Annotated in this window: 58 protein-coding genes and 1 pseudogene (2 of these 59 cut by a window edge); 15 read left to right on the top strand and 44 right to left on the bottom strand. The window is 49.2% G+C overall.

What is annotated here, in order from left to right:
- The 7 genes from JRJ22_RS10305 to JRJ22_RS10275 all read right to left on the bottom strand — a co-directional run.
- A protein-coding gene (locus JRJ22_RS10305) for a sensor domain-containing diguanylate cyclase (protein ID WP_206104363.1) crosses the window boundary here: on the bottom strand, positions 1-1,525 show its 5' portion. Its footprint begins 68 nt before the window's first position; the window shows 1,525 of its 1,593 coding nt (coding positions 1-1,525); the start codon lies at positions 1,523-1,525; the stop codon falls past the left edge of the window.
- Between the two features lie 186 nt (positions 1,526-1,711).
- Positions 1,712-2,260 (bottom strand): YfiT family bacillithiol transferase, encoded by a 549-nt coding sequence (locus JRJ22_RS10300; RefSeq protein WP_232381097.1) that lies wholly within the window; start codon positions 2,258-2,260, stop codon positions 1,712-1,714.
- 42 nt (positions 2,261-2,302) lie between these two features.
- Positions 2,303-2,977, bottom strand: a complete 675-nt coding sequence (locus JRJ22_RS10295) for an HAD family hydrolase (RefSeq protein ID WP_206104362.1) — start codon at positions 2,975-2,977, stop codon at positions 2,303-2,305.
- Complete coding sequence (locus JRJ22_RS10290) at positions 2,964-4,610, bottom strand: glycoside hydrolase family 9 protein (RefSeq protein ID WP_206104361.1); 1,647 nt, start codon at positions 4,608-4,610, stop codon at positions 2,964-2,966. Before JRJ22_RS10290 ends, JRJ22_RS10295 begins: the two co-directional genes overlap by 14 nt.
- Positions 4,603-5,469 carry an HAD-IIB family hydrolase gene (locus JRJ22_RS10285; protein ID WP_206104360.1) on the bottom strand — a complete coding sequence of 289 codons (867 nt, stop codon included), beginning with the start codon at positions 5,467-5,469 and terminating at the stop codon, positions 4,603-4,605. Before JRJ22_RS10285 ends, JRJ22_RS10290 begins: the two co-directional genes overlap by 8 nt.
- 61 nt (positions 5,470-5,530) lie before the next feature.
- Complete coding sequence (locus JRJ22_RS10280; RefSeq protein WP_206104359.1) at positions 5,531-6,268, bottom strand: GTP pyrophosphokinase; 738 nt, start codon at positions 6,266-6,268, stop codon at positions 5,531-5,533.
- Positions 6,269-6,441: 173 nt separating this feature from the next.
- Complete coding sequence (locus JRJ22_RS10275) at positions 6,442-7,470, bottom strand: HD-GYP domain-containing protein (protein WP_206104358.1); 1,029 nt, start codon at positions 7,468-7,470, stop codon at positions 6,442-6,444.
- Positions 7,471-7,934: 464 nt separating this feature from the next.
- On the opposite strand from JRJ22_RS10275, the gene JRJ22_RS10270 reads away from it, so the two are divergent.
- On the top strand, positions 7,935-8,240 hold the full coding sequence (locus JRJ22_RS10270) for a Dabb family protein (RefSeq protein WP_206104357.1): 306 nt from the start codon (positions 7,935-7,937) through the stop codon (positions 8,238-8,240).
- A 7-nt stretch (positions 8,241-8,247) separates the two neighbouring features.
- Here the strand turns inward: JRJ22_RS10270 and lepB are convergent, their stop codons facing one another.
- The 3 genes from lepB to JRJ22_RS10255 all read right to left on the bottom strand — a co-directional run bounded on the left by lepB (position 8,248) and on the right by JRJ22_RS10255 (position 10,150).
- Positions 8,248-8,745, bottom strand: a complete 498-nt coding sequence (gene lepB, locus JRJ22_RS10265) for a signal peptidase I (RefSeq protein ID WP_206104356.1) — start codon at positions 8,743-8,745, stop codon at positions 8,248-8,250.
- Positions 8,746-8,767: 22 nt separating this feature from the next.
- Positions 8,768-9,169 carry a DUF4265 domain-containing protein gene (locus JRJ22_RS10260; RefSeq protein WP_206104355.1) on the bottom strand — a complete coding sequence of 134 codons (402 nt, stop codon included), beginning with the start codon at positions 9,167-9,169 and terminating at the stop codon, positions 8,768-8,770.
- 114 nt (positions 9,170-9,283) lie between these two features.
- On the bottom strand, positions 9,284-10,150 hold the full coding sequence (locus JRJ22_RS10255) for an SDR family oxidoreductase (RefSeq protein ID WP_206104354.1): 867 nt from the start codon (positions 10,148-10,150) through the stop codon (positions 9,284-9,286).
- 295 nt (positions 10,151-10,445) lie between these two features.
- On the opposite strand from JRJ22_RS10255, the gene JRJ22_RS10250 reads away from it, so the two are divergent.
- Positions 10,446-11,228: a hypothetical protein gene (locus tag JRJ22_RS10250; protein WP_206104353.1), complete on the top strand. Its 783-nt coding sequence runs from the start codon at positions 10,446-10,448 to the stop codon at positions 11,226-11,228.
- A 52-nt stretch (positions 11,229-11,280) separates the two neighbouring features.
- Here the strand turns inward: JRJ22_RS10250 and JRJ22_RS10245 are convergent, their stop codons facing one another.
- From JRJ22_RS10245 to JRJ22_RS10215, 7 genes and pseudogenes are all read right to left on the bottom strand, one after another.
- Positions 11,281-12,075, bottom strand: coding sequence for a lipid II flippase Amj family protein (locus JRJ22_RS10245; RefSeq protein ID WP_206105078.1), 795 nt, complete (start codon positions 12,073-12,075; stop codon positions 11,281-11,283).
- Positions 12,076-12,362: 287 nt separating this feature from the next.
- On the bottom strand, positions 12,363-12,836 hold the full coding sequence (locus JRJ22_RS10240) for an NUDIX domain-containing protein (protein WP_206104352.1): 474 nt from the start codon (positions 12,834-12,836) through the stop codon (positions 12,363-12,365).
- 52 nt (positions 12,837-12,888) lie between these two features.
- Positions 12,889-13,257 (bottom strand): DUF4362 domain-containing protein, encoded by a 369-nt coding sequence (locus JRJ22_RS10235; protein ID WP_206104351.1) that lies wholly within the window; start codon positions 13,255-13,257, stop codon positions 12,889-12,891.
- Between the two features lie 239 nt (positions 13,258-13,496).
- A complete protein-coding gene (locus tag JRJ22_RS10230) occupies positions 13,497-14,054 on the bottom strand; it encodes a putative ABC transporter permease (RefSeq protein WP_206104350.1) in 558 nt (185 codons plus the stop codon).
- A gap of 190 nt (positions 14,055-14,244) precedes the next feature.
- On the bottom strand, positions 14,245-14,430 hold the full coding sequence (locus JRJ22_RS10225; protein ID WP_206104349.1) for a hypothetical protein: 186 nt from the start codon (positions 14,428-14,430) through the stop codon (positions 14,245-14,247).
- Between the two features lie 188 nt (positions 14,431-14,618).
- On the bottom strand, positions 14,619-14,792 hold the full coding sequence (locus JRJ22_RS10220) for a hypothetical protein (protein ID WP_167347609.1): 174 nt from the start codon (positions 14,790-14,792) through the stop codon (positions 14,619-14,621).
- A gap of 108 nt (positions 14,793-14,900) precedes the next feature.
- Positions 14,901-15,803 (bottom strand): annotated as a pseudogene (locus JRJ22_RS10215) (ArsR/SmtB family transcription factor).
- 150 nt (positions 15,804-15,953) lie between these two features.
- Between JRJ22_RS10215 and arfA the strand changes: the two are divergent.
- Positions 15,954-17,462 (top strand): arabinosylfuranosidase ArfA, encoded by a 1,509-nt coding sequence (gene arfA, locus JRJ22_RS10210; protein WP_269751879.1) that lies wholly within the window; start codon positions 15,954-15,956, stop codon positions 17,460-17,462.
- A gap of 22 nt (positions 17,463-17,484) precedes the next feature.
- On the opposite strand, the gene JRJ22_RS10205 is transcribed toward arfA, so the two are convergent.
- The 3 genes from JRJ22_RS10205 to JRJ22_RS10195 all read right to left on the bottom strand — a co-directional run bounded on the left by JRJ22_RS10205 (position 17,485) and on the right by JRJ22_RS10195 (position 19,496).
- Positions 17,485-18,174 carry an LrgB family protein gene (locus JRJ22_RS10205; RefSeq protein ID WP_206104347.1) on the bottom strand — a complete coding sequence of 230 codons (690 nt, stop codon included), beginning with the start codon at positions 18,172-18,174 and terminating at the stop codon, positions 17,485-17,487.
- Positions 18,171-18,587, bottom strand: a complete 417-nt coding sequence (locus JRJ22_RS10200) for a CidA/LrgA family protein (RefSeq protein ID WP_206104346.1) — start codon at positions 18,585-18,587, stop codon at positions 18,171-18,173. Before JRJ22_RS10200 ends, JRJ22_RS10205 begins: the two co-directional genes overlap by 4 nt.
- Before the next feature lie 216 nt (positions 18,588-18,803).
- On the bottom strand, positions 18,804-19,496 hold the full coding sequence (locus tag JRJ22_RS10195; protein ID WP_206104345.1) for an NAD(P)H-dependent oxidoreductase: 693 nt from the start codon (positions 19,494-19,496) through the stop codon (positions 18,804-18,806).
- A gap of 146 nt (positions 19,497-19,642) precedes the next feature.
- Here JRJ22_RS10195 and JRJ22_RS10190 point away from each other — a divergent pair, with 146 nt between their 5' ends.
- Positions 19,643-20,035 carry a winged helix-turn-helix transcriptional regulator gene (locus JRJ22_RS10190; protein ID WP_206104344.1) on the top strand — a complete coding sequence of 131 codons (393 nt, stop codon included), beginning with the start codon at positions 19,643-19,645 and terminating at the stop codon, positions 20,033-20,035.
- A 26-nt stretch (positions 20,036-20,061) separates the two neighbouring features.
- Here JRJ22_RS10190 and JRJ22_RS10185 read toward each other — a convergent pair whose 3' ends face one another.
- The gene (locus JRJ22_RS10185) at positions 20,062-20,439 is read right to left on the bottom strand and encodes a YkvA family protein (protein WP_206104343.1); all 378 of its coding nucleotides are present in this window, start codon (positions 20,437-20,439) and stop codon (positions 20,062-20,064) included.
- A gap of 123 nt (positions 20,440-20,562) precedes the next feature.
- On the opposite strand from JRJ22_RS10185, the gene JRJ22_RS10180 reads away from it, so the two are divergent.
- Both JRJ22_RS10180 and JRJ22_RS10175 read left to right on the top strand, forming a co-directional pair.
- Positions 20,563-21,402: a sugar phosphate isomerase/epimerase family protein gene (locus JRJ22_RS10180; protein ID WP_206104342.1), complete on the top strand. Its 840-nt coding sequence runs from the start codon at positions 20,563-20,565 to the stop codon at positions 21,400-21,402.
- Between the two features lie 211 nt (positions 21,403-21,613).
- On the top strand, positions 21,614-22,723 hold the full coding sequence (locus JRJ22_RS10175; protein ID WP_206104341.1) for a glycosyltransferase family 4 protein: 1,110 nt from the start codon (positions 21,614-21,616) through the stop codon (positions 22,721-22,723).
- A gap of 92 nt (positions 22,724-22,815) precedes the next feature.
- Here JRJ22_RS10175 and JRJ22_RS10170 read toward each other — a convergent pair whose 3' ends face one another.
- The 4 genes from JRJ22_RS10170 to JRJ22_RS10155 all read right to left on the bottom strand — a co-directional run bounded on the left by JRJ22_RS10170 (position 22,816) and on the right by JRJ22_RS10155 (position 25,366).
- Positions 22,816-24,048 (bottom strand): sialidase family protein, encoded by a 1,233-nt coding sequence (locus tag JRJ22_RS10170; protein WP_206104340.1) that lies wholly within the window; start codon positions 24,046-24,048, stop codon positions 22,816-22,818.
- A gap of 18 nt (positions 24,049-24,066) precedes the next feature.
- Complete coding sequence (locus JRJ22_RS10165; RefSeq protein ID WP_206104339.1) at positions 24,067-24,438, bottom strand: hypothetical protein; 372 nt, start codon at positions 24,436-24,438, stop codon at positions 24,067-24,069.
- A 117-nt stretch (positions 24,439-24,555) separates the two neighbouring features.
- Positions 24,556-24,957, bottom strand: a complete 402-nt coding sequence (locus tag JRJ22_RS10160) for a hypothetical protein (RefSeq protein WP_206104338.1) — start codon at positions 24,955-24,957, stop codon at positions 24,556-24,558.
- Between the two features lie 4 nt (positions 24,958-24,961).
- Positions 24,962-25,366: a hypothetical protein gene (locus JRJ22_RS10155; protein ID WP_206104337.1), complete on the bottom strand. Its 405-nt coding sequence runs from the start codon at positions 25,364-25,366 to the stop codon at positions 24,962-24,964.
- Between the two features lie 172 nt (positions 25,367-25,538).
- Here JRJ22_RS10155 and JRJ22_RS10150 point away from each other — a divergent pair, with 172 nt between their 5' ends.
- From JRJ22_RS10150 to thiD, 3 genes are all read left to right on the top strand, one after another.
- Positions 25,539-26,312 (top strand): SGNH/GDSL hydrolase family protein, encoded by a 774-nt coding sequence (locus JRJ22_RS10150; protein ID WP_206104336.1) that lies wholly within the window; start codon positions 25,539-25,541, stop codon positions 26,310-26,312.
- Positions 26,313-26,644: 332 nt separating this feature from the next.
- Complete coding sequence (locus JRJ22_RS10145) at positions 26,645-28,204, top strand: IS1182 family transposase (RefSeq protein WP_206104335.1); 1,560 nt, start codon at positions 26,645-26,647, stop codon at positions 28,202-28,204.
- Positions 28,205-28,533: 329 nt separating this feature from the next.
- The gene (thiD, locus tag JRJ22_RS10140; RefSeq protein WP_206104334.1) at positions 28,534-29,346 is read left to right on the top strand and encodes a bifunctional hydroxymethylpyrimidine kinase/phosphomethylpyrimidine kinase; all 813 of its coding nucleotides are present in this window, start codon (positions 28,534-28,536) and stop codon (positions 29,344-29,346) included.
- A 105-nt stretch (positions 29,347-29,451) separates the two neighbouring features.
- Here the strand turns inward: thiD and JRJ22_RS10135 are convergent, their stop codons facing one another.
- Together JRJ22_RS10135 and JRJ22_RS10130 are read right to left on the bottom strand one after the other, a co-directional pair.
- Positions 29,452-30,360 carry a hypothetical protein gene (locus JRJ22_RS10135; RefSeq protein WP_206104333.1) on the bottom strand — a complete coding sequence of 303 codons (909 nt, stop codon included), beginning with the start codon at positions 30,358-30,360 and terminating at the stop codon, positions 29,452-29,454.
- Between the two features lie 128 nt (positions 30,361-30,488).
- Complete coding sequence (locus JRJ22_RS10130) at positions 30,489-30,989, bottom strand: GNAT family N-acetyltransferase (RefSeq protein ID WP_206104332.1); 501 nt, start codon at positions 30,987-30,989, stop codon at positions 30,489-30,491.
- A gap of 214 nt (positions 30,990-31,203) precedes the next feature.
- On the opposite strand from JRJ22_RS10130, the gene JRJ22_RS10125 reads away from it, so the two are divergent.
- The 3 genes from JRJ22_RS10125 to JRJ22_RS10115 all read left to right on the top strand — a co-directional run bounded on the left by JRJ22_RS10125 (position 31,204) and on the right by JRJ22_RS10115 (position 33,615).
- The gene (locus JRJ22_RS10125) at positions 31,204-31,437 is read left to right on the top strand and encodes a ferredoxin (RefSeq protein ID WP_206104331.1); all 234 of its coding nucleotides are present in this window, start codon (positions 31,204-31,206) and stop codon (positions 31,435-31,437) included.
- Positions 31,438-31,628: 191 nt separating this feature from the next.
- Entirely contained in the window at positions 31,629-32,717 is a 1,089-nt protein-coding gene (locus JRJ22_RS10120) for a low temperature requirement protein A (RefSeq protein ID WP_206105077.1), read from the top strand.
- Positions 32,718-32,835: 118 nt separating this feature from the next.
- Positions 32,836-33,615 carry a helix-turn-helix transcriptional regulator gene (locus tag JRJ22_RS10115; RefSeq protein WP_206104330.1) on the top strand — a complete coding sequence of 260 codons (780 nt, stop codon included), beginning with the start codon at positions 32,836-32,838 and terminating at the stop codon, positions 33,613-33,615.
- Between the two features lie 52 nt (positions 33,616-33,667).
- On the opposite strand, the gene JRJ22_RS10110 is transcribed toward JRJ22_RS10115, so the two are convergent.
- The gene (locus JRJ22_RS10110; protein ID WP_232381096.1) at positions 33,668-36,511 is read right to left on the bottom strand and encodes a glycosyl hydrolase 115 family protein; all 2,844 of its coding nucleotides are present in this window, start codon (positions 36,509-36,511) and stop codon (positions 33,668-33,670) included.
- Between the two features lie 281 nt (positions 36,512-36,792).
- On the opposite strand from JRJ22_RS10110, the gene JRJ22_RS10105 reads away from it, so the two are divergent.
- Positions 36,793-38,529 carry an SGNH/GDSL hydrolase family protein gene (locus tag JRJ22_RS10105; RefSeq protein WP_206104328.1) on the top strand — a complete coding sequence of 579 codons (1,737 nt, stop codon included), beginning with the start codon at positions 36,793-36,795 and terminating at the stop codon, positions 38,527-38,529.
- Between the two features lie 375 nt (positions 38,530-38,904).
- Here the strand turns inward: JRJ22_RS10105 and JRJ22_RS10100 are convergent, their stop codons facing one another.
- The gene (locus JRJ22_RS10100; protein ID WP_206104327.1) at positions 38,905-39,492 is read right to left on the bottom strand and encodes a TetR/AcrR family transcriptional regulator; all 588 of its coding nucleotides are present in this window, start codon (positions 39,490-39,492) and stop codon (positions 38,905-38,907) included.
- A 120-nt stretch (positions 39,493-39,612) separates the two neighbouring features.
- On the opposite strand from JRJ22_RS10100, the gene JRJ22_RS10095 reads away from it, so the two are divergent.
- Positions 39,613-40,170, top strand: coding sequence for a hypothetical protein (locus JRJ22_RS10095; RefSeq protein ID WP_206104326.1), 558 nt, complete (start codon positions 39,613-39,615; stop codon positions 40,168-40,170).
- Positions 40,171-40,260: 90 nt separating this feature from the next.
- Positions 40,261-41,118 carry a sugar phosphate isomerase/epimerase family protein gene (locus JRJ22_RS10090; RefSeq protein WP_206104325.1) on the top strand — a complete coding sequence of 286 codons (858 nt, stop codon included), beginning with the start codon at positions 40,261-40,263 and terminating at the stop codon, positions 41,116-41,118.
- 126 nt (positions 41,119-41,244) lie between these two features.
- On the opposite strand, the gene mnhG is transcribed toward JRJ22_RS10090, so the two are convergent.
- From mnhG to JRJ22_RS10015, 15 genes are all read right to left on the bottom strand, one after another.
- Entirely contained in the window at positions 41,245-41,607 is a 363-nt protein-coding gene (mnhG, locus tag JRJ22_RS10085; RefSeq protein WP_206104324.1) for a monovalent cation/H(+) antiporter subunit G, read from the bottom strand.
- The gene (locus JRJ22_RS10080) at positions 41,597-41,890 is read right to left on the bottom strand and encodes a Na(+)/H(+) antiporter subunit F1 (protein ID WP_206104323.1); all 294 of its coding nucleotides are present in this window, start codon (positions 41,888-41,890) and stop codon (positions 41,597-41,599) included. The genes mnhG and JRJ22_RS10080 overlap by 11 nt, the downstream gene beginning before the upstream one ends.
- Entirely contained in the window at positions 41,890-42,366 is a 477-nt protein-coding gene (locus JRJ22_RS10075) for a Na+/H+ antiporter subunit E (RefSeq protein WP_206104322.1), read from the bottom strand. Before JRJ22_RS10075 ends, JRJ22_RS10080 begins: the two co-directional genes overlap by 1 nt.
- A gap of 5 nt (positions 42,367-42,371) precedes the next feature.
- Positions 42,372-43,853: a Na+/H+ antiporter subunit D gene (locus JRJ22_RS10070; protein ID WP_206104321.1), complete on the bottom strand. Its 1,482-nt coding sequence runs from the start codon at positions 43,851-43,853 to the stop codon at positions 42,372-42,374.
- Complete coding sequence (locus JRJ22_RS10065) at positions 43,850-44,182, bottom strand: Na(+)/H(+) antiporter subunit C (protein ID WP_206104320.1); 333 nt, start codon at positions 44,180-44,182, stop codon at positions 43,850-43,852. Before JRJ22_RS10065 ends, JRJ22_RS10070 begins: the two co-directional genes overlap by 4 nt.
- Positions 44,170-47,034, bottom strand: a complete 2,865-nt coding sequence (locus tag JRJ22_RS10060) for a Na+/H+ antiporter subunit A (RefSeq protein WP_206104319.1) — start codon at positions 47,032-47,034, stop codon at positions 44,170-44,172. Before JRJ22_RS10060 ends, JRJ22_RS10065 begins: the two co-directional genes overlap by 13 nt.
- 44 nt (positions 47,035-47,078) lie before the next feature.
- Entirely contained in the window at positions 47,079-47,711 is a 633-nt protein-coding gene (locus tag JRJ22_RS10055; protein ID WP_206104318.1) for a universal stress protein, read from the bottom strand.
- A gap of 203 nt (positions 47,712-47,914) precedes the next feature.
- A complete protein-coding gene (locus JRJ22_RS10050) occupies positions 47,915-48,247 on the bottom strand; it encodes a rhodanese-like domain-containing protein (RefSeq protein ID WP_206104317.1) in 333 nt (110 codons plus the stop codon).
- Between the two features lie 260 nt (positions 48,248-48,507).
- Positions 48,508-48,777 carry a metal-sensitive transcriptional regulator gene (locus JRJ22_RS10045; protein WP_206104316.1) on the bottom strand — a complete coding sequence of 90 codons (270 nt, stop codon included), beginning with the start codon at positions 48,775-48,777 and terminating at the stop codon, positions 48,508-48,510.
- Between the two features lie 71 nt (positions 48,778-48,848).
- Positions 48,849-50,120, bottom strand: a complete 1,272-nt coding sequence (locus JRJ22_RS10040; protein WP_206104315.1) for an MFS transporter — start codon at positions 50,118-50,120, stop codon at positions 48,849-48,851.
- Between the two features lie 120 nt (positions 50,121-50,240).
- The gene (locus JRJ22_RS10035) at positions 50,241-51,338 is read right to left on the bottom strand and encodes a GerAB/ArcD/ProY family transporter (RefSeq protein ID WP_206104314.1); all 1,098 of its coding nucleotides are present in this window, start codon (positions 51,336-51,338) and stop codon (positions 50,241-50,243) included.
- Positions 51,339-52,598: a Ger(x)C family spore germination protein gene (locus JRJ22_RS10030; RefSeq protein ID WP_206104313.1), complete on the bottom strand. Its 1,260-nt coding sequence runs from the start codon at positions 52,596-52,598 to the stop codon at positions 51,339-51,341.
- Between the two features lie 24 nt (positions 52,599-52,622).
- Complete coding sequence (locus JRJ22_RS10025; protein ID WP_206104312.1) at positions 52,623-54,143, bottom strand: spore germination protein; 1,521 nt, start codon at positions 54,141-54,143, stop codon at positions 52,623-52,625.
- A gap of 223 nt (positions 54,144-54,366) precedes the next feature.
- A complete protein-coding gene (locus tag JRJ22_RS10020; protein ID WP_206104311.1) occupies positions 54,367-56,646 on the bottom strand; it encodes a GH32 C-terminal domain-containing protein in 2,280 nt (759 codons plus the stop codon).
- Positions 56,643-56,988 carry the 3' end of a PfkB family carbohydrate kinase gene (locus JRJ22_RS10015; protein WP_206104310.1) on the bottom strand. 2,105 nt of this gene lie beyond the right edge of the window, so the window shows 346 of its 2,451 coding nt (coding positions 2,106-2,451); its start codon lies beyond the right edge, outside the window; its stop codon occupies positions 56,643-56,645. Before JRJ22_RS10015 ends, JRJ22_RS10020 begins: the two co-directional genes overlap by 4 nt.

Below are 56,988 nucleotides of genomic sequence, written 5' to 3'. Positions count from 1 at the left end.
GTCCAAGCAATTCTTCCCGGGTACGCCCGTGTGTGGGATAATGGGCAATTCCCTGCGAGGAAGTCACTTTGATCGGTAAGGGAACTTCACTTTTTTCCAGTGCTTTACGGATTCTTTCGGCCACTGTATAAGCATGATCGGGCTTCGTCCGAGGAAGCAGCAGAACAAATTCTTCACCACCGTAACGGGCGCAGATATCGCCGGGACGGATACTTGCAGTAAGGATTTCCGCAACGCTTTTAAGCACCTCATCACCAGCCAAATGACCGTAAGTGTCATTGACGAATTTGAACTTGTCCACATCCAGAACGATTACGGAAAAAGGTACCCGGGCCGCTATCCACTGATTGATGCTGATATCCAGCGCTCTGCGGTTAGTAAGACCGGTCAGAAGATCGGTCATCGCATCCTGGGTCAGCTGATCGGTCTGCTTCTGGATGTCCGTCCAGGCCATTACCACTGCTTTGGTGAGCAGATCAACTTCCCTGTTCCAATGAGGTTTGAGCTCCGGCAGCTCGACATTTTCTTTGCCGATTCTGTTCACCAGGTCGGCCAGGACAACGAACGGCTTGGCTAAGCGGTGTGCAAGGATAAACACACTGAGCAGCAAAATAACGAATGGAATGATCGTGTAAGCCAGAATTTTGCGTAAGTGAGCCAGCAATTGTTCCTGAATGACATGAACTGGCGATACAACAACGACTCCCCAATTATTAGCGGGAACCGCAGAATAGCCGGCAAGCATGGATACCCCTTTGGTATTCAGTGCTTGCATCTTCCCGCTCTCCCCCCTCTTTAATCTCTGGACGACCTCGTTACTGCTAATATCCTTATTTATTCTTTCTGCGTCCGGATGAAACAGCACGTGCCCTTCAGCGCTGACAATATAGTAATACGAACCGGATTCATCAATATTATTGTTCCCGAATATCATATTCAGAATATTGTAATCCCGGAGATAGACCGTACCTGCCAGTTGTCCAAGATAATGTCTGTCTTTGTTATACAGCGGTTCGCTCATGAACAAGATCATCCTGCCTGTAGTGGACGAAGTATACGGTGAGGACAGATAGGAGTTCTTCAGCCGGAGAGCTTCCAGAACCTGAGGCGATTGAATTCTTTTCCCCATCATCCCGAGCGTTTTCGGTGAATTATTCAGTACCGATCCGTTTTCGTTAAACAGAATAATTGAATTAAAGTAATTGCTGCTGTGGCGCATTAAATCTAGATAAGCATCTATATTTTCAGGCCGCGATGCCTCCATACTGGCGATTTGATCCGCACTGAAAAGCAGGCTGCTGCGCATCGAACGGAACAATGAATCTACCGTTTTACTCATTCTTTCCGCATTGGCATAATTCAAATTAAGCGTTGTCTCTATTAGTGATTTCTTCTTAGATTGGTATGACCCAATGAGCAGAATCGTAGTTGTCAATAGAAACACCATTGTCACCAGCGCCATCAGCAGCAAAGTGAGGCTGAGTTTCATTCTTGATTTGGTTTCTGCTCTATGTGGTGTAGGCATTCCCCGACCTCCTTATGTACCTGTGCCCATTTGGTATAATTATATACGATAAAGAAAGAGAATCTACATACAGATTTCATTTCCATTTTTTGCATGATGGAGCAGATTTGGGCACGATTTATATATCTGCAAAAGAAAAAAAGCAAGCGGCAGGAGTGCCTCCTGCTCCGCTTGCTCTTGTTTATATTACCATCCGCTCCGCTTGATGAGCGAGGTGATCTGCGCAATGTGATGGCTGTTGTGCCAGATATATCTCTGTAATGCTGTATCCAGGCTCATCGTCCCAAGGCCTGCACTCACAAAAATCCGGTCAAAATCAGCATCACTCAGTGAACTCAGCAAGTTCATGAACCGCGGGTTCAGATACTCCAGCAGCCGGAGTGAAGACTCTACCGGCTCTTCCAGATAATCGCTCTGTTCCGCCCACAGGTCCTGCCGGTAGGTTGGAATCTGCGGTGCATCTTCCGTAAGCCCCCGCTTAAAGCGGAGATAGGCGAACATATTCGTGTCAGCAAGATGATGAACAACCTGTGCAACACTCCAGCCGCCAGGCCGGTAAGGGGTACTTAACTGCTCTAATGTGAGCGGGCCCACGGCCTCACTTAAGCCAGCCGGGAGTCGGCCAATCTTTAGAATATCCTGATTCCGTTCGTCCGCCTTCCGGTTTTCCTTGGCCGCAAACCTTCCAATGGGGTAACATAGGTGCTCCATGTCATCCTCAGTATAACTGCTCATCTACTTTGCCCTCCTTTTAATGGAGCCATCAGCTTAGCCGCCTTATAGAAGCTCAAATAACTCATCCAGGGTTGTTACTGTAAAATCCGGCTTCACCGCTTGCTGCCAATCGGCTTTGTCCCGGTTGATCCAGCAGGCGGTAATCCCCGCTCTTGCCGCACCTAACACATCCGATGCTGTGTCTCCTACATGGATAATCTGCACAGGTTCTACGCCGTAATGGGCAATGACCTCTTGGAACATTACGTTGCGGCTGTCATTTTTGTAGGACCTGTGCATTTCCGAGGTGAACAGGGTTACCCTATAATTCTGATAAAAGTCCGGAAGCATCAGCTCATCAGTATCGCTGACGATGCAGACCTGATATTTAGCACATATCTGTTGCAGGAAACGCTCCGTATCCTCATATAACGTGGACAGCCGGTGCTGTGCAAATAGAATATCAATTGCCTGAAGAGGATCAAATTCCACCCCATGCTGCTGAAAAACCTGTTGGAAGCTGCGGGTATAAATATCTTTACTGGTCCAAAAATCTCCGTTATCCCGTATCTCAGAAGCTAACCTATGATAGCTGCTCAGCAGCATGCTTCCAAGCGCCAAAGCCCGTTCCTCGCTATAGTCCTGCTGCAAAATCGGCTTCCACACATATGCCCTGCGGTCCTGAATATTTGCCAATGTCTGAAACATATCCAGGCTGATGACTTTATAACGTCCCATGGTTCACCTGTGTATTAAACCTCGCCGCCACCAGGACAGCAGGTGAATTCCAGTAGATCGTAACCTCATTCGTGGAGTAGCTGAGTTCATGGTCGGCAAAACACTGCGCCGCAGGCTTACCCTGCAAATGCTGCAGGACATATTCATCATGCAATCCGCGATCAGGCCCGCCGGACACAAGTCCGGGAACCGGTGCCTCCACATGATCGCCTACAGACGGGCGGTGATGCGGATGCAATACCGGACGGTCGCCAAAACCGGTCACATAGCTGATATCCAGCACATTTCGGCCCAGCAGATAGTGAAGATGGTCCAGTGCACAATCGGCATAACGGGCATCTCCGCTGAAAAGCTCCGCAGCCAGCAGCAGCATCGCGTTATTCATCACCAGCATATTACTGCCCCAGATATAATCCTCTTCCCGCAGAGAAATGAGGTATCCGTCCGTCTGGCTGACCTGGACAAGCTGCTCCGCTTCCGTAAGTAGCCCTTCCTTAAGGGAACTGTATAGTGCTTGATCCCCCTGTGCCTCACCGTTCAGCAGATAGGCCAATGTACCATAACCGCCCATGTCCGCCCAGCCAAGGCTGAATTTGGGGAATGGCAGCCTGGATAACTCTTGGACAGCCTTATGGTAGACTTCTTCGCCTGTCGTCCGGTACAGTTCCGCTGCTGCCCAGAAACGTTCGTCATGATCTTCGGCATCCCCATATTCACCCGTCGTGATTTGCGGCGGATTCTTAAAGCCAGGCTCCTGCGGATGCTGCTCCAGCCACTGCCAGGCGGCAGACGCTGCTTCAAGACAACGGTCTGCATAGGACTCATCAAATGGCTTATAGATCCTTGCTGCCATCGCCATTACCCCGGCAAAGTCTCCTGTAGCAGTAGCGGATACTGGTGAGAAAAACAGATCTGACGTGTCATCCTCCGGCATAACATCAAGGCCGGGAAAGTTCAGCGTGGTCAGCTTATGATAGACCCCGCCGCTGCCGGCCTCCTGCATTTTGAACAGAAAATCCAGCTCTACCTTACACTCCAGCAGTACATCCGGCATCGTCCCATCGTTTTCCGGGAGTGTAAAGTCACCCGCAAATGCAGCAGGATATAACTCATAGGCCAGCAGCAGATCTGCGACAGCCTTGGCGCCCGGACCGGAGTATTTCCCGTAATCCCCCGCATCATGCCAGCCTCCGCTGCTGTCGAGCTTCAGCTCAGGCTGGCCGATTACGGTTCCCTCTGCCAGATGGCAGGCAGCATGTCCCCAAGGTCCGGCATAATCCCCGCTTAGTTCGGCCCCGCAGCGGTAATAATAAAAGGCTTTCAACAATCCCTTCTGCAGCTCCTGATAGGGCTTATCTGCAATGACAAAAGTTGCGGATATCGCCCCATCCCCAGCTTCAATGAAATACTGTCCTGTAGCGGTGACCGCTGAGAAGTCAGCGGCATGAACTCTGGCACCACTGGCCTTATCGTCTGCTGCGGCAGCAGATTCTCCCTTGAAAACTACCGCTCCCGTCTCTGCATTCACAACCCGGAATGAATGCTCCGTCCCGGTTAACAGGGCGATTTTCTTCCCGTATGTGGAATATCCGATCTGATCTACTGTAATTGCGCGAACCTGTTGCTCACTCACCTGGTATCCGCTCCTTTTTGTACATCAAAGTTTTCTCCAAGAATCTGGCTACACCATCTTCGTTATTCGAAGCGATGACCTGATGTGCCAATGCTTTTATCTCCTGCTGGGCGTTCTGTACGGCAATCCTTGTTCCAGCGGCTGCGAACAGTCCCAGATCATTCAAGTGGTCACCGAATACAGTAATATCCTGCGGTTCAAGACCGATATGCTGCGCCCATAACTTGAGTCCTTCGCTTTTGTTGCCTTGGGGGTGGCTGAATTCCAGGAAATAATGATCCTTTATGTATAAGTCCTTTATGAAGTGGATTTGCAGCTTATTCCCGAATCTGTGCTTCACCGCTTGATGAACAGGCTGAAGCTCTTCTAGCAGGCCGATAAAAGTGATAATCAAAGTCCGGTGTCCTGCCGGGCATTCCAGCTTGTCCACCTCCCGAAACCGCTTATCCCCCGGACGGCTGTTAAAGAACACAACATCGCCCTCGCGTTTGAGCGGTTCATGCAGCACTCTCTCACGGTCATTATCATCCAGCGAGAAATAAAATGGAGTAATCCCGCCAAGCTGCCGCCCGATGCTTATAATTTCCTTAGAAATAAAGCAATCCAGCCAGTATCCGTCGATCACCGTCCCGGACATTCCGTCATAAATAAGGGCTCCATTATAAAGAATAAGCGGATACTTCCAGGCAATTTCCGAAACTACACTGGCTGCACTAATGAAGCCCCTGGCCGTTGAGAAGCTGATGATCGCCCCCTGCTCCATTGCTGCTGTAATCACCTGAATTGTGTAGTCTGTAAGCTTCTGTTCTGAGGTGAGCAGCGTTCCGTCGAGATCCGTAATATAGGCCTGCCTTGCCATGAATCATCCCCCTTACAGTGATAATTACATGCTATACGCTGATCGAAGGTTTCGACTATGATTATTCACCCAGCAGCTTCATAAAGTTAGCCGGCAAATTAAACTGCTGATTGTTAATCATGATCCGCTGGAACTCCAGCACTTCCTCGTCGGCCTGGGCATCTTTAATTTCTTTAATCTCACGGTGCAGACGCTCCATCTGCAGATCCAGCTCGTTGGCTTTGAGCGCTGCATTCTTCAGCTCACGGGTCAGATGCTCAGGAACCGACTGGCTGTATTTATAGAAAATTTTATGTTCAAGACTGGCCCAGAAATCCATAGCAATGGTGCGAATCTGTACTTCAACACACACCATCTCTGTGCAGTCCGACAGGAACACCGGCACTTCGACCAGCAGATGCAGGCTCTGATATCCGTTAGGCTTCGGATTTTTGATGTAATCCTTAATCTGAAGCACTTTCAGGTCATCCTGCTTCTGCAGCATTTCGCTGACATGATAAATGTCAGATATAAACGAGCAGGTGATGCGGAGGCCGGCGATATCCTTAATACTGGAACGGACGGCAGGCAGTGAGAGCTCGCTGTTCTTGCGAAGCATTTTGTTCATAATACTCTCAGGAGATTTAATGCGGGACTTCGTGTGTTCAATTGGGCTATAGTCATGGAGCATCTGAAACTCCTGTTTCAGAATTTCAATCTTCGTCTCTATTTCTTCCAGGGCGAATTTATAGATCATCATAAAGCGGGTAAGTTCGTATTTAAGCTGCTTGAAATTCTCTATCTGGTTGCTTGTATTCATATTCATTTCTCCTCTTTCCGCGCCGTTTAATAGGCCGGCTCTGATGTAATCATAGCCCATTTAACAGAGGGAATTCAAATTCAGTAGAATGTAAAAAGGCCATCCCCACGGGTCACTCCGGATCCGTTAAGATAGCCTGTATACTATAGCTGCTTATATGACAACCTGATTATCTAGATAAAAACTTCATCAACCGTAAGACTGCGTTCCCGTGATAAATCCCTATAATCCTCATCCACCTTAATCAGCGGCTTGAAGATATCAAGAGCATTGTTCATTACAATGGTGCCTGTTTCCCCGTTGCTGAGCTGCACCGTCTTACCAACGAACCCAGGCAGCAAATGCCCTGTAAGAGCCTGCACTACATTTCCGTTCAGCTTGCCAAAGCCCATTTCATGCACCTGGCGCAGCACGGACACAAGCCCCTGCTTCGGCCGGCTCAGCCTGGACGTAGTAAGCTTCATATAGATATCTGCGACAGTAACTATTTCAGTATAGGGGTGAATATCATTTTTGCGGAGATTGGCCGGATACCCCGAACCATCCTCATATTCATGATGCTGCAGCGCAACCAGTGCCGTAGCTTCATCCTTCATGGATCTCCGGATAATATCGTAACCGTAGGCGGTGTGGCGCTTCAATTCCTCTTCCTCTGCAGCATTTAGCCATCCCGAATTATTTAAGATGGACAATGACACCTGGCTTTTGCCGATATCGTGCAGGTAGCCGGCACGGCTGATCTTATAGCGCTCCTCTTTGGAGTAACCAAGCCATGTCGCAATATAGTAAGACAGCAGCCCCACCTGCAGCGAATGCTGGTAGGTGTCAACATCCTCACGGTCCAGCAGAAGCAGCAGGGATACAACATCCTTTTGCTTATCTAATGTTTCCAGCAGCGGTTGTAATGTAGCATCTACAAGGTCTGGTGTAAAGCTGCCCTGCGAAAGGGCCTCGAGGAAAGTCGATTCATAATTCATGATTACTTGATCAAAATCATCGTGCAGACCATGGCTCTGCTCCTCAATGGTTTGCGGCAGCTCGCGGGCTACTATCGATACATACTCTATTCTTTGCCGGATCAGCAGGGAGATTTCTTCACGCTGGACAATGGTCCCGCTGGGCAATATATGCAAGCCCACACTATTGAAAGTGTCAGTCATAAGACAATCGCCGGGTTTTAGATCTGTGACATGAACTTTCAAGTTGCAGCACTCCTTCTTGAGAAAATAATATTCCTTGTGTAAATTGATCATAGCCAAATGACCTTTTAGTGACAATATGGTTAAAGTCGCATTCACTGCCCAGAGTAGTTCAAATGAATCCCTACTTTAGCCGCCTTTTTCAAATATTATTACATCCATTTCACAAATCTGCCGTATTTCAGCCTGACTCCATTTATTTCGGCCCAGGCATGAAGACTCTGTATCGCCTGTGTCCGGTCATCCGTGAACCTGAAACATAGTCTGAGCGGGACAATTTTAGTATTCACCGGCAAAATCCCCACTAAAGGACCATCGATATGGATAGATTTGATTTCAGCATCGTTCTAAGGGCTAACAGAGATTTGATTCTCGTTACATAGACAGGATCTGTCATGGCTTATCCTTTCATGTTTCAGTTATGTAGTATAATGAACGCTAAGCTGTAACTTTGAGGAGGTATTATTATGTACGAGCATCTAGTTGTCTTTAAATTCAACAGTAATTACGAACCGCAAACAGAAGAGCTGCTGGTGCAGAAACTTTTGAGGCTGAAGGAACAGATACCAGGAATTGTCGGATTAACGGCAGGGGTTAATGTGACAGAGGAAACGGGGAATATCCATGGATATACGCTGGGGCTTCGCGTGACCTTTACAGATCAGGAAGCCCTGCGTCAATATGGGCCGCATCCGGCTCACCAGGAGTTTGTGGCTATGCTAGAGGGAATAATCGAAAATGTCATTGTTGTAGATTACCCAGTTACAGGCTAATACAGTTCTAAAAAAGATCGTTTACATCGGCAACTACTTTACCAATTAACTTATCCTTGGCTACAAAGGGAGTCTCCCACAAATGAGCATCATAGCTGATATTCCGGTTGTCGCCAAGGAAAAAATAGTGTTCCTCTGGAACAGTAACCGGCCCGAAGGTATAGTTCATGGTTTCTTTTAGATATGGCTCATCGATCTTTTCACCATTTCTGAACAAGGCGCCGTCTTTAATTTCGATCGTGTCACCTGGAAGGCCCATCAAACGTTTGACATATTTCTTCTGTTCATCACCGGCGACCGGCGGATTAAACACAACGATATCACCATGCTTCAGCGTGGTCAGCCAGAGCATCTTCTCTACCAGCAGCCGGTCGTCCACTTTTATCGTGGGAACCATGGAGTCGGTTGGAACTCTCATTGCTTCAGCAACATAAGACCGGATAAATAATGACAGGATGATACCAATTGCTATACTCGGAACCCACTGCTTCAGAAATTTTTTCATTTGCCACCTCGGTTATGTATATCTAGAGTTCGAACTTTGCAAGTATCCGCGACATTTCCGCGTCCGTGTCGATCACGGTATTTTTGGGCATGTGGATGACGAGCAAACCGCCGAAGATCTGCTCCCATTTCCCGCCGTTATCCTTCACCCGCTGCCTCATATCCCTAATCTCCGGGGAACCTGCCGCCTCTTTGCTGAGCAGCCAGGCATATCTCCGGTAAGCGGACTTCTGAACCGTCTCCACGTAATACGAAATGCCCTGTTTCTCTGTTACCCGGATAATATCTCCCAGCGTAATGCACGGGTTGAAAATCGGTGTCTCCTCGATCCTGTATTTATCCTCCGCCACGGGAGTCACATCGAGTACCTCAATCTCACGCCCCTGTTCATCAAAACAGATATGTAGTCCTACTGTATCCGGCATAACACACCCCAATTCTTCATATACAAAATCTATCAACCTTCATTTTAGGCAAACTCATGAAATTTGGCAATGAATCTGCGTATGGAGTAAAAGAGCTTATGCTTTGGTGAGTGGTCATTTCATTCCCGACAGGGATTTGGCGATGAACCGTTCCAGCGTTTTCCAGGGCAGCAGCGCTTTGCCAATACTCAGGACCTTAGAGCCTTTGCCGATGGGATAACGCAGCTTAGGCGCACCCAAGAAGACCAGCTTGCCGATCAGGTCAGCCACCTGGCGGGGATCGGGTGCTGTTTCTGCGGTCCGACGGGAGTAGCGGAGCACCTCAGTAAGCTGCTTGTAATACGGTGAATCTTCACTTGTCCGGATTCCGTAAATGCCCTTTCCCCAGATCGAGGTGCGGAAGGAGCCGGGCTCGACCAGAACGACCCGGATACCGAAGGGCAGCAATTCTTGGCGCAGACTTTCGCTGAAGCCCTCCACTGCATACTTGGATGCGGCATAGGGTGCGTAACCGGGAAAGCCGATTAATCCGCTGACACTGCTGACATTGATAATGCTCCCTTCGCGCTGCTGCCGCATCACAGGAAGTACAGCCTTCGTTACCTCCACCAGCCCGAAAAAGTTCGTATCCATCTGGTGACGCCATTGTTCCATACTTACTTCCTCAACGAACCCGCCAACGGCAAAGCCTGCATTATTAACTAGCACGTCGATTCTTCCAAAACGGTCTATAATTGCTGAAACAACCGATTCTATGGACTCCGAATCGGTGACATCCAGCGTCATTAGATGAATTCGATTGAGCACATCAGCTTCTTCAGCCTGACGGATAAGCTCGTCTTTGCGGCCCAGATCACGCATCGTGGCAATCACGTGATATCCTTTTGCCGCCAAGGTAAGCGCAGTCAGCAGTCCAAAACCGCTGGAGGTCCCAGTAATAAGAGCTATTTGATCATAGGGTAGGTCTTGAATCTGATTCATGTCTGCCTCCTTTGGTTCATTGATGATCCCATTTCAATATTCGCGAGTTACTCCTTATGTAGTTGTATCCGCAATGTATTTCACAGTTATTCTAGTATTGTAACATATATTGGTAATCATTGGTAAACGAACTAATGTTCCTTTATTCCTTGACTTTCCAATAATCTCAAGCTATAGTAAATAACAATTACACATGTGGAGCGGGCGAAGCACCTCGCAGGACAGGCATTGTTGCCTTTCTTGGGGGTGCTTTTTTTTGCGCTCTATAACAATATTAAGACTGGAGTTGACTGAAATGGCTAAACATGTGATTACGAATGGTATCAGAAGATTTACCGGTTTATTGGTACTGCTGGCGTTCCTCACCGGGAACAGCATCCAGGCCTCAGCAGCCTCCGGCTGGGATGAGGCGCTGAACCAGATTAATGAATTGTACAGCAGTTACATCAGCCTGCAGGAAACAGTCAAGGCGGAGAGCAAGCGTAATCAGACCCTCCGCAAGCAGAACATCAGTGATCTTGCTGTCATCAAAGCCCGGCTTGAATTAACAGATCAGGCATTGCTGAGCCGTCTTAAGTCAGAAGCAGCAGTGGTGCAGAAGAAGTATGCGGTGCTGCTTGAGCAATATTCGGCGCTGGGCAAACAGGCAACCGCCGCGCGCAAAGCGGGGAATCTCAAGTCAGTCACAGCCCTGGATTTGCAGCGCAATAAATTGAAACCGGCAGTAACGGCAGCCCGGGCGGAGATTAAGAGCAAGAATACCGCGCTTACCGTTGCCAAGGCAGCCGCCGCTGCACGAAATAAGCCGGCCAAAGATGCACTCTCACCCATCGCTGGCCTAAGAAAGCAGGTAACGGCCGGTAATAAACAGGTCAGTGCTATCCAGAGTGTACGTTCGGAGGCTGACAAACGCTATAAAGCCGCAGTGAAGGCGGGCGACGCGGTCACTGCGGCGGCAGCAATGAAGCTTTCTTGTACCAAAATGGGGGAAATCCATACCTGGCTTACGCAAATTAATAGCTTGGAACAAAAGATTTCCGCTGCCCTCCGATTAGCCGAAACCAAATTCCCGAATTGAATCCCTTCTGCGATCATCGATCTGCTGAAGCTTCGCTTCAATAATGGCCTTATCAGATCAGCTGCACCATCCAGCTGATGAAATGGGCTGCTGGTATGAATACAAGCTGGCCTAGCAATGTTCCAAGGAATCGGGAGAACATCAGCAGCACATAGATTTTTCCCAGCTGATCGCGGTATTCTGCTTGTTCCGTGGCTTTGTGTGTAATAATTCCCAGCTGCGGATCAATAAAGATGGTCAGCAAGATCGTAGCCAGTCCGTTGATCAGACCGGAGGCATTCGAAGCGGTTGCCAGGAGGTGAGGGGATAAATGCCCTGCATACAGCGAAGAGATTACCCCTACGGTATAGAACCCGGTAACAAAAATATTCATGATGATAAACCGCTTAGGAATTCCAAGATATCTGAAGCTGGGCAGCTTTATTCCGGGTCTTTTGATATATTTGCGCGTGTTCTTAAGCTGTTCTACCGTCACGCTGCTCAGGAGCTTAGGAAGGGAGCCCTCCACCTCCAGCTTGGAGATTACCCTGCTAAAAAGGCCGACAAAGGTCGGGAAGAGTGCAATGGCGATTAATGTGCCTAGTGAAGATGCCAGCATAATTATTCGTAAATAATTACCAAGCGGAAAACTTGTGTCTGCATTATTGGAATAGTCAACAAATTTTGCTGTCAGTGGAGCCTGGATCATATTTGCCGTTCTCGATACAAGTACAATAATTCCGGTCAGCGACAAAGCTATGGCGATCTTGTTCAGCTTAACCCCGGCATAGCGGACCGAATATGATAATGTTTCAGCCGTATTAATAATCATTGTTAGCAGGCATACCACAATTAAGCTATTCACCATGGTCATTACAGGAATCTCATCTCCAAATCTGGCAACATGGAATTAAAATAAATCCGGCTTTCCGGTTGAATTTGCTAATTATCCGCCCACAGCGCATCACCCGGGTGGCTTGCCAACAACCGCGGCAGATCTTCTGAGTAGGCTCTGGAGCCCAGACCCAAAACCAATGTTACAAGTGCTGTAGTATGTAATGAGATTAATATCACTCTGTATTCGTCGGATACCTCTGCCCCCTTCATGCAAAATCTTAGACAACCTGTGTATATTCAGAGGTCATTCAGCAGATTTTATTCAAAAATCGTTTTTACCGTACCGGATCCCCGGCGGAATACCTCCGGCGGATAGGGAATAGCAATCTTCGGCAGCTCTTCTTCACTGAAGAATCTGAGCTCCTCACATTCCCCATCCATGCTTCTTGGCGTCCCCTTAACGATTGAGCACTCAAAGACAGTGATTGAATACTCCACACGGTCTCCATTACTGTACTCGTATGCATATTTTGCACCGCCGAATACGCCAATGATCCGCTCGGGTGTTATCATGAGTCCCGTTTCCTCAAAAACCTCGCGCCGCACCGCTCTGGACGGCGTTTCTCCAGGCTCCACTGCACCTGCCGGCATTCCCCAGAGTGATTCTCCGCCTTTACGGATAAAGAGGATCTTTCCTGCCTCATTGCGTATGACTGCCGCAACAGACGGCACTAATAGCAGTTCTGTACCTACTTTGCTGCGCAGCCCGCGGTAGTATTCAGATATCGGCATGCTTGTATCCCCTCTCTTTTCCATACATTATATGATTATATCAATGGACAGATTACAGGTTCTCCTTAGGGAAGGAAACCATCGGGATCCGCTGGTCTGTGGGATAGTTCCGGCAATCAGACAGTTCGACCTTATATAAGTCATCGCTCTCTGCGAGCTCAATGGCTCTGCAGACATACTCTGTCTTTGTTGGGTTCGTACTCATGTAATCCCGTGTTTGATCTACCCTCAAGTACAGCACCCGTCCGTCATTATAGAAATCATATATAAACGGCCCGCTGTCTATTCCCCATTGCAGGAAAGTCAGATTATCTCCTTGGCCTTCTTCAAAACGGTGAATCATTTCTTTGACTCTCTCCAGGTCAGTCTGGTCAAAATGCGTAATTAAATTTGGCTGATCTCTTGTAACAGGTTGGCTCACAGCCAGCAGCAACCCCAGCAAAACGCCGATAATCAGCGTCCCGACAACAATAATAACCTTAACGGACTTCAGCTTACCACCCCCTCACATCTCTTCCGGCTGATGTTCCGTTAGTTCTCTCACTATATTTGACATAGATGGGTGTTTTTCCTTGTGGACATGCGAAATAGGGACATCCTTTGCCATAACGGCTAAGAAATGTCCCATATTGTTGTGTCTTATATAATCATGCCTTGTGATCAGCCTTCTCCCAGCTCCAGCCTTCTCAAGGTACGCCGCCGGGACCAGCAGGTCCATAGCAAATCGGCACTGAACAGTATTATAATCAGCGGCATTCCCAGTAGCCAAACAGGCTCCACAAGATGATAGAGCAGCTCCATTAATGGCTGAAGAAGATAGATACAAGCAGTGGCCAGCCCCCACCAGTATAAAGAAAATTTCAGACAGATATGTCCATGCAGCTGATGGGGCATTGCTGAATAGTCCCACCACTGCTTATGGAAGGCCGACTTCAGCAGCCAGCCGCTAGCATATTCAACTGCCGAAGGTATGATCAGGGCTAGCCCCAGAAACAGCGGAAGTGGTAGCTTCAGCATCTGGGCTGCCAGCAGCAATAAGGGAGCAAAGCCGTACATCGGCTTAAACGGCCCTTTGAGAAACCCCTCTTTGCGGAAGCTTCCCTGACTATAGAGATTATATGCTCCTTCGAGCACCCAGCCAAAGAAAGAGTAGATCATAAAATAAAAAAAATATTGACCCGACACAACAACTACACTATGGCTATCCAGCGACAGCACCGGAAATATGTTAATTCCATTCTCCCCCTATTTGCCTGTATTGTTATCAGGTACATCCGGGAGGTAGTATGCCATCCTGCAGCCCATTTTATGTAATTCAGGTAATCAAAAAAAATGTCCCTGTAGCCAATATCTTGGCTTCATGGACATTTTCTTGTGCTAAAAGACTGGGTACGGTACACCTGAGGGTTCACTCCTTATGTTGCTGTTCCTTGAGCAGCGGCGTTATTGATGAGCTGTCGTTTTTCCTTTTCAGCGTCTCCAGCTTCACCTCGCTGCGCACACCAACATCCGATCCGTACTTCTTTTCGAAATTGCCGGCCAGCGCCTCGCCGCGCTTATGCCTATACCGGCCGTTCTCGTTCCGACTACGCATTTTCATTACCTCCCCGCAAGTTCAATAGCTTAATAACCTGGGAAATCTGTGATGATCCTGGAGAATGAAGACAGATGGTTGTACGCAGGTAGATTATACAATATTAACTAAACTCTGCTCAATACTTAACTGTCCGCACAATAAAAAACAGACCGTCCCACAGGACAGTCTGTTTGACTTAACCCTATTTAGTTCTTCGGCAGCGGGTCCGGATGAGCGGATTCCGCTGGTTTGGCTACCCAGTCATCAGCTTCCGGCTCAATATCTACGCCATTCTCCATTTTTTTGCGTTCCGCAAGTGAGTCGCCGTCTTTGTTCTCTTTATTGCGGAGATCCGCTTCGTTCTGAATGTGATCTGTCATGTGAAATCCTCCTCATGCTTAACAATTTTTTGGTCACTTAGTTATAGTTACCCGTTGAACTGTTTCGCAAACATTTTTTCTGCCGGAGGATGTTCAGTCTTATAGACACTACTCATAATACACCCGAAAAACAATATCCTGCTCGTAATTTCCGAAGCCGCGGCCGAATAGCGTCAGTCCGCCCCGCCTTCGGGTCGAGTCTTCCGCTGTAAGCCTGAAGGTCCACTGATCCTGCTGCCAGCATAAATCATCCAGCGTAACCGCCGAAATCTTTTGCCCGTCAATTTAGGTTCCCCCCCGGTTTATCCGCAGCACCTTCAGCAGCCCGTATTGGTTCACATCGGAATTCCACCAGGCCGGGGTCAAGCGTCCGCGCATTACGCCAAAATCGCCGGGACTGGTCCATTTCCCCAGATCATGTCCATTCAATGAAAACAGGATATCGGACGGCCATTTCTCATTGATATGTGGAGCTTCCGAGCCTATCTCCAGCGAAATTTCAATCTCTTGAACCTTCTGATCCATAAACAGATAATTAGGTACTTTATATTCGGCATACCCTTTGGCAAACCATAGAATGCCCGCATCCACCCGCTCCGGATCAAGAAAATAACGCGGATCATCATAATATCCGATTAATTTCTCCGTCGTGGCAATGCCGCAGGTAGGCGAAGCCTGCAAATCTGTATAATGGCCTACGGGGACGGATACTTCCACTACTTTTCTGGCAATCCCCTTCGTTCCGGACAATTTGATCTGCAGGAAATTGGCGGACAGGGAGCAGTATTTATAGGTGCCGCCGTCGATTCTTTTCATTTGTGAGCTGACAATGCCGGCTTTCTGCAGTTTAGCGACATGGGAGCTTACAATGGCACTGCTGAGGTAAAGCTTCGACGCCAGTTCTTTAATATGCATTTCCTCCGTGCCGAGCAGGTCGATAATCCTCAGACGGACCTCGCTGGCCAGTGCTTCATACACTTTAAGCGATTCAGAATCAGTTGTTAAGTACACCCTAAACCCTCCGCCTCACCAGAATTAGCAATTTAATTAATCCTCGATATTTATATTGCCTATAATATCTTTAAATACGTATTATGTAATCATAAAAAAGAATTACGAATTAATCAAATCATTAATTCTAAACCAAGGAGCGATATGAAGATGACCATTCGATCGACAATGATTGTTGATAAGGATTTCAAGCTGGCTGAGGTAGACCCCAGGGTATATGGTTCCTTTATCGAGCACTTAGGGCGGGCTGTTTACGGCGGGATTTATGAACCTGGACATCCTACGGCTGATGAGCAAGGTTTTCGTGGAGATGCTCTACAGGCTATACGTGCACTGAACGTTCCGATCATCCGTTACCCGGGGGGCAACTTTGTCTCCGGCTACAATTGGGAAGACGGCGTTGGTCCCAAGGCAGAACGAAAGCGTTCTCTTGAATTAGCCTGGTGGACGACAGAAACCAATCAAGTGGGCACCAATGAATTTGCTGATTGGGCCAGACTGGTCGGTTCCGAAGTTATGATGGCGGTAAATCTCGGAACCCGGGGAATAGATGCGGCCAGAAACCTGGTCGAATATTGCAATCATCCTTCCGGATCTTACTACAGCGACATGCGGATTGCTCACGGATATAAGACGCCTCATGGCTTCAAGACCTGGTGTCTCGGCAATGAAATGGATGGTCCGTGGCAGATTGGCGCCAAAACAGCGGCTGAATACGGCAGACTTGCGAACGAAACAGCCAAAGCCATGCGCTGGGTTGATCCTACAATTGAGCTTGTCGCCTGCGGCAGCTCAGGCAGCGGAATGAGCACTTTCGCGGAATGGGAAGCCACCGTACTGGATCTCAGCTATGACAATGTGGACTTCCTGTCCTTGCATACCTATTACAACAATAACGAAGGGGACACGCCAAACTTCCTGGCCCAGTCACTGGATTTGGACCAGTTTATCGACAGTGTAGCTGCTACATGTGACTATATCAAAGCTAAAAAGAAAAGCAAGAAAAAAATCTACCTCTCGCTTGATGAGTGGAACGTATGGAAATCCCAGGGGACGAGCCGCGCTGAACAGCTGTGGCAGATCGCACCGCCGGAATTTGAGGATGTATATACATTGGAAGACGCGCTGGTCGTTGGCTGCTGTCTGATCAGTCTGCTGAAGCATGCCGACCGGGTAAAAATGGCTTGTATCGCCCAGCTTATTAATGTTATCGCGCCGATTATGACCGAAAACGGCGGTCCGCTCTGGCTTCAGACAACCTACTACCCTTATATGCATGCTTCAATGTATGGCCGGGGGACAGTACTACACCCTCTAATCTCCAGTCCGAAATATGATTCTAAGGATTTCTCTGACGTTCCTTATCTGGAAGCGGTCAGCGTCTACAATGAAGAACTGGGTGAAGTTACGGTATTTGCCGTGAACCGCCATCTGTCCGAAGGCCTGGAGCTGGCTGTGGATCTGCGCAGCTTCGGTGCTGCAACTGTGCTTCAGCATACCGTACTGGAACATGAGGATATTTACGCAGCCAACACCCGTCATAACCCGGGAACAGTACTTCCTCATGATCGCGGAAATGCCTCAGCGGAGGGGGGGCGGGTCAGCGCGTTGCTGCCTAAAGCTTCCTGGAATGTTATCCGTCTGCGGGTCAACCCTTAGCAGATAACCTCTAACAATTCAGTTAATGGTAAATGATCCAGGCGACAAGCGGACCGACTATTGAGCCTACAATAGCACATACTGTCATTGCGACTGAGCTCATGGAGACGGACTGCTCACCGTATTCCAGCGCTTTGGCAGTACCCAGTGCATGTGATGCCGTTCCGAGCCCAATACCGATTCCGGATTCGCTGCGGATTCTGAACAATTTAATGATGTAAGGACCGCCAATAGCACCGGTGAACCCGGCAATCATTACAAAAACTGAGGTTAGAGAGGAGTCTCCACCCAGGTTGCCTGAAATTTGAATCGCTACAGCAGTCGTAATCGATTTGGGCAGGATCGAGAGCACATAGATTTTGGAGAAGCCGAGACTGGCCGCCATCAGCAGCCCGCTCAGCATGCCTACCAGCAGACCTGTTAGTGTTCCGCCTAGTATCGCCGGCAGATTCTCCCAGAGTACATTCCGCTGTTTGTACAGCGGATAAGCTAGAGACACTACAGCGGGTCCCAGCAGACGGTTAATCCACTGTCCGCCAACCATATAAGTGTCATAGGAAATATGAAATCCTAGCAGCAGCACAACTACAGTAAAAGTCGCAGTCAACGCCGGTAAAAGGACAGGAAGACGGTATCGTTTGTATAGCAGGGCCATCACCAGATATATCACAACATTGAACAGAACGAACCCGGCAGCTAGCAGAATTCTCATGCTTCCTTCCCCTTCTCTCTAATCCCTCTGGCGCGGAGGGGCCGTCTGCTGCTGCGGTTTGCGCTCAAGCCGGCGATCCATTCACTGGAATGGGCAGTCACTACCATGGTAAGCACGCTGCTTACCACCAGAATGGCAATCAGCAGCAGCCCTCTGCCACTGAAGATGTCCAGATGATTCATAATTCCCGCGGTTGCGGGTATGAAAAACATAGGAAGATAGGCAAGAATAAAGGAAGAGCCGTTCTCAATCAGCTTTACGGGTACAATTCGGAGCAGCAGCAGTACAAAAAGCAGCAGAAGCCCGACGATACTGCCGGGAACCGGGAGATGAAGCAGCTTTTGCAGATAGTCCCCTATCAAATAAAACACGTACAATAGTCCGACCTCGGCAATGACACGAATGATTTTCATGTTGCAGGAATCCCTTCGATCTTGAAATGAAAAACGTCATCAAAAATGATCACCTTCTTAGCCTAGCGACCTTTCAGTAAATTTTCAATCGTTTTTCGCACCTTCTCAATATTTTCACAAAAAAGAAACCTTTCTATAAACGGCGGTTAATCTGTACCCGCTTCAATAGAGAGGTTTCTTCTAATATATCCCGGTAATTTGCAGCTGCCGCCTACATTACACCCACTGAATTACCTGATCGGCGGTTTGTCTTGTTTTGCCGCGCGGCTCATGAATCCGGTATCCGAATGCAACCATGCAGGCAATTCCGAAATGCTCACGATCCAAAATCCCTTCCGCCTCCAGCGTCTGCTCAATCTTCTCTTTGTCGAATCCTTCAATCGGGCAAGAATCGATACCGATCAGTGCCGCACTGGTCATCATATTGCCAAGGGCAAGATAGGTCTGGCGCGCTCCCCACTCGAACTGGGCCCGCTCATTGTCCCTCAACCCGAAATCATCGTTAAGGAACGTATCGTAGACCTTTTGTTTGCCTTCCGCGACGGCAGGCGGCAGCTGCTGCACATCCCGCATCATTCCTCCGATGAAGGAAGAGTCGGCGGCCAAATCCTTAGGCTGTCTGGACAGGATCAGCACAAAATGGCTGGCTGTAGGCAGCTGCTTTTGCGCACCCCAGGCATGTAGACGCAGCTTCTCGCGGAGTTCCGGATTCTGCACCACGACAAATCTCCATGGCTCAAAGCCGAAGGAGCTCGGTGACAAACGCCCGGTTTCCAGTATGAATTGAAAATCCTCATCGCTGATCTTCCTGCTGCTGTCAAATTCCTTAGTGGCATGCCTGAATTCAAAGGCGGACAGTATTTCTTTTTTAACCTCTGCATTGGTTTCTTTAGTTTTCAATGTTTCCATATCCCAGTCACCCTTTCCATTCCTGTTAAAGTTTAATTTGACTCAGTCTTGCTCACATGCATAATAATAAAGTATATATATCAAAGTTTGAAGTACGCACATTTTTGTTATGTAGTATACAAATTGATACTATGAGGTGAAGCGCCATGCGTGACAGAAAAGGCGGATTTGGCGAGTGTCCGGAAGGCGCAATTGCCTGTCCTGTAGAATTTACGCTCGACGTTATCGGAGGGAAATGGAAGGGTGTGCTGTTATACCACCTGATGGATGAGAAGAAACGGTTTAATGAATTCCGGCGGATCTGCCCCGGGATTACCCAGCGCATGCTGACGCTCCAGCTTCGGGAACTGGAAGAAGACGGTGTGGTGCACCGGGAAGTCTATCATCAGGTTCCGCCAAAGGTAGAATATTCATTGACCGAATTCGGCAAAACCCTGATTCCGATCATCAAGCTTATGCGGGACTGGGGCGAGGTTTACAAAACAAAACAGCTTTCCTCGGAAAGCTGCGAACAGATAGAAGCAGATGTTGGGGTGTAGGCACTAGGCCACACCCTCTTTTTGTATCAGTTGCCATCGTCAAAAAATTCCTCGGACTTCTGCCGGTGCTCATCGGTAACCTGTCCGGCAATGGCCCGCACAGCTGCGGCAATGATTGCGGCATCATCCGTAAAGCCAAGCCCGAGCAAGGCATCCGGAATGGTGTCGAGCGGTGAGATGAAATACGCCAGTGCCCCGAAGGCAATGCCCTTGGCCCAGAGCGGGGTTTTGGCATCCAGAGCACAGTAATACATCGCTACAGCATCCTTGGTAAACGGAATTTTGCCGGCGAATTTTTTGGTTTTGCGCCAGAAGTTGTTTTTCACCAGCTGCTCATTCGCTTGGCTGTATTTAAATTCCCCGGCCGAAAGGTCTGCCGGAATTTTAGCTTTGTCCAGTTCCATTATTCATCCCTCCTACTAGCATTTACCCCATTCTGCTATTCTTGTCTCTGAACTTTACGTTGCAAGTAGTTGAAAGCGTTATTATTATTAATGGTAATACGAAATTATCGCATTTAAAAGGAGATGTTTCTCATTCGCTTCGGAACTTTGGCCCATACTGCCGGTTGTCTGCCGCTGCATACTCTGACTTCAACCCTCCAGGCCCATGATATTGATTTCGTACAGCTTGCCTTGACCAAGGCTATCCAGGATATTGATACTTCCCCGGGCAAGCTGAGTCCAGGACTGGCTAACTATATCGGAGAGCAGTTCGACAAAGCCGGCATCCGCATTGGTGTGCTCGGCTGCTACATTGATCCCATTCACCCCGATCCGGCTGTACGCAGGGCGGAGATTAACCGGTTCAAGGAGCAGCTGCGTTATGCGAAGCAGTTCGGGGCCCCTATGGTAGCCACCGAAAGCGGCGGCTTGAATACTTATCAGGCGTCTGCACCAGAACACTATGAAGAAATCGGCTGGCAGACCTTCAAGGCTACACTGGAGGAATTGGCCGAGGAAGCGGAAAAATGGGGTGTGTTTGTAGGAATTGAAGGTGTCAGCACTCATACTTTAGCCACCCCGGCTCATATGCGGCGCATTCTGGACGAAGTGCCGTCCAGCTCCATCGGAGTCGTGTTCGACCCCTGCAATCTGATCGGTGAAGATCTGCACAGGCAGGATGAAATTGTGGACAGCGCCTTCAATCTGTTCGGAGACCGGATTATTCTGGCCCATTTGAAGGATATTTACGACGACGGTGATATAATCCGTCACGGCGTACCGGGCCGTGGGCTGTTCCACACTGCTGATTTTTTGAACAAGCTTCAGGCTTATAAGCCGATGATTGATGTCTCGCTCGAGGAAATCACACTGCCGGTGTTCAATGAGACTGCCGCCCTATTACACAGCCTGCGCAGCAGCTAAATAGGCCGTGACCTACTTGTTATAATACTCCTCTTCAACAGACTGGCTGGTGTGGTAAGCAAAATCTACTGCCGCACCGGCCAGTAACTCCCGGATGCCTCGAAATAGACGCATGACCTTCCCCCGGTACTTTTCCCTATCCGCTGAATAAAATGGTATACAAAAGCATTAATGCCAATCCAGCGCTAATTTAGAAGGGAAGCGATCAGCGATGAGGTTCACATTCCCCATTCTCACCTTATGCCATGGCGGGGCGCAACGGATGCTGGTGGAGCTTACCAATGGTCTTACCGCTCTGGGTCACCAGGTAGTCATTGTCATGCCGTCGGGGGGAGACATTTCTTATGAGGTTCACTCCACCGTTCACCGTACCGACCACACGGTGCTTCGCGAATCCGATTTTCCGGCTAGTGATATCATCGTTTCCAATTTCTACACTACTGTGCCTGTGTCAGAAGCGGCAAGCCTTAATGGCAAAGGCATGCATGTCCGCCTCTCTTTATGTTATGAACCGCTATTTCTACCGGAAAATAGTGTATCTTTCCCATCCTACAATACTACTCCCAGACTGATTGTGTTATCCGAATGGCAGCGGGAGATCATTGCCCTCAACCATGGAATTACGGGCAGCATTGTACCTGTAGGCATCAGCTCGAGTTTCAGCAACAGGCATATCCGCCACAGGCTGCAGGAACCGATGAACATAACCGCCATCCTCCGAAAAGTGGAGAACGGTTTCTCCTGGCACCGCGAACAGGATTATCTGGTCCGGCAGCTAGACATTGTTAAACAGAATCTTCCGCATGTGAATATCAACTTTATCAGTCCGCCTGACGAGTTCTACAGCTCGGATTCTTTGCAAAACATGAAAGCAAGCGGCAAATACCGCTTCTTCACCCCACAGAATGACGAAGAGCTCTGCTATCATTATAACGGAGCCGATATCTTTGTCAGCTCCAGTATTTTTGATAGCGGCTCTTTGCCCGGACTGGAAGCTATGCGCTGCGGCGCCGCACTTGTCACCGTCTACTCCGGAGGCAATATGGAGTATGCCAGACATGAAGAAAACTGCCTGCTCTCCTACCGGTATGAGAACCGGCTGGCTGAAGATATCATCCGGCTGGTACAGGACCATGTGCTCCGTATCAGGCTGGCTTCACAGGGAGAGGCTGATTCAAACAGCTGGACCTGGGAGAACAGTGTCCGGATTATGGAACGGACAGTTATCCATTATTTGCAGGGCATCCCCTTAATTGATCCGCCCAGATCTGCCCAGGCCATGCTCCGCCGGACTGACAGCTTGCGGGCAACCCGCAAGTAATCGTCACTATAATTACGAAGCAGCAGCAAATCCCTGGTTAACCGGAGACTTGCTGCTGCTTCGTGTTGGCGGATGTATTCCGCCCTCCTTCTTCAATTCCCGAAAATAATGTCCTGCTTGCCTAATCGGGTATCGTTCCAGACCGCTCCGAGTGTATTCGGGAAGATCGTTGCAGCTGTAATATAATCGCCGATTAGCGGAACAGGTGTCGGCGAATTACCATTGGGATTCGTGGACACATCCGACACTCTCCGATTGGTGAAGGACAGGCCGCTATTGATCGATTCTGCAACAAATACATCCAGCAGGAAGCCGTCAATCCGGTTCGTATAATAAATGACCCTTATCGTCCCATTCGAAGGTGAAACCGTGATCGACGGCGAAAAATTCTGCGAGCCAGCTGGCGCTCCCGTGATATTAACCGGCTGAGACCAGAGCAGACCATCAGGTGACCGCGAAAAGAAGATATCGGCATAGCCAAGCCGGAAATCATTCCAGACTGCGTATACAAATCCGCCAAACGGTCCCGCTGAAATATCAGCACCCAAGCTGAGATTGGTCTGGACGCGAAAGGCATAGTTCGGCACAGGCAGGGGACTTGGCACAGGAACTGTATTCGCAATTAAGGTAGCTCCGCGTGAAACCGGAGGACTGAAGGTAACGCCACCATCCTGGGATACCCGGATCAGGGCATACTTCGGTGCCGGCCCAAGTTGAATATATCCGACATACACCTCCCCCGCGAGTCCCACAACCAGCGCCGCACGTTCAAGATCTCCACGCGGATCGGAGATCCGCTGCGGCCGTTCCCAGGTTAATCCCTGATCCAAGGAACGCTGGAAGAAGATCGCTGCATTCTGTGCAAGATCATACAAAGGGGTATAGCCAACGTATGCATTTCCGCGGTACGGGCTGGACGGTGAACGGTCCACAGCCAGAAAGGGTTCATCATTGTGAATATACAGACCAAAACCCTGCTGCACGATAACGGGCGGATTAAAGGTGGCTCCATTATCAAATGAGGTATAGGTTGCAATCGTACCATCATCAAACTCGTTGAAAAAATGGACCGCAACAATAAAGGTGTTGGGAAACGTATAGTCTATGGTCGGCGCTTCTGCACTCATATAGCCGGGAGCCTGCGGGAGAATCGTCGTCGACCAGGTCTGCCCACCGTCGGTTGATCTGTAGAATCCGGTCAGAGCCGTCCCCGTACTGTCATCCACCGAGACCACGCACAGGAAATTCGGGGAAAGCGTATTTACTGCAATTGAAGGCTCGATATGATTGCCCGGCAGTGCGGCAGTAATATTGACATTTGCCAAATTCGTATCACTCCCTGTTCACGTAGGAATTATTGTTAGCCGGTCGATGTATGTAAGTTCAGACTGCAGTATCCTCTCCAGTAAATTACCTGCTGCGTCTAATGCAAACACGTTGATGATGGTATTAACAGCACTGTAGAAATTGATCTGAACTTCGTAATAATCTGCAATATTTACCGAAAAGGTCTGGACAACAAGCTGCTGGGGATCAACCTGGAATAAGGCCTCGCCTACTGGAAACCGGGTTAGCGAATTCCCGCGGAAATGAAAAATCTGTAAGTTAATATTAATTGGCGTTAGAATCGAATCATTCAGGCAAGCGACTCGGATACGGTCAACATGGTTCAATCCGGCGGGCGGATTGTATACCGATCCGGTTGTAAAAGGCATATTTTCAAGCTCCCTTCTCTCTCAACTCCTTTATTTCTTTATATTATGTTGTTTGTTTTTGTCCAATGATGAAAAAAAAACTGCCGGAGGTGAACCTTTTCCGGCAGCAGACTCAAGTTACAGGATGGACACACCCGAGAATAGAAGCGGACCGACAACAACCGGCTGATTCATCGCACCGATTGCAGACACAGTCAGTGCGTATCCGTAATAACCTGCAGCAATTCCACTGTCCGCAAAGGAGAAATGGACGGTTTCAAAATCACCAGCATCCCGTCCGCTGGAGCGCAGGCTAAAGATCTCCACCGCATTGCGGACGACCGTAATGATAATATCGGATGAATTTGCCATGCTGTTCTGCAGGCCAATTGTGCCTTCAAGCAATACCGAACCGTTCGCGCCTACATTTAAACCGAACTGTCCCAGAATGGTGCTGTTGGGGAGACTTTGTACGGGAAGCGTAGCGGACTGGCTGAAGCTGGACGGGATACTTTTACCGAAATCTATAATTTGTCTCATCGCGTCACACCAACGACAGCCCTGAAAAATCTACAGGACCCACCAGATTTGCGGCATTCGTCACTGTGGAGTTTACAATCGAAACGGTCAATGTGTAAGCAAAATAACCGGCTGGCACATTGCTGTCGACGTACGAGAAACTGATCGGATCATACAATCCGGCGTCCAGTGCACTGGCAAGAGTCGTAAAAACCGAGGTGCCGCCACGTGTAATCGTGAATAGCAGATCCGGATTTCCGAGTGTGGTCTGGACACCGACGGTTGCATTAAGCAGCACATTACCGCCCTGTGCTGTTGCCAGTCCGAATTGGGTCAATGTATTGCTGGAAGGAGCCCCAAGGATCGGAATGGAAATCGATTGACTGAAGCTGGATATTGCGCTTTTGCTGAAATCAACAACCTGGGTCATAACTGACGCCTCCTTATGGAAGATTCTATACTGTATAGAATATGAGCATGGTTATGCCAGTGACTGGACCGCATGAAACTCAAAAACCCATGACATCTATACATAGGCACCGTTTCATGAATGGATTACACTTGTATTATGTACACTAGGATACCGGAGGTGTGGCGCAAAGATGAATAAGGACCTGGATAATGGATTGAATTATAGTGCCAGTGCACAGTTCAAATATATGGTCAGCGGGGACTCGATTTCGAAAGGGGTCATCTATGACGAAGCCAGAAGCAAATATGTCATTCTTGAAGACAACTATGTTTCGCTGCTTCAGGGAAAGCTGAAGGGGGCAATGCGCAATACCGCCAGATTCGGCAATACACTGTTGAAGGGCTTCACCAATCTGAAGCGGGATGTACTCAAGGAAAAGCCGGATGTTGTGCTGATCGAATACGGTGGAAATGACTGCGACTTCTACTGGGAGGAAATCGTGAACAATCCGGAGGCAGAGCATAATCCTAAGACCGATTTCTCCGCTTTTGAAGGAATGCTCCTCGATATGATCGACTTCCTGAAAAATCAGGGAGTGATGCCGATTCTTATGAGTCTCCCTCCGCTTAATGCGGACAGTTATTTCAAATGGGTCAGCGGAAACAAACCGGAATCGGAAGTCACTATCCTGAAATTTCTGGGCAGCGTGACCAAAATCTACTGGTGGCAGGAGAGATACAACTCCACAATCATCAAAGTTGCCGAAACTACAAAGACCAAAATCATCGATGTCCGGGGGGCTTTTCTCCAGCAGCCGGACTTTACCAAATTCATCTGCCTGGACGGAATTCATCCGAATAAAGAAGGGCACCGGATCATTTATGACAAAGTTCTTGATTTCATCCGCAACAGCGAACCCCAGCTGCTTCTGGACAGCACAGGACACGCTTCCGCCAGCCATTAAGACCAATAATACAAAGGGGCTGTCCCAAAAGCCATGAAATGGCTGCTTGGGATAGCCCCTGTTTTTTTAAGTAGGATCAACGTGAGCACTTGGGTGGACGCTCCGCGAACGGACCGTTGTTCCAATCGCTGTGCTCTCCAGATTTTTTTCATTCCCCTTAGCGGTGAAAATCCGGAGACCAAGGCGACCGCTGCCGCTTTTCCACAATCGTTCCGTCCTCTCCGCTGTTTAAGCGGGAAATGGATCTACAATCTTTAAAAATCGCACAAAAAAGAAACCATCCTTTGGTAAAATGGAGTTACCACACAACCATTTCAAAGGAGAGGTTTCTTTTGTACATTCAATATACCATGGACCAACTTTGCTTGCCAATGGATCTGGAAGAAGATATTCCCGAAAACCACCTCGTTCGTGTCGTTAACGCAGCCGTCAATCGGCTAGACGACACCATCTTTGACGCTGCCTTTCCCGGTGGCGGCCGTGACAGCTACCACCCTAAAATGCTCACCAAAGTCATTATCTATGCGTATACGCAGCGCATTTATTCCTCCCGGCAAATCGCCAAAGCGGTCCGAGAAAACATTCCCTTCATGTGGCTAGCGGGACGACAACGCCCGGATTTCCGCACGCTCAACCGCTTTCGTTCTCAGCGGATGAAGGACGTCCTAGAAATGGTATTTACCGCCGTGCTTCAGTTTCTGGCGGACGAGAAATACATCTCCTTCGAGCATTATTTTGTAGATGGCACAAAAATAGAGGCAAATGCGAATCGCTATACCTTCGTGTGGGGTAAAGCCGTTAGTAAGCATAAAGCCAAGCTGCAAGAAAAGGTACATGCATTGTTTGCCGACATTGAGGCTGCAGAGAAACAAGAAGAACAGGAACACCGCGGCCAGGATCTGAGCGAACTTGGCGAGTCCGCCGAGATCGACAGTGAGAAACTTGAACAAATGACCCAGTCGTTAGAGTCGCAACTGCTGAAGAAGCCCAAGAACAAGCCATTGAAAAAAGCGGTTCGGAGGCTCCGTAAGGATCTGTTTCCGAGACTGCTGAAATATGAGCAATACCAAAACCTGCTCGGGGACCGAAACAGCTTTAGTAAGACGGACCCGGATGCCACCTTCATGCGGATGAAGGAAGATCACATGCGAAACGGTCAACTCAAACCCGGCTACAATGTACAGATCGGCACCGAAAACCAGTTTATTTTGGCGTACAGTCTACACCAAAGACCGACGGATACGCGTTGTTTACAGCCGCACTTAGAAAAGGTGCGGCAGATCCTAGGGAGACTTCCGAGGGCGGTGATCGCGGATGCCGGCTACGGCAGTGAAGAAAATTATGCCTATTTGGAAAACGAACACGTGAAGGCCGTGGTCAAATACGGCAGCTACCACAAAGAAAAGAGCAAAGCGTGGAAAGAGAATATCGGAAAGATTGAGAACTGGACGTACGACGAAGCCGTGGATACATGGACATGCCCCGCCGGACAAACGCTGCATTTTCGCAAAGAAAGCAAGGAAACGTTAGAGAGTGGATATGAAATCCGAAAACGTCATTACCGTAGCCAGAGCTGCGTGGGCTGTCCACTGAAGGAAAGATGTACGAAAGCCGAAGGAAATCGGGAAGTGGTTGTCAGTCTGGAACGACTGCGGTACCAGAAACAAGCTCGGGCAATTTTACAAAGCGAGGAAGGCTTCACTTTGGCCGTACGTCGAATGACAGAACCAGAAAGTGTATTTGGACAACTAAAGAACAACCGGGGTTTCCGGCGGTTTCTGCTTCGCGGCATGGAAAAAGTGACGCTTGAAGTCGGATGGCTTTCCCTTGCCCACAATCTACTGAAGCAAGCTGCAAACGACCAAAAACGCAGAGCAGCGATCCTCCAATAACAGGAGAATCGCTACATTGTTGACGTTTTTCGGTTTTGAATAATGAAAAGGGTCTGTCTCTACTCGAAAAAATCTACTTATGGGACAGCCTCTTTTTGCTGTGTACCGATTATGGCCAGGAGCTCAAGTCGTATAGCGCTCTCCAAGCACGTTTTTGAAATAATTACGGTTCATACCGCTCTTCCAATCCGGCTTTTTGACGACTCCTGCGGTGATATTTGTTATAATCGGAGGGAGAGTATAAAACGTTGTTGTCGTTCTTATTGCGGCGGTATCAGTTTTTGCGGGTAAGAGAAGAATAATTTATAGACAAAAAGGGGACGTTCGCTTTGTCAAAAATCATTAAAACCCTAACAATAGCCGGAAGTGACTCCAGCGGAGGCGCAGGGATCCAGGCTGACTTAAAAACATTTGAGGAATACGGCACGTATGGATTCAGTGCATTAACCACTATCGTTACGATGGACCCGGATAACGGCTGGCACCATAACGTCTACCCGATTGAGGCGGCAATTGTTGCTGAACAGCTTAAGACTATATTCGCCGGCGGTCCGGTCGATGCAATGAAGACCGGCATGCTGGGCAGTGTGGACATCGTGCTTGTGGCAGAAAAAGCAATAAAAGACAATCACCAGACCAACGTAGTTATTGACCCTGTTATGGTTTGCAAAGGCGAAGATGAGGTATTAAACCCTGAGAGTGCAAATGCGATCCGTGATTTGCTCCTCCCGCTCGCAACGGTAGCTACTCCTAATTTATTTGAAGCCGGTGTTCTCTCCGGACTGGGCAAGCTGACTACACTGGAAGAAATGAAAGAGGCTGCACGTCTGATCCATAAGCTGGGTACCCAAAATGTTGTTGTCAAAGGAGGCAAGGCGCTGGGCGGCGACCAAGCGATTGATGTCTTCTTCGACGGTTCAGAATATATGGTGCTGGAAACCGCGAAGATTGAGCCGGCCTACAACCATGGCGCAGGCTGCACCTTCGCCGCCGCGATCACAGGCGGACTGGCGAACGGATTGTCAGTGCATGAAGCGGTGGCGAAAGCAAAAGACTTCGTTTCGGCAGCGATCCGCAGCGGATATGCCTTCAACCAGTATGTCGGGCCTGTATTCCACGGCGGCTACCGTCTGGAGAAATAGGACAAGCCTGTTTACAAGGCAATAGCTTGCATACCCATAACAAACAACCCGTGCACCCTTATTCAGGGACTCGGGTTGTTTGTTTCTTATCCATTTTAATCACACTTATTTTGCAGCAGCCTCTCCAACAATATGCTCAATTAAGGCGATAGCCTTGTCCTTCACTTCGTCGTCGGCAAGCACACCGATAATCATATCTTCATCTCCGCGGTTAACCGGCAGCGCAGCAACAAACGGTGTGTCCGTAATATCGACGCCGTACAGCTCTTCTTGTCCGCTCTCCGGATTCTTCCCCCACTTCAGTCGCGGATCGTCTTTGGCGATCTTTCCGCTCTCAACAATACTCTTAATATCCTGGAAGCCATCCTGTCCGCCGATCCATTCCAGAGTAGCCTTATCGAGGATCAGAATATCCGGATGATTAGCAGCCAGCTCCACCACGGCTTTCTGCATAAAGTTCATATCGAACGAATCTGCACCTTCGCCGCTTCTTGGAAGATAAGAAATACTCGCATCTACCCGCTTCCACTCCGGATACTGCTTAATAATTGCTTCATTCAGATCATCGTTTTTTCCGCTTGGATCCTTGAGCCCGAAATTGCCGATAAACATGATCGACGCATCGAGCGGCGGCAACGAGGCCAAATACTTTTTATGCTGCCAGTTGTTATACAAGGCATTACCCGCAACTGCAAGCACGATCAGTACGATCACAGAGACGATCACATGGGTTTTATACAGGCGGAAGAACCGTTCCCACTTACTCGCCACACCTGAGAGCTTGCCGTATTTCGCCAGACGCTGCCGTTCCGCTTCACTAATTTCCTGCTCGTCCAGACTGTCCAGAATGAACTTAAAGGCCTGAAAATCCTCCTCCGGCGCAGATCTTTCGTCATCTTTGGATTTGGAGCGCCGCCGTTTCAGCAGGAGGTCAAACCGTTTATTTATCTCTTCTCTGGATACGTTTTCAGATAAACCTAACCGTTCATATGCCTGCTTCAGCTTCTCATTCACATTAATTTCTCCTTTGGTATGTATGATGCCAACTTCTTACGAACTACTACTATTCTAACAGACATCCACTCCAGTTCTCCAGTCGGACACCAGCCTGTGAAACTATCGTTAGCGTAGAGGCAGCTGCACTACCGTTCCATCACCAGAAATTCCATCTGACTCTCTCCATTTATTTTGATGAAACTGCCCAGAGTCCTAAATCCCGCATGGCTATATAAAGCAATGGCTCTTTGGTTGAATGCAGCTACGGTCAGCCTGAACTTCTCCGGAGCAAAAGCACTTTCTGCGAACTGAATACCCGCCTGCAGGAATCCCCTGCCCAGCCCTGTGCCCGTGTATTCCGGCTTTAGCCCGAGGCCAATGTCAAGTACGTTGTCACCTGTGTATAAGCCCTGTTTCAGTCCGCCAGGAACTTGTGCGTTTCTTCCATAACAGAAAAATCCGGTCAGCCCATATTCAGGTGTGATTGCTGCGTAATAGGAACCGTCCAGCAGTTCTTCCAGGCTCTCCTGGTCATCCGATGAATTGTATAGGGAGTACGGCGGCTCATATTTCCATTTTCCAATCTCAAGTGCATCCTGTTTCTCCATCAGCCTAAGCTTATAGGTTACATTATGATCGTTTGCCATTCGTTCTTCATCCTCCTGTGTAACTCTTCCGAAAAGAGTGCTGTGCTTAATTTATAGCACTTGGCGCAAATTCGTCAACAGCACGTCACAAAGTAACCTTCGAAACTGTGGTTTCGTCCGGATAACTGGAATATAAAGCATTGGTTGACATATACATGCCACTAGATATGGAGATTTAACTGCTTCATATAAGGCGAGAGGGAGGAAACAAATCATGATCTTATTTGCCAGTGTTAATCAGGAAGAATGCATCGCCTGCGGTGCCTGTAACTCAGCTGCTCCGGATATTTTTGATTTGGATGATAGTGGAATCGCTACCGTGGTTTTTGCAGGTGACAACAACCGCGGTGTTACAGCCATTGCAGAAGAGCTGCAGGAAGAGCTGCAGGAGGCTTTTGACAGCTGCCCTACCCAATGCATCCAGCTTGCTGAATCACCGTTTGCATAAAGAATTCATCTGCAAAAATAGCAGAGCAGCTTTCTCTCTAAATGAGAGACTAGCTGCTCTGCTGCTTTTTTGGACCTAATCATCTGCATTTTTTCTCTTCTTACCTTGCACTCACTCAGAGAAAGCCATTATGATAGGAAAAACCAATGGAAGCCGGAAGAAATCCGGATGGCAGAGGAGGCCCTGTGCAAATAACCGAAAAGAAAGTAACCTGGCTGGAGCTGTTCTATGATCTTCTGTTTGTCGCTGCCGTATCTAAAGCAAGCCATGTGCTGCTTCATGTAGAGGACGAGACTCTCTCTCTTGAGACACTGGGCAAATTCGTACTGATCTTCATCCCGATCTGGTGGGCCTGGGTGGGGCAGACACTGTTTATAAACCGTTTTGGGCAGGATAGTGTCTTCCACCGGATCTTTTTGATCATCCAATTATTTTTCGTGCTGATTATGACGGCAAGTCTGTCCGTGGATTTCGATGCCACCTATCATTCATTTCTGATCGGCTACATCGGACTCCGTGCGATGACCGCGGTTCAGTATCATTACGCGCACGCTAAGGAAGAAGGCCATTTGCGGGCTACTGCCCGCTATTTCGGGACCCGTTTTTGGATTGGGCTGGCCATCTCCGCCTGCTCTCTCTTCTTTGATTCATGGGTGCGTTATGCCGTGCTATACGCCGGAATCGCCCTCGACATTATCCTGCCATTAACCGGGAGAAAAATCCTGCTGAAGACCCCAACGAACACGCATCATCTGTTGGAGCGTTTCTCTCTGTTCGCGCTAATTTTGCTCGGTGAATCTGTGGTCAGTACCCTCGCCGTACTGCAATCCAGCACCTGGACCCCGCAGTCCGTGGTCTTTGCTGCGTTGACCTTTGTACTCATCATAGCAATGTGGTGGCAGTATTATGACAATCTGGAAAAGAAGGTGGATAAGCATGTCCGTACCGCCGGGCAGACCATCATCTACGGACATCTGTTCATCTTTCTGTCGCTATGTACCATCGCCGCAACCATTCAGCTCCTGTTCCTGAACAAACTTCATTATGAGCTGATGTTGAATCTGTTCTTCGGCTCGGTAGCACTCTATTTTGCATCTACTACCCTCGTTTTCCATGTCTACAGGCACAAGCAGCACCGGCTGGGAATCTTTCAACTGTCACTCCTGGCAGCGCTTCTGGCCGGATTATACATCCTGGATAGGGTGTTTCATGTTTCCAATGTGCTGATGATGGGGGAAATGGCGCTGTTCTTTGCGGTATATGCCAAGATTACGACATGACCCGGACAAGTAATAACTAATAGACGCAAGCAGCCGCTGGCAAGGGGATTCCCCGCCAGCGGCTTTTTAAATTTGAAGAGGGATGCTATGATTTTAGCAGAAGGAGGAGCAGCTAAGAATGGACATTAACAAATATGAGCATCTGGTTCCAAACGTCTTTCTGTTCGTGGACCGCAGATGCTTCCCGGACTGGGAAATTGGCCGGAGTACCATCGATTTCCATGATCTTACCTTCATCGTTGAAGGGAAATCCAACTACTACATAAACGGAGAGAAATTCACCGTGGAAGCAGGCGATATGCTCTATGCCCCTTCCGGCAGCATTCGGCAAGCGCATACCTTCAAGGAGGCGCCTATGCATTCCTTTGCCTTTAACTTTGTCTGGGAAGGTGCGGACAACCATGTGCAGCTTCCATTCGGGACGGTCACCAAGAACTGGAGGACCAAAGAGCTCCTGGAGGATATCCGGGAATTCTCGCATGTCTGGATGGACAAACAGCCCTTCTACAAAATGAAGGCCCGGGCCATCTTTCAGCTGATTATATACCGACTGCTCTGTATCGCCCACCATCAGCAGGCCCCGCTGGTAGATCCCCGAATCCAAAAGGCAATAGCCTATATCATGGATCATTATGCAAAGGATATCACCATACATGAACTTGCCGGTTTGGTTGGCCTGAATCCCGAGTACCTGGGCAAGCTGTTCAAGCAGAACACCGGCTCCACCTGCAAAGAATTCCTCAACCGGGTACGGGTGAACAACGCCGAGATGATTCTGACGGCAGGCGGCTTCAATGTATCCGAAGTAGCGGAGCACTGCGGCTATCATGACGCCGCGTATTTCAGCAATGTCTTTAAAAGTATCAAGGGTTATCCGCCGTCATCCGTATTGAGATAACGTAAGGCCCGGGACACTCATGGACATTCATGTTCAACCGTGAAGTTGTACTCTATTGCTCGGGCTGTCCTGTATAAAAGCTCTCCTCCGGACCCAGGTACGAATAAGGGAGCGGGACAGCAGACAGCACCAGCTTTTGTAAGACCAGACCGGCATCTAAGCCGTAGAACCGGAGAGTATGAATACCCTTGGTCAAGGTATAGCGGGTAGTCATGGTATGAATATTGTCCATCACGGCCTGGCACCAGGCTGCATTATCATGATTGCCACCCTCATAGTCCGCCGGCAGCGCGTCAGCAATAACCGGTGTCCCGTTATCAAAGCCTGCCGCATATTTCAGTCCGCTGGTCAGTGACAGATGATTCGTCGGGGCAAGATACGAAGTCAGGCTATACTCCCCGTTCCGCGTCACCAGTACCGAGTATTCTAGGTATGGCGCATGTTCCGGTTGTTGAAAGGACACGCCGTCCGGATACATTTTCACTGAAGATAAGGTACGCCCGTAGTTTTCAATGGTCTTCCATTCGACCCCGGACTTCGCTACACGGCGAAGCGTATGCTCCGCTTCAATAGAAATTACGTTGTGTGTTTCAATGAAGGTCAGCGGCGGCACTTCCCGAACGTCCATCCAGACAGCTGCAGCAGTCACTTTGACCGTTCCCCCTGCACCGGTAATGGTAATCTCACCGCTTGCTGACTCCCCAATTTTCTCACAATCTACAGAGACAGCAATTGTCTCCCCTTCCTCAACCCAGCCGCTGGGCTTATCCAGCCTGATCCACTCCGTGCTGCTGACCGCCTCATAGTCAAATCCCGTATCTCCGCCATTGCTGATCGTAATTCCGCAGCTCTCTCTGCACAGATTCGTAAATTCCGGCAGACTCGCTGTACCGGACCTATAGCCTTGCTCTGTTCCCTCAACACTGACAATCATCTGTGAGCCTTTGACAGGTGCAATGGTCTTGGCTTCGGGATAGCTCCAGCCTTCCGCGTCCCAGTTGACATAACCCACATGTGCGGAGCTCATCATCCCCCGCCATTTCCCTCCGGAAATCCCGTTATTATAGACGAGCTCCAGCTGCTTATCCCGCTCTACCGCTTCGTTAACTCGTTTGGCATAGGTATTGGCCAGGACACTGCCCCGCTCAGCGAACAGCTGGCTAAGTCCGGCGTAAATCTGCATTTTAACCACATTGGCTGAAGCTGCCGCCGGGAAATAAACAAGCTGATAATACGTATCTTTGTGGCTGTCCGGAATGAGCTTCTCGTATTTTTGGGCTGCTTCCTCAAGCCTGACCGCCTGCTGCAGGACTCTCCGGGCCTCATGATAATGGACAAGGCTGAAGGTGAAGGACCTAATAATTTCCGGTTTGCGCCGTCCATTCATTCTTGTGTAATCCGAGAGTACCTGCGCGATCCCGGAGATTGTCTCCGGGTCTGTGATATGTCCGAACTGCTGCCGGGTCCAACGCAAGGTATATTCGGCTGTCCGGTTGATTGCACCTGTGCCCCAAGCCTCAAAGTCATAGGCCAAGTCCAAAAAGTAAGAGATCGGCAGCTCCATCGGCTTCAAATCCCCGACATTGACGATCCACACGTCACGGATGCCGTAATCAAAGGCCATACACATTTGCTCCCAGGTCTTCTCAAGCGGGCTCGTATTCAGCCATTCATAGGAATGCGGACCTCCGTGATAGTCAAAATGGTAATACATCCCCCACCCGGCGCTGCGCTGCTGCTCTTCACCCGCCGGGATTTTGCGGAGATTGCCGAAGTTATCATCAGCCAGTAGAATCGTCACATCGTTCAGCACATCCCATTCCTTGAGGCCCTCTACCTCGTCAGAACCGTACCAGTATTTCTCCACTTCCTTATAGACAGCGAGAATTTGCGGCGCATGTTCGAGATTATATTTCTTCAAAAGCGCTTTCTGCGTGCGGATGATATCCTTCAGCAGCTCTATATTTTCCCGGTCAGAGCCCTCCAGTGCAGAATCGCTCTCACCCCGCATCCCTAGTGTGATCAGGTTGGAGTAATCTTTATTTCTCTTGATTCCGTCCTCCCAAAAAGCAGTAATAGCCTGCCTGTTCCGGGCAAAATCCCACAGATTACTTGTCCCGTACTGCTCATACACCTTCTGCCATTCACTGCCTGCCCTGAACAGCGGTTCATGATGAGATGTGCCCATAACGATGCCGTATTCTTCCGCATGCCTGGCGTTCGCCAGCGGGTGGCTCTTGCCGTTCAAACTGAATTCGGCGCTCCACATAGCCGGCCACAGGTAGTTCCCCTTCAATCTGAGGATCAGCTCGAATACCTTGTCGTAGAAATCTTCGTTGAAGTCGCCAAAAGCCCCGGTAACCCAAGAGCCCAGAGACGGCCAATCATCATTCAGGAAAATACCTCTGTATTTCACAGAAGGCTCTTTGGAAGCCCTGTTCAGGAGATGATCGGGAATTTCCAGCAGTGGTTTCTTCTCCGGGAGCACGTCCGCAAAGTACACCCACGGGCTGACACCGATCAGTTCGGAGAGAGTATAAATGCCGTAAATTGTGCCCCGTTTATCGCTTCCCGCAATAACCAGCGCCTGATCCACCCCATCAGCCGGCTGTTCGACCAGCCGAATGATGTAACACTCCCTTTTATTCCGGATGGATGTTACGTCCAGCTTACCCGCCTCAATCAATGTATCGATAAGGTCATTACCGCCGACTGCTCCTGCAATAACCGCAGTGCTGCCAAGCTGCTCTTTCCGGGTGATGATTTCAGGTGTGGCCCCGGTCACCAAATTTATATCTTCTGCAAAAGACCCGGCCACTCTTCTCAAACCGTCATACTCCTTTGCCGTAGGGTCCAGGTATATCTTTGCGGCTTCCCCTTGCTTCACAAGTATCATTAGAAATTTCCCTCCGTAGCTTTTTTCAAAGACTAGACTCAGGCACATTATATAAGTAAAGCGGTTTCAGCGACCATGTGGAAACTAGATACTTTTTGTAATAAGCAGAGGGAAATTGTGATCTTGGGGCTGAAATGAACGATTAAGGATTCCAGTCCCGGAATGTTTCTGGTACAGTGTAGACATTGTGAGGCGCGGTCAGCAGATCAATATTTAAGGATTCACTTCGGACGATTGGAAAGCGCCTTCAAAAATATCAATGAACGAGGATGATTTGAACGATGGAAGACAATTACAGTACTATAACAGGTGATACAGCCGCTGGTCCCAAAGCCCCTAAGGACCCCACCCCGCGGAGAAACGGGTTCTACGTGCTGTTCGAGACAGACGTGGAAGCTACGGCGCGGGCCGAAGGCAAACCCTCTCAAGAGATTTATCTGGAAGGCAGCTATCTGACGGACAAAGCCAGGTATATTGGCGGCGTAACGGATGAGCATATGCTTGAGCTGCTGAGAAGCTGGAGCGGTTTCCGTAAGCTGGTGCACAGTATCGGTGTGGCTGTAAAAGTGAAGAACAAGCAGTCGGAGGTCTCTTTTCTGCTGCAGAATTGGGGGAAGACCAATAAGTATGTAACCGGTAGCAGTCTGCGGATTCCCTGCCCCGGCGATGGAACGGAGGTCATTCTAACACTGGAGGACTTCGTATGGTCCGTAGATGATGAGGCTCCCGGCAAGTTTGCTTTTGAATTCAACCATCCGGGCGAGCTGGCTACGGCGAGCATCATCTTTTATCTGAATGACGGTTATTCTGTACCAGAGCTGACGGCTGAAACACCGGTTCCTTTCGGCTCGGACGAATACCATGGGATGATCGCGAAGTCCCTGATGCATTCAGGGAATAATCGAAGATTGAAGTCTGCTATAAACAAAGCGTTACGGGGCGAGGAAGTCACGATTGCCTATATCGGAGGTTCGATTACGCAGGGCGCGGGAGCCAAGCCGATACATACGGAGTGTTATGCCTATCAATCCTATTTGGGCTTTAAGGAGCAGTTCGGTAAAGATGGTGGAGAGAATATCCATTTTGTAAAAGCCGGAGTAGGCGGCACACCGTCCGAGCTCGGCGTTATCCGTTATGAACGGGATATTCTCCGGGAGGGCTCCGTGGTACCGGACATCGTAATCGTGGAATTTGCCGTGAACGACGAAGGCGATGAAACGAAGGGGAATTGTTACGAAAGCCTATGCCTGAAAATCCTGTCCGCAGACAACCAGCCGGCTGTCATTCTGCTGTTCAGCGTGTTTGTGAATGACTGGAACCTGCAGGAACGGCTCTCCCCTGTCGGACTGCGTTATAATCTTCCGATGGTCAGTGTAAAGGACGCCGTATCCGAGCAATTCAAGCTGACCAAGGCGGAGGGGAACATCATCTCGAAACGGCAATTTTTCTATGATATCTATCATCCTACCAATGACGGCCACCGGGTTATGGCCGATTGCCTGACTTATCTGTTCTCCGAAACCCGTAAGGCTGAAATGGATAGCACTGATATTAGTCTGGATCAGCCGCCGGTGATCGGGAATGATTACACGGGCATCCGACTGCTGGACCGGATCACCCCGATGGACGTTGCGAAGATAGAACTAGGCGGTTTCACGGAGCTGGATACCGAGCTGCAGATGGTAGAAATGGATGCCAACCCTTACGTTACAGCGGAATTTCCGCATAACTGGATGCATCCAGCCTCGTCAGGTACTGCGGGCTTCAACCTGACGATCACCAGCAGAATCCTGGTCCTGATCTTCAAGGATTCCGGCAGCCCTGAATTCGGTAAGGCAAATATTTATGTGGACGGCAATCTGGTGATTACCGCGGACCCGCACGAGAACAACTGGACACACTGCAATCCGGTCATCCTTTATCAGAATGAGAACAGCCGGGAGCATACGATCGAAATCTCGATGGCCCCCGGGGATGAGGACAAATGCTTTACAATACTGGGCTTTGGGTATTGTTGAGGGAATGTAGAAGAAGTTATTGTCCATAATATAAGATTCTTTATGTAAAATAAATATTCCCTGCTTCGGATTGCTAGTGACACATCGATTTGTTCAAACCAATATCCATTATTGCTTACTAATAAAAGGGTGTCCTCTCAGCCGGTTTATGGCTGGAGGGCACCCTCTGCTCTCAGTAGTTACTATTGTGCATTCTAGGGTGTTATTACCTTTGATTTCCCCGTTTCGCCCGCTGGCGGCGGAATCAGAGGTACTTTTACCTTTGATCTCACCCTTCGGCCTAGAATCAGCCCAATCAAAGGGATTTTTACCTTTGTTTTCACCATCTGCTCCGCCGAATCAGACGCATATCTGCTTTTGATTCCCTCTTCTGCTCTATTCCCTGCAGATAGAATCCATATGGCTGTTCAGCACGCGGATGATCCGCTGCTTGTCTATCCGCCCAGGCTCCAGCATGGCATGCAGGGCCAGTCCATCGACCAAGGCATACAGCCGCTCCGCTTCATTGTCCTTATCCAGCCCCTGTCTCAATAAGCCCTGCTCGTCCAGATGGTCCACGAGCTTGCATATACCTGGGTAGACCCCGTCGTTCAGCCCGCTATGCCCCCCCTCCGCATTCCTGAGATGAAAGATAAACGCGAACCATACCTCCATTTCAGCCATGGTGCTCTCGTCCAAAGGCAGCATCTCCATCAGTGCCCTGGTGACCAGCTCTTTAGGCGGCAGGCCGAGACTGATAACGGCTTCGATCCTGGCGTTGGCCCGTTCCTTCACAAGATTCATGGCAAAGGCAAGCAGCTCCTGCTGCGTAGTGAAATAATGGCGTAAAGCTCCCAGAGACACGCCTGCTTCCTGCGCAATGTTACGTACAGTGGCCCCCTTCATCCCCTGATTCATAATGACGCGCCAGGTCGCCTCTGCAATATGCGATTTCCGCTCTGAATGATCAACAATTTTTGGCATAGCCGTATTGTATCATAGGTAAAATGATCTGCGCAATTTTATAATACAGTTGTATTATATAAATCCGGCTGCTATAATTTCACTTATCTAACACACATTATTTAATTACAGGGGTGGATTATGAATCTGGTAGCGTGGGCAATTGTCACCTGTGAAATTCTGTTCTGGGTGGTCATTATCGCCGGATTAACGGCTCGTTACATCTTCAAACGCAACAAGCTGGGGCTCTTTTTCCTTGCTATGACTCCGGTGCTGGACCTCATTCTGCTGGTGATTGCAGGGATGGATCTGGCAAAGGGAGCGTCCGCCACCACAGCGCATGCGCTCGCAGCCATCTATATTTCAGTATCCATTGTCTTCGGCAAAAGTATGATCAGCTGGGCCGACGAACGCTTCCGGTATTATGTCACTAAGCAGGGACCGTTGCCGCCAAAGCGCTATGGGATGGAACATGCCGTTTATTATTTCAAAAGCTGGCTGAAGCATGTGCTCGCTTATCTGCTTGGAGCCGGAATATTGTATGGACTCATCACCTGGATTAATGACCCTGCCCGAACGGAGGCGCTGCAAAACATCATCACGATATGGTCAGTAATAGTCGCCATTGATCTGCTTATCTCAGGTTCTTATTTTCTCTGGCCGCGAAAAGCAAAGAACCCGGTCACCCGGGACTTATAGTACAAGTGATTTGCAGTAAAAACGCTTAAATAGCGTTACTATTAGTCATGAATGTATCTCACCAAAGTGTTCTATGAGGAGCAACCAACGATGAAATTATCTGTTTTTTACGATCATATCCGGGAGGCTGCCGATCAGACTAACCGGAGTCTGGAAGAAATCTGTACCCTGGTAAAAAGCTACGGGATCAATGCTGTGGAAATGGATGCCGCCAGCTATGAGTCACAGGAAGAAATGATCAAAAAGCTGCTGGACCAAGCAGGTCTGCAGGTAAGCTGTATGTACGGGTTCTTCGATTTCGGCCATGAAGATAGTGTAGAAGTGAAAGACCGGCAGATCCGTTCTTTCCTCTCTATGGCTCATAGATCCGGCGCTTCACGGGTGCTGGTGATTCCGGGATTTTTGAACGAACAAGAAATGGATTCCGCTTCTAATGAATATCAGGAATGTGTGCAGGCCATGAAAGCCGCTGTAACTACCATGTGTGCTTATGCGAAACCGCTGGGAATCACGGTCGGTATGGAGGATTTTGATGCCTTAGAGGCCCCTTTTGCTACTACCGCACAGCTGCTGTCCTTTGTCCAGGAAATCACGGATCTCTCCTGTACCTTTGACACCGGGAATTTTTTGTACAGCGGGGAAGATGCCATGGAGGCATATACTGCATGTAAGCCGTATATCGGATATGTCCATTGCAAAGACCGCACGTTTGAGGTGCATGCCGGAGAAACGCCTAAACTGACCACAGACGGCCGGGCCATGTATGCAATTCCTGTTGGCAGCGGCTGTATCCCGATGAAGGACATCGTAACGGATTTGCTGAAAAGCGGCTATGATGACACTTTCGCCATCGAACACTTTGGTGCGGTGGATCAGCTGGCGTATATGAAGCAATCTGCCGAATGGATGCTCAGGCTCCGAACAGAAGTTTTGGAAAAAAAGCTCTAATAAACCTTCCCCGGAGGATGATTGGCTTGATTCTATTAGCAAGCCAATCCTTCCACCCGCATAATTACATGGCGTATTGCGTTCCCGCAAAACACCATCTTCTTCTAATCCATAATTCCGCGACACCTATTCTTCCCCGGGTATTTCCTGACCTTTGTCCACTAGGGGCTTCAGGTCATCCTGAACACTGCCTTCCCATAACGGAATGCCTGAGCGGTAGGCGGACCGGCCGTTCAAATGTCCTGCCACCGGTGAAGTGATGAAGACAAACACGATAGCGAGCAGCAGCTTGAAGCTGACTGTTCCATCTACCACCCAGAAGTACAGAAATCCCCCGCCCAGCACACAAAGCACCCCAAGCGTTGCACTTTTGGTTGCAGCATGCGAACGCAGATAAACATCGGGCAGCCGGACTAAGCCGAAGGCACTCAGAGCGCAGAAAATGGCTCCTATCAACACCAGAATCGAACTAATCAGCTCACCTGTCATGGGTGTCACCTCCTTCTTGGACCACTACGCCCCGTTCAATATATCTGGCCAGCGCTGTCGTTCCAATAAATGTTAGAATACCGATCACCAGAATGATCTCCAGAAAATCCTGTGTGTTCAGCTGCATGGAAACAACTGCTATGATGGCCAGCACATGAATGCCGATCGTATCGAGCGCGGCAACCCGGTCTGAGCGGGTCGGCCCTTTCAGGAGCCGGAACAGGCAGGCCAGCATTGCCAGAGCCAGAATCACCAATGATGCAGTTAACAGTGCTGAGATCATCAGCGGGTCACCTCCATAATCGCATGCTCGAAAGTACCTTTAATCTGCTCTGCGAGCTCCTCTGCATCTGCAATATCAATAGCATGAATATACAGGGTCTTGCCATCACCCGAAACATCAAGCGTCAGCGTTCCCGGCGTCAGACAGATCAGGCAGGACAATAAGGTGACTTCCCAAGCTGAAGTTAATTCAGTTTCATAAGCAAATATACCCGGACGTATAGCCAGTTTTGGACGAAGAATATGACCAATGACTACAAAGTTTGAGATGAACAGCTCACGGGCAAAGATCAGCAGGAGCTTCAGCATGGCCCATAATCGTCTAAGATAAAATGGCCGGGTCCAGGATTTCCGCAGGATCAGTAAAATAGCTATACCTAGCACATAGCCTACGATGAAGCTTGCGCCCGAGCTATTGGTATTCAACAGCATCCACAGAAAGGCAATCAACAGGTTAAACAGGATTTGTAAGGCCATCTCCTCTACTCCTTCATCTTCATTACAGCATCAATGTATTGCACGGGGGAGGCCAGAACTTCACCAGCCTGAGATACATAGGTAAATACGAACTCTGCTCCGATCCCCATGGCAATCACGAGGACTAGCAGTCCTCCAGCTATAGCCGAAGCCCATTTCAGACTCACTTTAGGCTGATCATTCTCTGGTTCATTTCCCCAGAACGCCTGTCTGAACACCTTAATCAAGGAATATAGCACCAGGAAGCTTGATCCAAGACCAATAAGCGACAAGGTCAGCATGCCCGTATCTAAAGCTCCGCGGATAATCAGCACCTTGCCGGCAAAACCGCTGAGCGGCGGTATACCCACCAGGGCAAGCGTCAGGATGAAGAACATCCAGCCGATAAGCGGATACTTTTTAATCATGCCCCCCATGCTGTTCAGCCGGTCGGTTCCCGCAGCAGATATTATGACTCCGCCCAGAATAAACATGAGTCCCTTCGCCAGCATATCGTGCAGCAGATAGAAGACCGTTCCGTCCAGGGCATCCCTTGTTCCTGCCGCAAGTCCAAAGGCTACAAACCCTACGCTGATAATGACGTTGTAGTTCAGAATCCGGGGGATATCCTTGTAAGCCACTGCCCCCAAGCCACCCAAAATCATCGTCGCTGCCGCCATCCAGGCAATCCAGCTTTGGGTAAACCCAGGATCGTTTACAAACAGCAGAGTGAAGGTGCGTATAATCGCATATAGCCCAACTTTAGTCAGCAGTGCGCCAAACAACGCCCTGACCGCTGCAGGAGGTGCACTGTACGATCCCGGCAGCCAGAAGAACAGGAATAGCCCTGCCTTCAAGGAAAATACAATTAAAAATAAAACAGCAATTACGTTAAGCACGCCGCCTTGCCCTGCTTCAGCGATACGCTGGGACAAATGCGCCATGTTGAGCGTTCCGACCGCTGCGTAGAGATAAGCAACCGCTGCAACAAAAAGCGTCGAGGATACGATGTTTATAAGCAGATATTTTGACGTTTCCCGCAGCTGGAGCCTTGTCCCTCCGATTGAAATTAGCGCATAAGATGAAATCAGCATGACCTCAAAGAAGACAAACAAATTAAAAATATCTCCGGTAAGGAAGGAGCCATATACCCCGACCAGCAAAAACTGAAAGAACGTATAGTAATAGAACCGCTCCCGCTTCTCCCCGATACTGTGGAAGGAATAGAGCAAAATTGCAAAGCTGACGACCGATGCCATCGCCACCAGTAATACAGCAAACATATCCCCTACAAATACAATGCCGTATGGAGGAGCCCAGCCCCCCATCTGTAAGGTTTGGATGCCCTCAGAGTGAACACGAGTTACCAAAAGCAACGCAATCAGAATATTCAGCACTCCGCTAACTGCACTGATTCCGCGCTGGAGCCGTATCTTCTCTTTGAAGAACATCAGAATAACAGCTGTACATAGGGGAATCAGAATCGGCAGCACCAGTAGATTGCTCATTCTTTGTCCTCCTTGATGCTGTCTATTTCATCTGTACCGAGTGCCTGGTAAGAACGGTAAGCAAGTACGAAGTAGAAGGCAGTAACTCCAAAGCTGATCACGATAGAGGTTAGAATCAGCGCTTGCGGCAGGGGATCTACATAAGTGTCCGCTTTACCCAGAACCGGCGCTGAACCTTTTTTGAGTCCCGCCATCGTCAAAAGCAGCAAATGGACACCATGTGTCAGCAGGGAGGTTCCAAGTACAATGCGCAGCAGGCTTTTGGACAGGATCAGATAGACGCCTATAGTGAATAGAATCCCCACCGCCACCGCCATTAAGAGTTCCATTGTTTATCCCCTCCAATCGATAAAATGATGTTCATTGTGACACCCACCACAGCCAAATACACACCCAAATCAAACAGCACAGCTGTCGCCAGCTCTACATCCCCCAGGACAGGCAGATGAAAATGACCGAAAGCATGGCTTAAAAATGGGGCTCCAAAAATAAATGAACCCGACGCGGTTAAAATGGCGATCATCAGTCCTACTGCCGTTAGCAGCCGGTAATTCACAGGAAGCGCCTTGCGGACCCAATCCATACCGAAGGCAATCGCCATAAGAACAAGAGCGGCAGAGGCCATCAATGCCCCGATAAAGCCTCCTCCCGGATGATGATGACCGGCAAAAAACAGATAGAGCGAGAAGATCAGAATAATAAGAACAATCCCCTTGGACATCGTCTGCAGGATCACATCATTACTCCGCAAAGGCAATGCTGAGAGGGCTTTCCCCTGCTGCGGCTGCGGCAGATCTGCTTCCATTCTTAAATGGATCAACCCGTAGATCGCCAGGGAGGCGATCCCAAGCACCATGATCTCAAACAAGGTATCAAATCCGCGGAAATCTACCAGGATGACATTGACGACATTCTTTCCTCCGGCTAAGTGGTAGCTTTCTTTCAGGAAAAATTCGGAGATGGGTTCAAAGGGACTGCTGCCCATAGCAGCCAGAGCGATGAAGGTCATCGTAATGCCAACTCCTAGCGCGATAACCAAATTCGGCAGCTTAAAGCGCAGGGGCTCCTTCGGTTTCTTCAGCTTCGGCAAATACCGGAAACAGAGCAGGAACAGAATGACAGATACCGTCTCTATAATCATCTGTGTAAGTGCAAGATCGGGCGCCCGGAAAAGGACAAACAGCAGCGTCACCATATAGCCGGCAGCGCCGGTGAACAGGATAGCGTTGACCCGCGATTTGGCAAAAGGAACCGCAAATGCCGCCAGCAGCATGATGGCTACAACAACTGTTTCATAGAGGGACAATGGGGCATAGTGCTCCATCCCAAAACTAATTCCAGGTTCCCGCATCAGGACAGCGAGCAGCGCGATGATCATAAAGCTGAAAATGTACAGCAGGTAATGACGGTTGGAGCCCGTCATATAAGCGTCGGTTAAGCGTCTCGACCCTTTTTCCAGCAGGTGGACCGAACCGTCATACATCCGGTTAAGTACATTTCGTCCGCTTGCTTCACGGTCCAATACCCGCAGCCGGCCATAGCCCTTGTAGAGGAGTACACCGACTGTTATAACGCCAAGTGTCATGAAGATCTCTGGAGTCCAGCCATGCCAGAAATGAATGGAAACCCCGAAGGTTGCCCCTGGTGCCAGCAGACCGGTATGAATAGAAGCCACGGCCGGTTCAATCAGCGGAACGGAGACGAGATCAGGGAAGATGGCAAACACAACAGCAAGTGAAATCAGAATCACCGGTGACAGCAAAAGGCCGAGCGGCGCTTCATGAGGAGTTTTATCCAGCTTATCCTGCTTGAGCTTGCCGCCAAAGGTCTTAAAGACGAGAATCATGCTGTATACAAAGGTTAATACACTGGCAAGCCAGGCAATCACCGGAAAGACCTGCATCCAGAATCCCGAGCTCAGGATATCGAACCCGCGGATATTGAGTACAGAAGTGAAGAACATTTCTTTACTCAGGAATCCGCTGAACGGCGGCATTCCAGCCATGGAAAATGCTCCGATCACTGCCACGGAAAAGGTGACCGGCATGAGAGACATCAATCCTCCAAGCTTGCGGAGATCCCGTGTACCTGTCTCATGGTCAATGATGCCCACCACCATAAACAAACTGCCTTTAAAGACGGCATGGTTGATGAGATGAAAGAGGGCTGCCGTGGTAGCCATCGAATAGAAAATTGCTTCCTCTGTACCCGCAAAGAAGGCTGCTGCCGATCCGAGCCCCAGCAGAGACATGATCAAGCCCAGCTGGCTGATGGTGGAATATGCGAGCAACGCTTTGAGATCGGTTTGTCTAATCGCTTGAAAGGAACCGTAGATCAAAGTAAACAGCCCTGTCAGAGATACCAACCAGAACCACTCGGATTGCCCGGCAAACAGCGGAGTAAGCCGCGCCACCAGGTAGATCCCCGCCTTAACCATCGTAGCCGAATGAAGATAGGCACTGACCGGAGTCGGCGCCTCCATGGCATCGGGCAGCCAGATGTGGAACGGAAATTGGGCGGACTTCGTAAAGGCACCCAGCAGAATAAGCAGCATGGCCGGGATAAACATGGCGTTATCCGTTAAGGTCCCCGCCTGCGCAACAATCTCGCGGATACTATAAGTGCCGGTCATTACATAGAGCAGATTAAATCCGGCAAACATCGCTAGACCGCCGAATACCGTAATCAGCATGGATTTCATCGCACCATAACGGGATCTCTCCCGGCGGTGCCAGAAGGCGATGAGCAGGAATGAGGAAATACTGGTAAGCTCCCAAAAGCCGTACAGCACCATCAGATTATCCGACAGGACGACACCCAGCATCGCTCCCATGAACATCAACAGATAAATATAAAACTGGCGGATCCCCTCACTCTGCTTCTGAAGATAATAAATTGAATAAAGCACGACAAGCGCTCCTATCCCGGTGATCAGCAGGACAAAGATCAGGCTTAGCCCATCCAGAACCAGTGTGATGTCGATTCCAAGAGACGGCATCCAGGAGACACTATCCACCAGTTTGTCCCCTGACTGAATTGCCGGAATCTTTGTTAGGAAATATAGAAAAAGAGCCGCAGGCAGGGGCAGAACGATCCAGCCCATGTGAAAGCGCAGTTTTTTTCTAATCATCAGCATCAGCGCAGCCAGTACAAATGGAAGTAAGTTAACAACATGCAGCATGGCTCAGCACCCCCCTTTTTGATTAATTTTGTATACTATTCCCCTTAATGCGGCTTAACCCATTCATTCTGTACTATCCTCAAATACTGTGCCTCACCGTTTTTAACGACTTTAAACAGACCGGTATTAAAATCCGTATCCAGCTCGCGGAAAAAAACACCCTTCACCGGCTCACTTCCGGCAGCATCCTCCGTAAGGACATAACGGCCGCCATCTTTGACCAAATACGCGGTAAATCCTTGTTCATGAGTCTGCTCCAGCAGCTCGGGATAACGCTGAACGGCCACAATATGCAGATCAGTGGGGCCGAGCTGTTCCATCAAATCATTGATGAAGCTACCGCGGGTAATCTCCTGCCAGAGGGTTTGACTCGTTTGTCCAATTACAATCTGGGTGATGTTCTTTTCCCTGGCGGTCTCCACAATGACCTCAACCGTTTTTTTTCCATTACATTTGCGGTTTAAAAATTGTCCACCAGCCTCTTTCGTCTGATTCTCCCAACCGGAAAGGTATTGCTGTTTCTCGCGGTTATACTCATTGTCACCGGCTGAATCCACAGTAAGCACAGTCAGAGGGGCATGCAGCAGTCTGGCCAGCTGGCTTCCTCTTTGAATCAACCGCTGCCCGTGAGGACCATAATGCACACACACCATGATGCTTTCATTATTCATTTCCATCCCAAAGGCTCCTCATCAGTCAATTTTTCCCAATAAAAACACACAAAAGGAGCCCGCTGTTGGCAGGCTCCTCCGTTTCATTACATATACAATTAGATTAATTATATAGTCATCGAAGGAGAATGTAAAGCTGAACAGGTTTAGGATTAGATCGTAACTGGAATAATTATTCCCCTTATAACCAATTCAAATTCTCCTCTTCCTCAATTATTCGAAGGAACATCCCGAACCAGTTTGCTGGTCCACGCATTCAGGCCACCCGTCATGTTCACTACTTTATATCCTTTTTCATGAAGCAGCTCACATGCCAGACCGCTTCGATTACCGCTGCGGCACATAATGATAATCTCCTGTGCTGGTTCCAGTTCCTCGCGCCGTTCCATCAGCTGGCTTAGCGGAATATGCTTAGCTCCTTCTACATGTCCCTCCGCCCACTCCACGGATTCCCGGACATCCAATAGATTAAGCGGCTTGCCTTGCTTCAATTGTTCAACTAGCGCTTGAGGTGTAACTGCTTTTGGAATTTGAAATGCCATTTATATGCTCTCCTTTGTTTAATTGACTGTAGTTGGTGATGAAGGTTGTTTCATTATTACTTATACCCCTATGGGTATTATAATGTCTTGGCGTTACCTAATCAACACTCTATTTCTCGAAAAGATTTATGCCCAAAGTTTAAACTCATTCCATTAGGTTGTAACCAGGAGCTTTCGCGGTCAGTAATGAAAAAAGAACCCTGAGGATTCAGGATTCTTCATATGTTGAACTCGATATTTAATAGTCACAGCATTTGTATTTATCTGCTTTTAACAAGCAGCTCTACGGCCTCTTTCACCATTTTACCGGGATCATAATTACCATTGGCTTGTTCCTCCAGAATACAATGCTGGAGATTCTCCGCAACGATCTGAGCAAGCGCTCTGTCGGAGGCGTTCCGGACAGCAGACAGCTGCGCTACTACCTCCTTGCAGGACTTTCCTTCATCCATTAACCGTAGCACGCCGCGAATCTGTCCTTCAATTCTCCGTAAACGTGTTTTGATTTCATCGGGATAACTGTATTCCATAGCTATTCATCTCCTCTTAGTTACTATACCTGTATAGGTATAGTATAGATCAAAAGAGGGGATAGTACACGCTAAATGTCCTGGCTTTTTGTACGCATAGCGTTGTCGATCCGATAGCCGTTCCCCTTTGGTAAAGTGATGAAGATGAAGAAGCCTATCAGAAACAGCGGGATAATCGCTAAAATGCTGTAACTTGCTTCACCCGTAAGCGTCGTAGTCAGTGACATCACCGCAGGGCCGAGAATGGCCGCAAACTTACCAAAGATATTATAAAACCCGAAGAATTCATTGGAATTCTCCTTTGGAATAATCTTGGCAAAATACGACCGGCTAAGTGCCTGAATTCCGCCTTGAGCCGATCCGATCAGCGCCCCTAGAATAAACACATGCCACACAGAGGTGATGAAGAAGGCCGCGATACAGGAGATGATGTAAGTGAAAATTCCAGCAATAATCATCCTCCGGGCGGAGTAAGTTTTGGCCAGATTGCCGTAGAGGATCGCGCACGGAAACGCAATAATCTGGATAATAAGCAGAATCCCCAGCAGCGTAAAAGTATCCAGAGCGTCCGTGCCCAGAACGGAAGTGGCATAAGGTACTACCATTTTGATGATGGTATCCACTCCGTCAATATAGAAGAAATAGGCGAGCAGAAATACAAATACAATTTTGTGCTGGCGGATGTTCATAAAAGTGACGGCCAGTCGTTTGAAGCTGTTCACTATCGGCTTAGGTTCAGGCTCAATATAATATCTCTGCTTCACGTCCCTGATCATAGGCACAGTTAGCAATCCCCACCAGAGTGCGGTTATGATGAACCCGATCTGATAACCGACAGCCTTGTCCATCCCCATCACAAATATCAGCACCAGGCTGATCCCGAAAGGAATGACACTGAAGATATAACCGAACGCAAATCCTCTTGTGGATACCTTATCCATCTGTTCATCACTAGTAATATCCACCAGGAAGGAGTCATAGAAGATATTGGACCCGGCAAATCCGATCGCTGACAGAATGTAAAAAGCAATCAGCAGCTGCCATTGCCCGCTATCCGGTGAGATAAAAGCCAGTGAAGCCGTAGCCAGTACGCCGACCGCAGCGAAAAAAATAAAGAAGCGCTTCTTCCGGTCCTTATAATCCGCTATCGTCCCTAAGATCGGGCTGAGAACCGCTACTAAGATGCTGGCAATGGAATTAAAGTAGCCCAAATCCATACTGCTGTCTACATTCGTGAACATTCCGAATACAATCGGCAGCAGCGCCGTAGTCACCGCCATCGAGTAGGCTGAATTGCCGCAGTCATACAGAATCCAGGATTTCTCCTCTTTACTCAGCTTCATCTAATCTTCTCCTCTTATAACCAATTGTTTCAGTTATATCACGCGAACATATGAAGCATGTTAAAGCGATGTTAAATCATAGAGCCCGTTTAGTTAAACTTTCAGTGAAAGCTAATTTTATTACTGTCGCTTCACTCTCTTTCTTATAGAAGATACTACCAGGAGAAGCAACGGAATCGCAACCATATTCACCGGCAGCACGTATCTGATCCAGACACTTTTTAACAGAAGTCCGGCTGGAGGATTTAATGTAATCACCAGCATCGTGAGGATGAACGTTAACGGAGCCACGCCCCAGAGGACTTTTTTCCAACTGCGGGTCTTTCCGGTCCACTGTGCGGCTCCATAGCTGGTAATGAACATGACGATGGACAGTTTAACAAAGATAGAAACCAGCCACACAGCCATCACAAAAATATCCATATTCTGAATAAACTCCATCAGATAGACCAGCTTAACCATCTCAAAAAAAGGAAATTGCAGCCGTCCGCTTACTTCCGGACCGAAGGTCATAATGACCCACAGAACGCCAAGCAGCAGCAGTACCGCGGAGAAGGCTACTGCCAGGAGCAGCGCCTTTCGTGTTTCTTTTCCGGGATGCTCCACAAAGGGGAACAGCATCATGAGCAGGACAGCTTCGCCCAGCAGTGACACCGGTGCAAGCGCTCCTTCCACAATCGGCCCGAACCCTGTATCTGCATATACAGGCAGGAGCATTGGCCAGTTGAGATTATTGGCGGTTAAACCAAAAGTGAGCACAAGAATAACCATCAGGATGGGTCCCCATAGCTCACTGACCCTGCCGATGGCTTCAATCCCTCCATGGTACACGGTATAGAAAACGACGCCAATCATGGTCCCGATGATTACCCAGGCAGGTGTCTTATAGAGGACATTCAAGCGGATGAATAAGAATTCGTCACGCAGAATCAGACTCATCACCCAGAACCACTGAAGGAAAAAAGGGATGACTATCAGCTTACCGGCCCATTTTCCCAGAATCGCCGCACTATACTCTATCAAGGTCTGCCGGGGATACCGAGAGCTGAGCTTGGCGGCAACATAAGTAATGACCAGCCCCATGACTCCAGCCAGAATATAGGAGATCCAGGAATCCTGCTTGGCACTCTGAATCGTTGCTGTCATCGTGATCAGCAGGTTGATTCCGATCTCCAGCATCAAGATCATCCAGAACAGCTGCCGGTTATTGATCTTCAACTACTTCTCACCGCCTTCTCTCGTAGGGAGCAGGGATTCTCCTGTAAGCCCCGTTCCGGTCAGATTTAGCTTGACGGTGATGTCCAGCTCCATGTCCGGAAATATCGTCTCCCAGTCAGCAGCAAGCTTCTTCCAACGGTAAGGATGGCGGCGGTGAATCGTATCTCCGAGTCCAAAGATATCGCATTTGAAGTCCTTTTGCACTTTCGTGACGACTCTTCTGATCTTCTCTTCAAGATATTGGTTCATCCGGGCTTCTACTTTCTTTACATTTGCCGGTTTAGAGAGATTCAGCGGGGAGTTATTTTCTTCAATAAATCCCTTGCCCTCCAGCTGAATCCGGAAGCTTGGCTGATCGCCTCTAAAAATGGGTGTAATTTGGCTTTTGAAGGTATCCACACTTACACTTACAGTCTTCCCCCGACTTGCTCCGGATAGGGCATCCGATGCTGCTCCGCCTGGTTTATCCGCATCGACCGAATTGATAATGGTAGTAAAACTCCGTAATGCCAGCTTGTTTGCAATCCATAGTCTGACCCAGTATTCATCATATTTCAGGTATCCTGCCAGCTTCAGCTGACTGTTAAATACAGCCGCACCGTATATCCCGAGAGTCGTTTGCGGCGGGCTGTCATTCTTGCTCTTTTTGCCGATGTTTACTTCCGGCTGCAGAATGGTGAGCGCAGGCATTATCCCACAACCGGTGCCGTTGGCCGAGATGAAAAAATCCAGCAGTGACCGGCTTATCGGCGCCCCGCTCTTCTCTTGAATTTTCTGCACAGCAATCGCCGGATTGGTCTCCAACTGGTAAGCCAGACTCATCGCCTCCTGCGCAGTCCCCTTCCTGACGACAAAAATATTCGCCCTCGGGCGGACCATCGGACTTCTGCCATACTCGTCCAGGATAGAAAAAACACCCTGCTCCGCCAGCTTCTCCCCGATAAAGATGTTCCGCCGGTGCCCCGGGAAAAGCACCCGCGATAACTTTCTTTGCATATTCTGTTCAGCATCCCTGTTATTTTTGCCGTAAGCACTCTCCGTCATGAACCCGGAACGGCCCCCCTGTTCCCCGCCTTGCTGCCCTCCCGATTTGGAAGCAAGCGGAAGCACCAGGTTGGCTGTCGCCAAGTACTCTCCATCCTCCATCAGATCCATGCCCCAGCCCAGGATAATAGCCTGGTCGTTCAACTCTTGACGGTCCCAACATCCGGTGAGAATAAGCGACATGGCGACGGAGATCACGATTACTTTCCTGAACATACGCCCATATCCCTTTCCTGCCTGTTATTTGGTACGTTTGGGGAAGCGTTCGGACTTGCCCTTGCTCTTGGCCAGCCAAGGCAGCAGCCTGCGCATCCTTGGTTTGGGTGCACGTACAAGCACATCGTTCAGATTGCCGGGTGCCATGGGTGCATAAGGTGCCATGTAAGGCACGCCAAAGGGCTTCAGCGTCACCATATGCACCGAAAGCGCGATGAGAAATAAAACGATCCCGTAAAATCCAAGTACTCCGGCAGCGACCAGTAAAGGGAATCTGAGCATCCGGTAGGCAGTTCCGAGGTTATACAGCGGAAAAGCAAAGGAGGCGATTCCCGTCAAAGAAACGATAATAACCATAGGGGTGGATATAATTCCGGCAGCAACTACCGCTTGTCCAATAACAAGTGCTCCGGCAATACTGACCGCAGGACCAACCTGCTGTGGCAGCCTGAGCCCGGCTTCGCGCAGTCCCTCAAAAATAAACTCCATAATTAGAGCCTCAATAACTGCCGGCAGAGGAACCCCCTCCCGTGCTGATGCAATACTGACTACAAGCGGTGTTGGAATAACCTGCAGATGGTAGGTCGTCAATGCCACATACAGGGAGGGAAGCAGCAATGAAGTGTGCACAAAGGTATACCTGATCCAGCGCACAAAGGTAGCGTAAATATACCTGTCTGTATAATCGTCTGCAGCCTGAAGGCCGGACCAGTAGGTCATCGGTACAATAAGGACAAACGGTGTATTATCCGTGATAATAATTACCTTGCCTTCAAGCAGACTGGAGACTGCTACATCGGGCCGCTCTGTATTCTGAATCTGCGGAAAAGGCGAGAACACATTATCCTCAATAAATTCTTCGATATTGCTGGAATGAATAATTCCGTCGATTTGGATTTTCTGCAGACGGGCTCTCACTTCTTTAACCAGACTTTCCTTTACAATACCCTCCATGTAGCCGATCACAATATCCGTTTCAGTGACATTGCCGAGTGTCATGCTCTCCAGCTTCAGCTGGGAGGAACGGAGACGCCGCCGGAGTAGGGAGGTATTCGTCCGAAGTGTCTCCATGAACGCATCCCTCGGACCGCGGACAACCTTCTCCGAGGTGGGTTCCTCAATCGCACGTTTCTCCATCTTGATCAGGTCGGCTATCATCGCAAAAGCATTGCCCTCCGTTAATATTGCTGTTTCACCGCGTAAGACTGCTTTGATGACTTCCTTCGTTTCGTATACAATGCGAATTTTCAGCGTCGGAATAAAAATCCCTTTCAGTTCAACCTCTCTGCCTTCATCCACCATAGAGCTTCTGCGGAAATGCTCAATTAACGGCTGCAGTACAAATTCATCCACTGCCTGGACATCGCACATCCCATCCACATAAATAAGTGTCGCCCGGTTAAGTCCCCCGATGCTACAATTCCGGTACAAAATATCTGAACAATTCAAGAACTCCAGCTGCATTCTCTCTACGTTATACGCTAGATCCGGATACAGCATTTCTGGTAATCCTTGGTTACTGGTTGTGGTTGTTTGCTGTTCCATGCGGCATCCCCCCATGATGGTATTTGCTGTAAAAGAGGGAATTATGCATCGTTCTAAACTATTCCTGATTTAAAACTAAAGCTGCCCCGTTTGCAGAGTTCTCTGCAACGGGACAGTTAGGAAAGGAGAGAAATCAATTAAAGCGCTTTCAATCAGAGGGGTGTAAATGATTTGTAGGATTTTTTCTCAGAACCAAATGGCAAGAAGCGCCATAGCGCTTCTGTTACCAAATGGACTGCATGTTCCATATTTCCATAGATTTAATAAGCGGCTCTCCGTCTCCCCAGATCTCCAGCCCCAAGGCATCCTTCCGGCTCGGATACACACGGGTCGTCAGGCTTTTTAATCCGTTGGCATAGGCTTCGACCATGGAGCGGTCCAAATAGATGTGAAGCTTCAGATTCTCTCCCGGAAGCTCCAGCTTACCGCCTTGGACCCCTCTGCACCTTTCTCCCGGATGCAGTGTCGTTTTCGTCCGGTCAACCAGGAGCATGGCTTCATTAAAATCATAATACAGCAGCGTCTCTTCTTCTCCATCCGGTGTGCAGCGGACCTTGATTCCGAGCTGCCGGGCACTGCCCCGCTCCAGTTCTAATTGAATCTCAAGCATATCACCCTGAACAGCCTTGAGGAGATCATTTGCTTCGGCCAATGACTTGTCCCGGAACGATAACCGCTTCTCGCCGCGCAGCGATTGCAGCTCCTGAACCGGCTCGATGCCCAGCCGTCCATCCTCCCGCAAATACACGCTTAACGGCAAGCCGCCGTTATGGGCCCAGCCCGCTTGGTATTCCAGCTCGGATGTGCGGTCACCCTGCGCGATTGTAAAGATGATATTTCTGCCCGTCTTCGGATCCACCATGCCGCTAGGACCGGTAAAATGGAAATCACCTACATCAATCAATTGAGGTTCCTCCTGATCCGGGAGGAAGGACAGATTGTGCTTGTCCAGCTGTCCGATCCAATAGTACACCTCGACATCGGCGCCTTTTCCTACAGGACTGACCAGCAGGAGATACTTGCTCACACCTTGCTTGTCACTGCCAAGGGGAAGAAATACAGGTAGCTCCCATATCGGCCCAAGATAAGGGAACTGCTGAATATCCGCTTCAAAGAATGACCCTTTGTACGTCCAATTCAGCATATCCTGTGATTCAAATGCCAATGCGGCTCCGCCACCGCCTTCAATCCCCGAACCGACCAGTGCATACCAGCCGTCTTCATCCTTCCATACGAAGGGATCGCGGAAATCTCCGAATGCGCCCATTCCCTTCTTTTGTACGATGAGCGGCTCCGGATGTTTAATCCATTGCACCAGATCCGGGTCTCCATCCTGAGCATAAGTGCTCCGGGCAAGCGCAACACTCTGATTCGGAGAAGCACTGTCATTTCCCGCCGTAAAGAACAGGACAGGCAGTCCGTCTGCATCATAAGTCGCGCTTCCCGACCAGATTCCGTCGGGTGCCAGCTGATCTTTATCCGGTGCCAGGGCTACGGGGAGATCACGCCAGTGGACCAGATCCTTACTCACCCAATGTCCCCAATGAATATGATAAAAGAACGGACCCAACGGATTATGCTGATAGAACAGATGATATTGCCCGTCAAAATAAACCGGCGCATGAGGTTCGTTCATCCAATGAGCAGGCGGGCTGACATGATACTGCGGTCTATGCCGGTCCGACAGCAGTGGTGTCCGGTCCAGCCTGATCTCCTCATATGGCACTTGCGGCCGGGCACCTCCATGTCCGGAATCCAGCACCTGCCAGTAAGAAGCAGCCACTTCCTCTGCACTTAAGGCCCGGTTATAAATCTTCAGCTCATCGAGGATTCCGCTGAACATCTGAAGGCTAAAGACTCCAGCCAGCAGGCTGCTGTGATTATTCTTGCCGATGAGCAGCTCCGTGCCCGATGCCTCTGCAATACTGGAACCGCGGGGCAAGTCAGTTGAAGCAATCTCACTGCCGTTCAAATACAGCTTGAGTTCGCCCCCGTTGCCATCGAACACAGCATTAACGTATGACCATTCGTTCTTGGGCAGTTCATAACCATCCGGTGACCATAGCTCCTTCCACTCTCCTCCTTCCAACCCGACCTGGAAGGACCAGGAGCCGTGCCGGAACAGGCCAAGCAGATAACCCTGCTTGCGCTTCATATTGTGGCGGTTCACTATAGCAGTCAGCTTGCCTTCATGGCCTAAGTCGTAGGAGCGCGGAGCTACCCATACCCCGATACTAAGAGCCGATAGGGGGTTATGCCCGCCTCCCGTCTCTTCTTCATGGACCGGATGGACGATCGCGGTAGAATAACCGTCGAACAGAAGTCCGCTTCCCGAGACTCCCTGTCTCCACTGCGGACCGGACCATTCGGTAAACGCTGCTTGATTGAATACGGACTGTATCTCGTCCCGGACCTGGGATACGCTCTCCAGGGTGCTTACTCCGCTGCCTTCATCAAAGGCCCAATGCATCATTAATCCTTGGTCGCCGTTCATACGGCTCATGCCTCATTCCTCCCTCCACCTAGAATATGGATCGGTTCAAGCGTATGAATCTGAAGCGAATCCAATACAGCTTCTCCAGATTGTGTACTTACTTCAACTCTATCCATTGGAGCATCAAGGAAAATTTGATCTGTCAATACAACCATTCCATGATCTGCGTACACTTCCACCGCATTGCGGTCCACCCAGATCTGCAGCTTGATCTTTCCATTCTTCGAAACCATTTTGGCACCGTGCTTGCTTGCAAATGAAGGGTGGAAATCCGTCACCCCTGAATTGGAACGGTCGATGAACAGCCACTCCTTAGCAGGGTCGTATCCGATAACAATCTCACTCAGTCCG

It is taken from the genome of Paenibacillus tianjinensis, assembly GCF_017086365.1.
Classification (GTDB): Bacteria; Bacillota; Bacilli; order Paenibacillales; family Paenibacillaceae; genus Paenibacillus_AQ; species Paenibacillus_AQ tianjinensis.
This window is presented reverse-complemented; position numbering and strand designations above follow the sequence as displayed.

Bases quoted from the DNA above. Each gene is read 5' to 3' on its own strand.
- JRJ22_RS10040 (WP_206104315.1), bottom strand. From the start codon at position 50,120: ATGAAGCTGAGTAAAGAGGAGAAATCCTGGATTCTGTATGACTGCGGC.
- JRJ22_RS10155 (WP_206104337.1), bottom strand. From the start codon at position 25,366: ATGACCCAGGTTGTTGATTTCAGCAAAAGCGCAATATCCAGCTTCAGT.
- lepB (WP_206104356.1), bottom strand. From the start codon at position 8,745: ATGAAAAAATTTCTGAAGCAGTGGGTTCCGAGTATAGCAATTGGTATC.
- JRJ22_RS10285 (WP_206104360.1), bottom strand. From the start codon at position 5,469: ATGGCAAGGCAGGCCTATATTACGGATCTCGACGGAACGCTGCTCACC.
- JRJ22_RS10180 (WP_206104342.1), top strand. From the start codon at position 20,563: ATGTTTCTCATTCGCTTCGGAACTTTGGCCCATACTGCCGGTTGTCTG.
- JRJ22_RS10250 (WP_206104353.1), top strand. From the start codon at position 10,446: ATGGCTAAACATGTGATTACGAATGGTATCAGAAGATTTACCGGTTTA.
- JRJ22_RS10260 (WP_206104355.1), bottom strand. From the start codon at position 9,169: ATGCCGGATACAGTAGGACTACATATCTGTTTTGATGAACAGGGGCGT.
- JRJ22_RS10195 (WP_206104345.1), bottom strand. From the start codon at position 19,496: ATGGAAACATTGAAAACTAAAGAAACCAATGCAGAGGTTAAAAAAGAA.
- JRJ22_RS10190 (WP_206104344.1), top strand. From the start codon at position 19,643: ATGCGTGACAGAAAAGGCGGATTTGGCGAGTGTCCGGAAGGCGCAATT.
- JRJ22_RS10300 (WP_232381097.1), bottom strand. From the start codon at position 2,260: ATGAGCAGTTATACTGAGGATGACATGGAGCACCTATGTTACCCCATT.
- JRJ22_RS10055 (WP_206104318.1), bottom strand. From the start codon at position 47,711: ATGGAAATGAATAATGAAAGCATCATGGTGTGTGTGCATTATGGTCCT.
- JRJ22_RS10205 (WP_206104347.1), bottom strand. From the start codon at position 18,174: ATGAGAATTCTGCTAGCTGCCGGGTTCGTTCTGTTCAATGTTGTGATA.
- JRJ22_RS10150 (WP_206104336.1), top strand. From the start codon at position 25,539: ATGAATAAGGACCTGGATAATGGATTGAATTATAGTGCCAGTGCACAG.
- JRJ22_RS10065 (WP_206104320.1), bottom strand. From the start codon at position 44,182: ATGGAACTCTTAATGGCGGTGGCGGTGGGGATTCTATTCACTATAGGC.
- JRJ22_RS10100 (WP_206104327.1), bottom strand. From the start codon at position 39,492: ATGCCAAAAATTGTTGATCATTCAGAGCGGAAATCGCATATTGCAGAG.
- JRJ22_RS10200 (WP_206104346.1), bottom strand. From the start codon at position 18,587: ATGAAAATCATTCGTGTCATTGCCGAGGTCGGACTATTGTACGTGTTT.
- JRJ22_RS10025 (WP_206104312.1), bottom strand. From the start codon at position 54,143: ATGGAACAGCAAACAACCACAACCAGTAACCAAGGATTACCAGAAATG.
- JRJ22_RS10060 (WP_206104319.1), bottom strand. From the start codon at position 47,034: ATGCTGCATGTTGTTAACTTACTTCCATTTGTACTGGCTGCGCTGATG.
- JRJ22_RS10020 (WP_206104311.1), bottom strand. From the start codon at position 56,646: ATGAGCCGTATGAACGGCGACCAAGGATTAATGATGCATTGGGCCTTT.
- mnhG (WP_206104324.1), bottom strand. From the start codon at position 41,607: ATGACAGGTGAGCTGATTAGTTCGATTCTGGTGTTGATAGGAGCCATT.
- JRJ22_RS10045 (WP_206104316.1), bottom strand. From the start codon at position 48,777: ATGGAATACAGTTATCCCGATGAAATCAAAACACGTTTACGGAGAATT.
- JRJ22_RS10245 (WP_206105078.1), bottom strand. From the start codon at position 12,075: ATGGTGAATAGCTTAATTGTGGTATGCCTGCTAACAATGATTATTAAT.
- JRJ22_RS10030 (WP_206104313.1), bottom strand. From the start codon at position 52,598: ATGTTCAGGAAAGTAATCGTGATCTCCGTCGCCATGTCGCTTATTCTC.
- JRJ22_RS10090 (WP_206104325.1), top strand. From the start codon at position 40,261: ATGAAATTATCTGTTTTTTACGATCATATCCGGGAGGCTGCCGATCAG.
- JRJ22_RS10070 (WP_206104321.1), bottom strand. From the start codon at position 43,853: ATGAGCAATCTACTGGTGCTGCCGATTCTGATTCCCCTATGTACAGCT.
- JRJ22_RS10255 (WP_206104354.1), bottom strand. From the start codon at position 10,150: ATGAATCAGATTCAAGACCTACCCTATGATCAAATAGCTCTTATTACT.
- JRJ22_RS10160 (WP_206104338.1), bottom strand. From the start codon at position 24,957: ATGAGACAAATTATAGATTTCGGTAAAAGTATCCCGTCCAGCTTCAGC.
- JRJ22_RS10240 (WP_206104352.1), bottom strand. From the start codon at position 12,836: ATGCCGATATCTGAATACTACCGCGGGCTGCGCAGCAAAGTAGGTACA.
- JRJ22_RS10295 (WP_206104362.1), bottom strand. From the start codon at position 2,977: ATGGGACGTTATAAAGTCATCAGCCTGGATATGTTTCAGACATTGGCA.
- JRJ22_RS10125 (WP_206104331.1), top strand. From the start codon at position 31,204: ATGATCTTATTTGCCAGTGTTAATCAGGAAGAATGCATCGCCTGCGGT.
- JRJ22_RS10095 (WP_206104326.1), top strand. From the start codon at position 39,613: ATGAATCTGGTAGCGTGGGCAATTGTCACCTGTGAAATTCTGTTCTGG.
- JRJ22_RS10115 (WP_206104330.1), top strand. From the start codon at position 32,836: ATGGACATTAACAAATATGAGCATCTGGTTCCAAACGTCTTTCTGTTC.
- JRJ22_RS10270 (WP_206104357.1), top strand. From the start codon at position 7,935: ATGTACGAGCATCTAGTTGTCTTTAAATTCAACAGTAATTACGAACCG.
- JRJ22_RS10050 (WP_206104317.1), bottom strand. From the start codon at position 48,247: ATGGCATTTCAAATTCCAAAAGCAGTTACACCTCAAGCGCTAGTTGAA.
- JRJ22_RS10165 (WP_206104339.1), bottom strand. From the start codon at position 24,438: ATGCCTTTTACAACCGGATCGGTATACAATCCGCCCGCCGGATTGAAC.
- JRJ22_RS10280 (WP_206104359.1), bottom strand. From the start codon at position 6,268: ATGAATACAAGCAACCAGATAGAGAATTTCAAGCAGCTTAAATACGAA.
- JRJ22_RS10075 (WP_206104322.1), bottom strand. From the start codon at position 42,366: ATGGCCTTACAAATCCTGTTTAACCTGTTGATTGCCTTTCTGTGGATG.
- JRJ22_RS10185 (WP_206104343.1), bottom strand. From the start codon at position 20,439: ATGGAACTGGACAAAGCTAAAATTCCGGCAGACCTTTCGGCCGGGGAA.
- JRJ22_RS10225 (WP_206104349.1), bottom strand. From the start codon at position 14,430: ATGCGTAGTCGGAACGAGAACGGCCGGTATAGGCATAAGCGCGGCGAG.
- arfA (WP_269751879.1), top strand. From the start codon at position 15,954: ATGACCATTCGATCGACAATGATTGTTGATAAGGATTTCAAGCTGGCT.
- JRJ22_RS10220 (WP_167347609.1), bottom strand. From the start codon at position 14,792: ATGACAGATCACATTCAGAACGAAGCGGATCTCCGCAATAAAGAGAAC.
- JRJ22_RS10105 (WP_206104328.1), top strand. From the start codon at position 36,793: ATGGAAGACAATTACAGTACTATAACAGGTGATACAGCCGCTGGTCCC.
- JRJ22_RS10110 (WP_232381096.1), bottom strand. From the start codon at position 36,511: ATGATACTTGTGAAGCAAGGGGAAGCCGCAAAGATATACCTGGACCCT.
- JRJ22_RS10175 (WP_206104341.1), top strand. From the start codon at position 21,614: ATGAGGTTCACATTCCCCATTCTCACCTTATGCCATGGCGGGGCGCAA.
- JRJ22_RS10080 (WP_206104323.1), bottom strand. From the start codon at position 41,890: ATGATCTCAGCACTGTTAACTGCATCATTGGTGATTCTGGCTCTGGCA.
- JRJ22_RS10130 (WP_206104332.1), bottom strand. From the start codon at position 30,989: ATGGCAAACGATCATAATGTAACCTATAAGCTTAGGCTGATGGAGAAA.